Source organism: Micromonospora sp. NPDC004540 (genome assembly GCF_040610095.1).
Taxonomy (GTDB): Bacteria; Actinomycetota; Actinomycetes; order Mycobacteriales; family Micromonosporaceae; genus Micromonospora.
On sequence record NZ_JBEXLR010000009.1, the window covers coordinates 57,672 to 109,026 of the forward strand.

52 protein-coding genes and 1 pseudogene (1 of these 53 running past the window's edge) are annotated in these 51,355 nt (G+C 74.6%); 29 read left to right on the forward strand and 24 right to left on the reverse strand.

What is annotated here, in order from left to right:
- Nucleotides 1-4,460 carry the 3' portion of an amino acid adenylation domain-containing protein gene (locus ABZV78_RS05150; RefSeq protein WP_355635493.1) on the forward strand. Its footprint begins 1,096 nt before the window's first position, so only the last 4,460 of its 5,556 coding nucleotides appear in the window; the start codon falls outside the window, past its left edge; it ends in the stop codon at nucleotides 4,458-4,460.
- A gap of 40 nt (nucleotides 4,461-4,500) precedes the next feature.
- On the opposite strand, the gene ABZV78_RS05155 is transcribed toward ABZV78_RS05150, so the two are convergent.
- Nucleotides 4,501-5,736, reverse strand: coding sequence for a hypothetical protein (locus ABZV78_RS05155; RefSeq protein WP_355635494.1), 1,236 nt, complete (start codon nucleotides 5,734-5,736; stop codon nucleotides 4,501-4,503).
- Between the two features lie 40 nt (nucleotides 5,737-5,776).
- The gene (locus ABZV78_RS05160) at nucleotides 5,777-6,295 is read right to left on the reverse strand and encodes an NUDIX domain-containing protein (RefSeq protein ID WP_355635495.1); all 519 of its coding nucleotides are present in this window, start codon (nucleotides 6,293-6,295) and stop codon (nucleotides 5,777-5,779) included.
- Between the two features lie 54 nt (nucleotides 6,296-6,349).
- On the opposite strand from ABZV78_RS05160, the gene ABZV78_RS05165 reads away from it, so the two are divergent.
- Nucleotides 6,350-7,087 (forward strand): class I SAM-dependent methyltransferase, encoded by a 738-nt coding sequence (locus ABZV78_RS05165; protein WP_355635496.1) that lies wholly within the window; start codon nucleotides 6,350-6,352, stop codon nucleotides 7,085-7,087.
- A 33-nt stretch (nucleotides 7,088-7,120) separates the two neighbouring features.
- On the opposite strand, the gene ABZV78_RS05170 is transcribed toward ABZV78_RS05165, so the two are convergent.
- From ABZV78_RS05170 to ABZV78_RS05180, 3 genes are all read right to left on the reverse strand, one after another.
- Nucleotides 7,121-7,750, reverse strand: a complete 630-nt coding sequence (locus ABZV78_RS05170) for a hypothetical protein (protein WP_355635497.1) — start codon at nucleotides 7,748-7,750, stop codon at nucleotides 7,121-7,123.
- 109 nt (nucleotides 7,751-7,859) lie between these two features.
- Nucleotides 7,860-8,879 (reverse strand): hypothetical protein, encoded by a 1,020-nt coding sequence (locus ABZV78_RS05175; protein WP_355635498.1) that lies wholly within the window; start codon nucleotides 8,877-8,879, stop codon nucleotides 7,860-7,862.
- 70 nt (nucleotides 8,880-8,949) lie between these two features.
- The gene (locus ABZV78_RS05180) at nucleotides 8,950-9,552 is read right to left on the reverse strand and encodes a DUF4291 domain-containing protein (protein ID WP_355635499.1); all 603 of its coding nucleotides are present in this window, start codon (nucleotides 9,550-9,552) and stop codon (nucleotides 8,950-8,952) included.
- A 96-nt stretch (nucleotides 9,553-9,648) separates the two neighbouring features.
- Between ABZV78_RS05180 and ABZV78_RS05185 the strand changes: the two genes are divergently transcribed.
- Nucleotides 9,649-10,143: a type II toxin-antitoxin system PemK/MazF family toxin gene (locus ABZV78_RS05185; RefSeq protein ID WP_355635500.1), complete on the forward strand. Its 495-nt coding sequence runs from the start codon at nucleotides 9,649-9,651 to the stop codon at nucleotides 10,141-10,143.
- Between the two features lie 36 nt (nucleotides 10,144-10,179).
- Here the strand turns inward: ABZV78_RS05185 and ABZV78_RS05190 are convergent, their stop codons facing one another.
- Entirely contained in the window at nucleotides 10,180-10,815 is a 636-nt protein-coding gene (locus ABZV78_RS05190; RefSeq protein WP_355635501.1) for a GGDEF domain-containing protein, read from the reverse strand.
- Between the two features lie 254 nt (nucleotides 10,816-11,069).
- Here ABZV78_RS05190 and ABZV78_RS05195 point away from each other — a divergent pair, with 254 nt between their 5' ends.
- The 5 genes from ABZV78_RS05195 (at nucleotide 11,070) to ABZV78_RS05215 (ending at nucleotide 15,232) form a co-directional block, all read left to right on the forward strand.
- Entirely contained in the window at nucleotides 11,070-11,324 is a 255-nt protein-coding gene (locus tag ABZV78_RS05195) for a DUF397 domain-containing protein (protein ID WP_355635502.1), read from the forward strand.
- A 114-nt stretch (nucleotides 11,325-11,438) separates the two neighbouring features.
- Nucleotides 11,439-12,326, forward strand: a complete 888-nt coding sequence (locus ABZV78_RS05200; protein WP_355635503.1) for a helix-turn-helix transcriptional regulator — start codon at nucleotides 11,439-11,441, stop codon at nucleotides 12,324-12,326.
- Between the two features lie 87 nt (nucleotides 12,327-12,413).
- Entirely contained in the window at nucleotides 12,414-13,460 is a 1,047-nt protein-coding gene (locus ABZV78_RS05205) for a LacI family DNA-binding transcriptional regulator (RefSeq protein ID WP_355635504.1), read from the forward strand.
- A 2-nt stretch (nucleotides 13,461-13,462) separates the two neighbouring features.
- A complete protein-coding gene (locus ABZV78_RS05210) occupies nucleotides 13,463-13,666 on the forward strand; it encodes a hypothetical protein (RefSeq protein WP_355635505.1) in 204 nt (67 codons plus the stop codon).
- A gap of 132 nt (nucleotides 13,667-13,798) precedes the next feature.
- Nucleotides 13,799-15,232 carry a protein kinase gene (locus ABZV78_RS05215; RefSeq protein WP_355635506.1) on the forward strand — a complete coding sequence of 478 codons (1,434 nt, stop codon included), beginning with the start codon at nucleotides 13,799-13,801 and terminating at the stop codon, nucleotides 15,230-15,232.
- Nucleotides 15,233-15,238: 6 nt separating this feature from the next.
- On the opposite strand, the gene ABZV78_RS05220 is transcribed toward ABZV78_RS05215, so the two are convergent.
- The 3 genes from ABZV78_RS05220 to ABZV78_RS05230 form a co-directional block, all read right to left on the reverse strand.
- Entirely contained in the window at nucleotides 15,239-16,066 is an 828-nt protein-coding gene (locus tag ABZV78_RS05220) for an MOSC domain-containing protein (RefSeq protein WP_355635507.1), read from the reverse strand.
- Nucleotides 16,063-16,719: a phosphotransferase gene (locus tag ABZV78_RS05225; protein WP_355635508.1), complete on the reverse strand. Its 657-nt coding sequence runs from the start codon at nucleotides 16,717-16,719 to the stop codon at nucleotides 16,063-16,065. Before ABZV78_RS05225 ends, ABZV78_RS05220 begins: the two co-directional genes overlap by 4 nt.
- A gap of 76 nt (nucleotides 16,720-16,795) precedes the next feature.
- Nucleotides 16,796-17,488 carry a nitrilase-related carbon-nitrogen hydrolase gene (locus ABZV78_RS05230; protein ID WP_355635509.1) on the reverse strand — a complete coding sequence of 231 codons (693 nt, stop codon included), beginning with the start codon at nucleotides 17,486-17,488 and terminating at the stop codon, nucleotides 16,796-16,798.
- A 65-nt stretch (nucleotides 17,489-17,553) separates the two neighbouring features.
- Here ABZV78_RS05230 and ABZV78_RS05235 point away from each other — a divergent pair, with 65 nt between their 5' ends.
- The gene (locus tag ABZV78_RS05235) at nucleotides 17,554-18,306 is read left to right on the forward strand and encodes a DedA family protein (RefSeq protein WP_355635510.1); all 753 of its coding nucleotides are present in this window, start codon (nucleotides 17,554-17,556) and stop codon (nucleotides 18,304-18,306) included.
- Between the two features lie 481 nt (nucleotides 18,307-18,787).
- Nucleotides 18,788-19,336 (forward strand): hypothetical protein, encoded by a 549-nt coding sequence (locus ABZV78_RS05240; protein ID WP_355635511.1) that lies wholly within the window; start codon nucleotides 18,788-18,790, stop codon nucleotides 19,334-19,336.
- Between the two features lie 61 nt (nucleotides 19,337-19,397).
- Here ABZV78_RS05240 and ABZV78_RS05245 read toward each other — a convergent pair whose 3' ends face one another.
- On the reverse strand, nucleotides 19,398-20,765 hold the full coding sequence (locus tag ABZV78_RS05245) for a hypothetical protein (protein ID WP_355635512.1): 1,368 nt from the start codon (nucleotides 20,763-20,765) through the stop codon (nucleotides 19,398-19,400).
- A gap of 165 nt (nucleotides 20,766-20,930) precedes the next feature.
- The gene (gdhA, locus tag ABZV78_RS05250) at nucleotides 20,931-22,268 is read right to left on the reverse strand and encodes an NADP-specific glutamate dehydrogenase (RefSeq protein ID WP_355635543.1); all 1,338 of its coding nucleotides are present in this window, start codon (nucleotides 22,266-22,268) and stop codon (nucleotides 20,931-20,933) included.
- Nucleotides 22,269-22,359: 91 nt separating this feature from the next.
- On the opposite strand from gdhA, the gene ABZV78_RS05255 reads away from it, so the two are divergent.
- The 4 genes from ABZV78_RS05255 (at nucleotide 22,360) to ABZV78_RS05270 (ending at nucleotide 25,490) form a co-directional block, all read left to right on the forward strand.
- The gene (locus ABZV78_RS05255) at nucleotides 22,360-22,668 is read left to right on the forward strand and encodes a hypothetical protein (RefSeq protein WP_355635513.1); all 309 of its coding nucleotides are present in this window, start codon (nucleotides 22,360-22,362) and stop codon (nucleotides 22,666-22,668) included.
- A gap of 432 nt (nucleotides 22,669-23,100) precedes the next feature.
- Nucleotides 23,101-23,649 carry a hypothetical protein gene (locus tag ABZV78_RS05260; protein ID WP_355635514.1) on the forward strand — a complete coding sequence of 183 codons (549 nt, stop codon included), beginning with the start codon at nucleotides 23,101-23,103 and terminating at the stop codon, nucleotides 23,647-23,649.
- Nucleotides 23,650-23,817: 168 nt separating this feature from the next.
- Nucleotides 23,818-24,789, forward strand: coding sequence for a pirin family protein (locus tag ABZV78_RS05265; protein ID WP_355635515.1), 972 nt, complete (start codon nucleotides 23,818-23,820; stop codon nucleotides 24,787-24,789).
- Nucleotides 24,790-24,821: 32 nt separating this feature from the next.
- Nucleotides 24,822-25,490: a hypothetical protein gene (locus ABZV78_RS05270; RefSeq protein ID WP_355635516.1), complete on the forward strand. Its 669-nt coding sequence runs from the start codon at nucleotides 24,822-24,824 to the stop codon at nucleotides 25,488-25,490.
- A 218-nt stretch (nucleotides 25,491-25,708) separates the two neighbouring features.
- Here ABZV78_RS05270 and ABZV78_RS05275 read toward each other — a convergent pair whose 3' ends face one another.
- Nucleotides 25,709-26,371: a DUF1345 domain-containing protein gene (locus tag ABZV78_RS05275; RefSeq protein WP_355635517.1), complete on the reverse strand. Its 663-nt coding sequence runs from the start codon at nucleotides 26,369-26,371 to the stop codon at nucleotides 25,709-25,711.
- A gap of 9 nt (nucleotides 26,372-26,380) precedes the next feature.
- Nucleotides 26,381-26,650 (reverse strand): DUF2795 domain-containing protein, encoded by a 270-nt coding sequence (locus tag ABZV78_RS05280; protein ID WP_355635518.1) that lies wholly within the window; start codon nucleotides 26,648-26,650, stop codon nucleotides 26,381-26,383.
- Nucleotides 26,651-26,806: 156 nt separating this feature from the next.
- Here ABZV78_RS05280 and ABZV78_RS05285 point away from each other — a divergent pair, with 156 nt between their 5' ends.
- Nucleotides 26,807-27,211 (forward strand): DUF2267 domain-containing protein, encoded by a 405-nt coding sequence (locus ABZV78_RS05285; RefSeq protein WP_355635519.1) that lies wholly within the window; start codon nucleotides 26,807-26,809, stop codon nucleotides 27,209-27,211.
- 32 nt (nucleotides 27,212-27,243) lie between these two features.
- Here the strand turns inward: ABZV78_RS05285 and ABZV78_RS05290 are convergent, their stop codons facing one another.
- Entirely contained in the window at nucleotides 27,244-28,389 is a 1,146-nt protein-coding gene (locus tag ABZV78_RS05290; protein ID WP_355635520.1) for a CaiB/BaiF CoA-transferase family protein, read from the reverse strand.
- Between the two features lie 250 nt (nucleotides 28,390-28,639).
- Here ABZV78_RS05290 and ABZV78_RS05295 point away from each other — a divergent pair, with 250 nt between their 5' ends.
- The 4 genes from ABZV78_RS05295 to ABZV78_RS05310 all read left to right on the forward strand — a co-directional run bounded on the left by ABZV78_RS05295 (nucleotide 28,640) and on the right by ABZV78_RS05310 (nucleotide 31,418).
- The gene (locus ABZV78_RS05295; RefSeq protein WP_355635521.1) at nucleotides 28,640-29,659 is read left to right on the forward strand and encodes a TerC/Alx family metal homeostasis membrane protein; all 1,020 of its coding nucleotides are present in this window, start codon (nucleotides 28,640-28,642) and stop codon (nucleotides 29,657-29,659) included.
- 94 nt (nucleotides 29,660-29,753) lie between these two features.
- Nucleotides 29,754-30,344, forward strand: coding sequence for a sulfite oxidase-like oxidoreductase (locus tag ABZV78_RS05300; RefSeq protein ID WP_355635544.1), 591 nt, complete (start codon nucleotides 29,754-29,756; stop codon nucleotides 30,342-30,344).
- Nucleotide 30,345: 1 nt separating this feature from the next.
- The gene (locus ABZV78_RS05305; RefSeq protein WP_355635522.1) at nucleotides 30,346-31,107 is read left to right on the forward strand and encodes a ferredoxin reductase; all 762 of its coding nucleotides are present in this window, start codon (nucleotides 30,346-30,348) and stop codon (nucleotides 31,105-31,107) included.
- A 17-nt stretch (nucleotides 31,108-31,124) separates the two neighbouring features.
- Nucleotides 31,125-31,418, forward strand: a complete 294-nt coding sequence (locus tag ABZV78_RS05310) for a DUF6510 family protein (protein ID WP_355635523.1) — start codon at nucleotides 31,125-31,127, stop codon at nucleotides 31,416-31,418.
- Between the two features lie 19 nt (nucleotides 31,419-31,437).
- Here ABZV78_RS05310 and ABZV78_RS05315 read toward each other — a convergent pair whose 3' ends face one another.
- From ABZV78_RS05315 to ABZV78_RS05325, 3 genes are all read right to left on the reverse strand, one after another.
- Entirely contained in the window at nucleotides 31,438-33,105 is a 1,668-nt protein-coding gene (locus ABZV78_RS05315; protein ID WP_355635524.1) for a glycosyltransferase family 2 protein, read from the reverse strand.
- The gene (locus ABZV78_RS05320) at nucleotides 33,087-34,679 is read right to left on the reverse strand and encodes a glycosyltransferase family 4 protein (protein ID WP_355635545.1); all 1,593 of its coding nucleotides are present in this window, start codon (nucleotides 34,677-34,679) and stop codon (nucleotides 33,087-33,089) included. The genes ABZV78_RS05315 and ABZV78_RS05320 overlap by 19 nt, the downstream gene beginning before the upstream one ends.
- Nucleotides 34,680-34,907: 228 nt before the next feature.
- The gene (locus tag ABZV78_RS05325; protein ID WP_355635546.1) at nucleotides 34,908-36,134 is read right to left on the reverse strand and encodes an MFS transporter; all 1,227 of its coding nucleotides are present in this window, start codon (nucleotides 36,132-36,134) and stop codon (nucleotides 34,908-34,910) included.
- Between the two features lie 392 nt (nucleotides 36,135-36,526).
- On the opposite strand from ABZV78_RS05325, the gene ABZV78_RS05330 reads away from it, so the two are divergent.
- On the forward strand, nucleotides 36,527-37,060 hold the full coding sequence (locus ABZV78_RS05330; protein ID WP_355635525.1) for a GNAT family protein: 534 nt from the start codon (nucleotides 36,527-36,529) through the stop codon (nucleotides 37,058-37,060).
- Nucleotides 37,061-37,112: 52 nt separating this feature from the next.
- On the opposite strand, the gene ABZV78_RS05335 is transcribed toward ABZV78_RS05330, so the two are convergent.
- Complete coding sequence (locus tag ABZV78_RS05335; RefSeq protein ID WP_355635526.1) at nucleotides 37,113-37,271, reverse strand: hypothetical protein; 159 nt, start codon at nucleotides 37,269-37,271, stop codon at nucleotides 37,113-37,115.
- A 97-nt stretch (nucleotides 37,272-37,368) separates the two neighbouring features.
- Nucleotides 37,369-38,814: a M20/M25/M40 family metallo-hydrolase gene (locus tag ABZV78_RS05340; protein ID WP_355635527.1), complete on the reverse strand. Its 1,446-nt coding sequence runs from the start codon at nucleotides 38,812-38,814 to the stop codon at nucleotides 37,369-37,371.
- Between the two features lie 112 nt (nucleotides 38,815-38,926).
- On the opposite strand from ABZV78_RS05340, the gene ABZV78_RS05345 reads away from it, so the two are divergent.
- Nucleotides 38,927-41,071, forward strand: a complete 2,145-nt coding sequence (locus ABZV78_RS05345; protein ID WP_355635528.1) for a glycogen debranching N-terminal domain-containing protein — start codon at nucleotides 38,927-38,929, stop codon at nucleotides 41,069-41,071.
- 46 nt (nucleotides 41,072-41,117) lie between these two features.
- Nucleotides 41,118-42,416 carry an NAD(P)/FAD-dependent oxidoreductase gene (locus ABZV78_RS05350; RefSeq protein ID WP_355635529.1) on the forward strand — a complete coding sequence of 433 codons (1,299 nt, stop codon included), beginning with the start codon at nucleotides 41,118-41,120 and terminating at the stop codon, nucleotides 42,414-42,416.
- A 10-nt stretch (nucleotides 42,417-42,426) separates the two neighbouring features.
- Here ABZV78_RS05350 and ABZV78_RS05355 read toward each other — a convergent pair whose 3' ends face one another.
- From ABZV78_RS05355 to ABZV78_RS05365, 3 genes are all read right to left on the reverse strand, one after another.
- Nucleotides 42,427-43,554 carry an AI-2E family transporter gene (locus ABZV78_RS05355; RefSeq protein ID WP_355635530.1) on the reverse strand — a complete coding sequence of 376 codons (1,128 nt, stop codon included), beginning with the start codon at nucleotides 43,552-43,554 and terminating at the stop codon, nucleotides 42,427-42,429.
- A 43-nt stretch (nucleotides 43,555-43,597) separates the two neighbouring features.
- Complete coding sequence (locus ABZV78_RS05360) at nucleotides 43,598-44,389, reverse strand: fused MFS/spermidine synthase (RefSeq protein WP_355635531.1); 792 nt, start codon at nucleotides 44,387-44,389, stop codon at nucleotides 43,598-43,600.
- Between the two features lie 68 nt (nucleotides 44,390-44,457).
- Nucleotides 44,458-45,429: a DUF2267 domain-containing protein gene (locus tag ABZV78_RS05365; protein ID WP_355635532.1), complete on the reverse strand. Its 972-nt coding sequence runs from the start codon at nucleotides 45,427-45,429 to the stop codon at nucleotides 44,458-44,460.
- A 185-nt stretch (nucleotides 45,430-45,614) separates the two neighbouring features.
- On the opposite strand from ABZV78_RS05365, the gene ABZV78_RS05370 reads away from it, so the two are divergent.
- Complete coding sequence (locus ABZV78_RS05370) at nucleotides 45,615-45,929, forward strand: hypothetical protein (protein WP_355635533.1); 315 nt, start codon at nucleotides 45,615-45,617, stop codon at nucleotides 45,927-45,929.
- Between the two features lie 67 nt (nucleotides 45,930-45,996).
- Here ABZV78_RS05370 and ABZV78_RS05375 read toward each other — a convergent pair whose 3' ends face one another.
- Nucleotides 45,997-46,341 (reverse strand): STAS domain-containing protein, encoded by a 345-nt coding sequence (locus ABZV78_RS05375; RefSeq protein ID WP_355635534.1) that lies wholly within the window; start codon nucleotides 46,339-46,341, stop codon nucleotides 45,997-45,999.
- Between the two features lie 46 nt (nucleotides 46,342-46,387).
- The gene (locus ABZV78_RS05380; RefSeq protein WP_355635535.1) at nucleotides 46,388-46,783 is read right to left on the reverse strand and encodes an STAS domain-containing protein; all 396 of its coding nucleotides are present in this window, start codon (nucleotides 46,781-46,783) and stop codon (nucleotides 46,388-46,390) included.
- 208 nt (nucleotides 46,784-46,991) lie between these two features.
- Here ABZV78_RS05380 and ABZV78_RS05385 point away from each other — a divergent pair, with 208 nt between their 5' ends.
- The 6 genes and pseudogenes from ABZV78_RS05385 to ABZV78_RS05410 form a co-directional block, all read left to right on the forward strand.
- A complete protein-coding gene (locus ABZV78_RS05385) occupies nucleotides 46,992-48,740 on the forward strand; it encodes a PP2C family protein-serine/threonine phosphatase (RefSeq protein WP_355635536.1) in 1,749 nt (582 codons plus the stop codon).
- The gene (locus ABZV78_RS05390; RefSeq protein WP_355635537.1) at nucleotides 48,737-49,786 is read left to right on the forward strand and encodes a cobalamin B12-binding domain-containing protein; all 1,050 of its coding nucleotides are present in this window, start codon (nucleotides 48,737-48,739) and stop codon (nucleotides 49,784-49,786) included. Before ABZV78_RS05385 ends, ABZV78_RS05390 begins: the two co-directional genes overlap by 4 nt.
- A gap of 87 nt (nucleotides 49,787-49,873) precedes the next feature.
- Entirely contained in the window at nucleotides 49,874-50,221 is a 348-nt protein-coding gene (locus ABZV78_RS05395; RefSeq protein WP_355635538.1) for an STAS domain-containing protein, read from the forward strand.
- Nucleotides 50,222-50,293: 72 nt separating this feature from the next.
- Nucleotides 50,294-50,740 (forward strand): response regulator, encoded by a 447-nt coding sequence (locus ABZV78_RS05400; RefSeq protein WP_355635539.1) that lies wholly within the window; start codon nucleotides 50,294-50,296, stop codon nucleotides 50,738-50,740.
- A 116-nt stretch (nucleotides 50,741-50,856) separates the two neighbouring features.
- A pseudogene (locus tag ABZV78_RS05405) lies at nucleotides 50,857-51,267 on the forward strand (ATPase); the annotation flags it as partial.
- 25 nt (nucleotides 51,268-51,292) lie between these two features.
- A partial coding sequence (locus ABZV78_RS05410) for a hypothetical protein (protein WP_355635547.1) occupies nucleotides 51,293-51,355 on the forward strand: 63 nt, incomplete at its 3' end.

A 51,355-nucleotide genomic window follows, 5' to 3' on the forward strand; every position in this document is an offset into this window, starting at 1 on the left:
GTTTCGAGCACGCCGAGGTGCCGTTCGCCAAGGTGGTGCACGAGCTGGGGCTGCCCCGCGACGTGAGCCGCTCCCCGGTGTTCCAGACCATGTTCGTGCTCCAGAACTACGAGATGGGCCGGTTCCGCGGGGTGTCCCGCAGCGACGAGGTCAGCTTCGAGTGGACCCCCATGGAGCTGCGGGCCACCCGGTTCGACTTCGAGCTGCACGCGGTGGAGACCGTCGACGGGCTCTGGGGCAAGCTGGTCTTCAACACCGACCTGTTCACCCGGGACACCGTCGAGCGGATGGCCCGGCGATGGACCACCCTGCTGGCCGCGATCGTCGCCGCGCCGGACACCCCGGTCTCCCGGCTGGAGCTGCTCCCCGCCGACGAGCGGTCACTGCTGGCCGGCTGGAACGACACGGCCGCCGACTTCCCGCGCACCCAGACCCTGCACGGCCCGATCGAGGAGCGCGCCGCCGCCACCCCGGACGCCGTCGCCGTCACCATCGAGGGACGCAGCCTCACCTACGCCGAGCTGAACGCCGCGGCCAGCCGGATCGCGCACCGGCTGCGCGTCGCCGGCGTCGGCCCGGAGACCCTGGTCGGGGTCTGCGCGGAACGCTCCGTCGAGCTGGTCGCCGGCCTGCTCGGCGTGCTCAAGGCCGGCGGCGCCTACCTGCCGCTGGACCCGGAGTACCCGGCGGACCGGCTCGCCTTCATGGTCACCGACGCCGACGCGCCCGTGGTGCTCGTCCAGGAGCACCTGCGCGACGTGCTGCCGGCCACCGCCGCCACCGTGCTCGCCCTCGACGACGCCACGGTCTGGGCCGACCAGCCGAGCACCGACCCGGAGCCCACCGCTGGCCCCGAGCACCTGGCGTACGTCATCTACACCTCCGGATCGACCGGCCGTCCCAAGGGCGTGCCGAACACCCACCGGGGCATCGTGAACCGGCTCGACTGGATGCAGAAGACGTACGGCCTCGGCGCCGACGACGCGGTGCTCCAGAAGACCCCGGCCAGCTTCGACGTCTCGGTCTGGGAGTTCTTCTGGCCGCTGCGCACCGGCGCCCGGCTGGTGCTCGCCAGACCCGGCGGCCACAAGGACGCCGGCTACCTGCGTGACCTGCTGGTCGCCGAGGGGATCACCACCGCCCACTTCGTACCGTCGATGCTGACCGTCTTCCTCGCCGAGGACGGCATCGCGGCGGCCACGGCGCTGCGCCGGGTGATCTGCTCCGGCGAGGAGCTGCCGCTGGCCTCCGCGCTCGACTTCACCGCCCGGCTGCCCTGGTGCGGCCTGCACAACCTCTACGGCCCGACCGAGGCGGCCATCGACGTCACGGCCTGGCACTGCGACCCGGCCCGGCTGACCGAGGTGACCGGTGTGCCGATCGGCGCGCCCATCGCCAACCTGCGGCTGCACGTGCTCGACCCGGCCGGCGCCGAGTGCCCGGTCGGAGTGGCCGGGGAGCTGCACATCGGCGGCGTCGGGCTGGCCCGCGGCTACCACCGCCGGCCGGCGCTGACCGCGGAGAAGTTCGTCCCCGACCCCTTCTCGGGCGAGCCGGGTGCCCGGCTCTACCGCACCGGTGACCTGGCCCGCTGGGTCGTCGCGCCGGACGGCGCCGGCGTCATCGAGTTCCTCGGCCGGATCGATCACCAGGTCAAGCTGCGCGGCCTGCGCATCGAGCTGGGCGAGATCGAGAGCGCGCTGCGCGAGCAGCCCGGGGTGACCGAGGCCGCGGTGATCGTCCGCGAGGACAGCCCCGGCGACAAGCGGCTCACCGCGTACCTGGTCGGGCCGGCCGAGCACGGGGCGCTGAAGGCCGCGCTCAAGGAGACCCTGCCCGAATACATGGTGCCGGCCGCGTTCGTCACCCTCGACGCGCTGCCCCTGACCCCGAACGGCAAGCTCGACCGCAGGGCGCTGCCCGCGCCGGTGGTCACCCGCGAGGCGTCGGTGGCGCTGGTCGAGCCGCGCGACGACACCGAGCGGGCGCTCGCCGCCATCTGGTCCGAGGTGCTCGGCGTCGACACGCTCGGCATCGACGACGACTTCTTCGACCTGGGCGGGCACTCCATGCTCGCCACCCAGGTGGTCGCGAAGATCCGCAAGGCGGAGCTGGGCGGCCGGGCGGTCGGCGTCATGGACCTGTTCCAGCAGCGGACCATCCGCGAGCTGGCCGCGTTCATCTCCGGCGACGCCGCCGAGGCCGGCCCGCGCCGGCTGCTCTACGAGCTGACGAAGCCGATCCCCGCCGCCCAGCGGGTGCTCACCTACGTCTGCGTCCCGTACGGCGGCGGCAGCGCCATCGTCTACCAGCCGCTCGCGGACGCGCTGCCGGCCGGGCACGCGCTGTGGTCGCTGGCCATCCCCGGCCACGACGTCGGCCTCAGCGAGGACGCGCTGCCCTTCGACGAGCTGACCACCCGGGTGGCCGAGGAGATCCTGGAACGGGTCGAGGGGCCACTGGCCCTTTACGGCCACTGCGGCGTGGGCAGCGCCATCGTCGCCGAGGTGGCCCGCAAGGTCGAGGCGGCCGGGCGGGACCTCGACGCGGTCTACATCGGCGCGATGTTCCCGTTCGCCCGCCCCAAGGGCTTCTTCGCGGCCGCCCGCAACCGCTTGGAGCAGCTGCGCAGCAACAAGCACTACGCGAGCTGGCTCAAGTCGATGGGTGTGGACACCGACGAGCTGGACCCGGAGCAGGCCGACCGGATCATCAGCAACATGCGGGCCGACTCCCGCGCCTCCGAGGAGTACTTCACCCGGCTGCTCGACCAGCGGGCGACGAAGCTGCGCGCCCCGATCATCTCGGTGGTCGGCTCCGAGGACCCGGTCACCGACTACTACCGTGAGCGGTACGCCGAGTGGCAGTTCCTCAGCGACACCCTCGGGCTGGTCGTCCTCGACCAGGCCGGGCACTTCTTCCTCAAGTACCGCGCCGAGGAACTCGCCGAGATCGTCACCCGGGTGCACCCGGCGGTGGTCGCCGGGGACGTGGCGGACCTCGGCCCGCAGGCCCGGGGTGAGGACGCCGGCTGGGCGGTGCTCGACCGGTGCAGCGCCGACGCGGCGGAGCGGCCGGCCGCCGCGACCGTCAAGCCGAGCATGGCCCGCTTCCTGGCGATCACCGTCGGGCAGCTCGTCTCCAGCACCGGGTCGGCGCTGACCGCGTTTGCCCTGCCGATCTGGCTGTTCAACCGCACCGGGTCGGTGGCCGACCTCGGCCTGCTCTGGGCGCTCGCGCTGATCTGCGGCGTGTTCATGCTCCCGGTGGCCGGGGCCATCGTGGACCGGGTCAGCCGGCGCCGGATCATGATGCTGGCCAGCTCCGCGGCCGGGTCCGTCCAGCTGGTCCTGGCCGCCCTGCTGTGGACCGACAACCTGGTGCTCTGGCACATCTACCTGCTGGTCGCGCTCAGCTCGGTGGCCGGGTCGTTCCAGCGGATCGCGTTCCAGTCGGCGGTGCCGCAGCTCGTGCCGAAGCGCTACCTCGGCCACGCCATGGGCATCACCCAGCTCTCCACCGGCGTGGCCACCCTGCTCATGCCGGTCTTCGCGGCCGGCCTGCTGGCGGCCATCGAGTTGAAGGGCATCCTGCTCATCGACGTGGCCAGCTACGTCGTCGCGGTGCTCACCCTGGCCGTGGTCCGCTTCCCCGACCTGCTCGGCTGGCGGCCCCGGGAGCGGCTGCTGGTGGCCATCGCCAACGGCCTGCGCTACTCCTGGCAGCACCGCGGTTTCCGGCTGATGCTCGGCTACTTCGCGCTGGGCAACATCTTCCTCGCCCCCGCGCTGGTGCTCGCCACCCCGCTGGTGCTCGCCTTCGGCAGCCCGACCCAGGTGGCCCAGGTGGCCCTCGCCGAGGCGGTCGGCGCGGTGGCCGGCGGCGTGCTCATGTCGCTGTGGGGTGGGCCGCGCCGGCGGCGGATGATCGGCGTGCTCATCGGCAACCTGGGCACCGCGATCGGCTGCGTGCTGATCGGCCTGGACGCCTCGCTGGCGATGATCTGTGTGGGCATGTGCTGGCTGGCCATGGCGATGACCACCGCGCAGTCGATCTACGCGACCATCGTCCAGGTCAAGGTGCCCCAGCGCTTCCACGGCCGGGTGTTCAGCCTCAACCAGACCATCGCCTGGTCCACCCTGCCCATCGGGTTCGCGCTGCTCGCGCCGGGCGCCACCGCCCTGTTCGAGCCGATGCTCGCCCCGGGCGGGGCGCTGGCCGGGTCGGTGGGCGCGGTGATCGGCACCGGTCCGGGCCGCGGCATCGGCTTCGCGTACGTCTGCTTCGGGGTGATCCTCATCCTGATCACCCTCGGCGGCTTCGCGATCCGCCTGCTGCGCCGCTTCGACCTGGAGGTCGAGGACTCCCTGCCCGACGACCTGATCGGCGCGCAGGAGCGGGAGCGGCGGCTCGCCGCCAAGCGCGACGCGGCCGTCGAGCGGGAGACGATGGCCGTCTAGGCCGACGGGGGCCTCCGGCCGCGACCGGAGGCCCCCGCGCTCACCACTGCTCCGGCGGGTCGGCCACCTCGTCCTCGGGCAGCTCCGCGGGCTCGGCGACCCAGGCCGAGTAGACCGGCAGCCCGTGCCACGGCCCGCCCGCCTCGTCGGTGGCCACCGCCACCACCGCGTACGGGTGCCCGAACCGCAGCTCCGCGAGCCGGGCGATGCCCTCCGGCGGCAGCCCGGCCGCCACCCCGAACGCGGTCACCGCGGCGGCCTCGAAGCCGTACCGCCCGAACCGCGCCACCGCCGACTGCACCGCCTCGAACGGCGGCTCCGCCAGCCCGAGCAGCGCGCCCAGCGCCCGGGCGGCCCCGTCGAAGCCGAACCCGGCCGGGGTCAGGTCGTGCCGGCTCTCCGCCGACCAGCAGGGCAGCACGGCCGAGGCGTGCTCCACCCGGCCGTCGGCGGCGAACGTCCGCGTCGGCTCCTCCCGCAGCGTCCACAGCGGCGTCTCGCCGAGCGGCAGGTCGAACAGGGACCGCCGGCCCGGCTCGACCCCGTCCGGGGCGGTGGCGGCCGCCGCGGCCAGCTCCTGGGCGGCGGCCAGCACGTCCGCCGCGGGCACGTCCGGCGCGGCGGCCACCGACACCACCAGCAGGCCGGCCCCGTCCTCCGCCGGCCGGGCCGGCGCGGCGTGCACCGCCACGTCGCCGGCCCGCTCGGTGGCCGCCACCCAGCAGCGGTGCCCCCACGGCGGCGTCCGCAGCACTCGTTGCAGCCGGCCCGCCCACGCGCTGCCGGCCCCCAGCTCGGCGGCCGGCGCCACCTGGAACGGGTCCGCCCACGACACCCGGGTGGCCAGCGCGCTGGCCAGGATGAGCAGGGTGTCCGGCGCGACGGCGAGCGGGAACCGCTCGATCAGGCCGCCGGTGCGCTCCCGGGCCCAGGCGTCGAGCGTCGCCTGGTCGGGCAGCGGGCCGCGTTCGGTGCGGTCCGGCAGGCCGGCCCGCCAGGCGGCCAGCTCCTCGAACGGGGTCCGCTCCCACAGGGCGGTGGCCGCGGCGACCAGCGGGTGCGGTTCGGCGAGCAGCGCGCGGGCCGCCGCGGCGGCGTCGTCCGCGTCGGTGCCGAGCGCCTCGGTGAGGGTGGCCCGGGCCTCGCCGGTGGCCGCGGGGCCGGTCAGCGCGAGCAGCAGCCAGGCGCCCAGCGGCGAGGCGACGTGGTGGGCGTCGCCGGCGGCGCGGTGCAGCCGCTCGGCGTAGTGGGCCAGGGGTGCGTGGAGAGGGTTCACCGCTCCACTGTGCCGGTCGGCGCCGCGTCCGGCACGCCGGTCAGGACCACAACTCGAACGGCTCGTCGATCTCCGCGCCGGCCAGGAACGCCGGCAGCAGCTCCGGCAGCCGCCCCGGGTAGCAGCGCGGCCGGTCGGCGACCACCTCGGCCACCGGCCACCAGCGGAACCCGAAGTAGTCCTCCACCTCGTAGTCCAGCCGGTCCGCCTCGTCCACGTCCGGCCCCGGCCCGGGCAGCCGTACCGTCACCACGAGCTCGTCCTGGAGGTGCCGCCGCTGCCGGTGCCGGAAGCTGGCCCGCCGCCGCCAGGTCGGCGCGCCCACCTGGGCCGGCGCGACCACGATGCCGGCCTCCTCGCGCAGCTCCCGCACGGCCGCCTCCAGGTAGGTCTCCCCGGGGTCGAGCCCGCCGCCGGGCAGCTCCCACCAGGTGCCCAGCACGGGATGGTCGGGGTCGCGGGTATGGAACAGCAGCACCCGGTCGGCGGCGTCCAGCACCACGAGCCGGACCGCCTCCCGCTCGAACAACGGCAGGTCGTCGGGCAGCTCCGGGTCCACGGCTCTCCCTTCGTCGGGCGGCGGTGACCGGCCTGGCCTGCGATGATGACGACCATGTCGCAGCTGTTCGGCGAGGTGGCCGGCGCCTACCACGAGGTCCGTCCAGGCTATCCGGCCGAGATCGTCGCGGCGATCCGCGCCCACCACGGCGGGACGCCCGACCTCCTGGTCGAGGTGGGCGCCGGCACCGGCCTGGCCACCGCCACCCTGCTCGGCCTCGGCGCGCCGACGACCTGCGTCGAGCCGGACCCCCGGATGGCCCGGGTGCTGGCCGAGCGCTTCCCCCAGGTCGAGGTGGTGACGGCGGCCTTCGAGGAGTGGACCCCGCCGCCCCGCGGCGTGCCGGTGCTGGCCTGCGCCATGGCCTGGCACTGGCTCGACCCGGCCACCCGCAACCGCCGAGCGCACGACGCGCTCCGCCCCGGCGGCACCCTCGCCGTCTTCGGCCACCGCTACGACTACGTCGACCCGGGGCAGCGGGCCGCCATCCGGGCGGCGTTCGAGTCGGCCGACCCGCAACCGCAGAACGACCGCCCCGACGACTGGTTCCACGCCGACATCGCCCGCAGCGGCCTCTTCACCGATGTCCGGGCGCCGGTCTTCCGCCGGGACCTGCCGCTGGACACCGCGGCCTACCTGCGGCTGGTCGGCACCTTCTCGCCGCAGCTGCGCCGCCCGCCGGCGCTGCGCGAGCGGGTGCTCGCCGCGGTCGGCGCGGCGATCGACGGGTTCGGCGGCACCGTCGTCCTCGACCTGCGCACCACGCTCGTCCTGGCCCGCCGGCCCGCCTGACCCGGCCGGCACCAGCCGGTGCCGGCGCGACCGTCAGACGGCTTCGCTACCGGCCGGGGCCGCGGAGGCGGGCGCGTGGACCCGACGGCCGAAGGTGACGGCTTCGCGGACGAGCCGGGGCGCCTTCTCGGCGAGCTGCGGGTCCGGGCCTGCTCCCAGGGCGTCGTTGACGGTCGAGAACGCCAGCCGGAACGCGATCCAGGTCGTCGCCTCGAAGATCTCCTGGTCGTCGAGACCCGCGTCGCGGAGGCGCTGCACGTCGGCGTCGGTCGTGGCATTCGGATCCCGGACGACCTGACGGGACCAGGCGGCCAGCGCGTTCTCCCGCTCGGACAGGTCGGCGTCGGCGCCCCGCAGCACGCGTGCGGCGGTCGCCTCGTCACTGAGCTCGGCCAGCCGGGCGCCCCAGGCCAGCGCGCAGTAGGCGTCGTCGCGGGCAGCGGCGGTGGCGGCCACCATCACGGCCACCTCCCTCGGCGACAGGCCCGAACCGGCCAGGAGGTCGGCACGCACGGCCTGGAAGGACGCCAACACGTCGGGACGCCAGCACCAGACCCGGGTGAGGTTGTTGACGTAGCCGTCGGAGGTGACATCGCCCTCGTAGGCGGCGGTCACCGCCGGGCTCTGCGGCGGATCGGCGAGGAAGGCGGCCGGAGGGTTCATAGGGGGCAGTGTGCGGCACGCGGCGAGCGCCCAGAGACCGATCAACGACAGCTCGGGAGTCACGTTTCTTCCCCCGCCGTCGCCGGCTCGGCCCGACGTCGTCCGAGCGTCACCCTTCGGGGTCGTGCAGTGACGTCGGGGACAGCAGCGGCTGGAGCAGGGCGTCGTCGACGATCCCCGGTGACCGCCGGGCCACTCCCGCGAGGAGGTCGGCCACCTGGACCCGGGGATCGTCGCGGGAGTCGACCATCACGAGCCCGGCCAGGGGCGACACCCCGGCCGGCAACGCGCCGGCCGAATCGGCGTCCGCCGCCGCCGACCCCTCGTCGGCCAGCGCCCGCTGAAGACGGGTCAACCGGTCGGCCGTGAGGGCGCTCTGCTCGTCGTGGGTCACCAGTACCCGCCGCTGGCCGCCGCTCCAGGACAGGATCGTTTCCGCCAGCGCCGGCAGCATCGGTTCCAGCGGTGGGGGGATCGACCGGTCCTCGTTGTCGAGCCGGGTCACCACGGCCCAGACGTGGGTCGGGTCGAGCGCGGTGAGGACGGCAGCGGCCGGTGTGCCGAGGCCGGTGCCCAGCAGCGCGTCCCGGGCTGCGAAGAACCGCTGCACGGCCCGGGGATCCGGCTGCCGCCGTTTGGTCCGGACCAGGTCGACGAAGGCCCCGAGGAAGACACCCCACTCGCTGCCGGCCGAGCGGCCGGCCCGGTACAGGGCGAGAGCGGGCGGACGCTGATCCTGCGTCAGCCGGGTGCCGGCCGCGTACACCGGCTTGAACAGCAGCAGGTCGACGACCCGGGTGACGAGGAAGAACTCCTTGTCGACCAGGTGCACGGACGCGCGGCCGGTCAGCGCACCGAGGAACCACTCCCTTGCCTCGGCCGCGCCCGGGCCGCGGAGGAACTGCGCGGACTTCAACTCGTGGGGCGAGAACCGGAACCCGGCTCGCAGCGCGGTGATGAGCCCGATGGCCTCGTCCACGCTGAGGTCGACACTCGCGTGCGTGATGACCGGGCTGGCCGACCGGAGCAGGTTGGTGCCCGAGAACCCGGACTCGTCGCAGGCGATCTCGACGACGGCGCCGGCCACCGCGCCGATCGGCGGGAGCCCGCCCTGAAGCGGCGTCCTCACACCCGATCTCCCGCCATGCCGACCATGGTCGGCCGTGCGCCACCATCGAACAACCCCATTTGTGCGCGCCTCAGTCCGGATGGGCGTCGATCACCTCGGCCGCCTCGACGGGCAGCGAGTACGGCCGCTCGACCGGCAGCAGCGCGGCCGCGCCGGCCTCGTCGCCGGCGATGAGGCGGGCGTGCACCGCCCGGGCCAGCAGCGTGACGTCGGTGAGGCCCACCAGCCATTCGTCGACGTAGCGGTGCACCGCCTCGCCGGCCAGCCCCACCTGCACCGACCGGTACGGCAGCGGGGCGAGCCGCAGCGAGCGTTCCGGGTCCCACTGCACCCGCACCGGGCTGGTGCGCAACTGCCGCCGCCAGCTCTCCCGGTCCGGGTGCCGCCGCGGGTCGTAGCCGCTGAGGCAGGCGTGCGCGAGCGCCCACTCGAAGCCGGCCCGGGTGATCTCGACCGCGAGCACCCGTTCCTGGCCGGGCTTGAGGGTCCAGCCGCAGCGGTACATCATCCACCGGAACGAGGGCTTGATCCAGGTCATCCGCTCCCGCTTGAACGGCGGCACGAACCGGCCGGCGGCCAGCGCCGCGTCGGCGATCTCCGGCCGGTACGCCTGGTAGACGGTGATGGTGTCGGCGGTGAAGGCGGCCCGGATCTGATGGCGGGGAACGGTCACCGGGGCATCGTCGCGGAACGCCGGCCGGCGCGGCCACCGGATTCCCCGTCTCCGCCGCCGCGCGCCCGTCCCGAAGCGGAAGATAGGCTGCCCGCCGTGGCAGGTCTGTTGAGGAACGTGGCGTCCCGGCTCGGCCGGATCGCCGGGGGCGCCGCCGCGCCCACCCGTACCGCCGGGCCGATCCCGGCCCAGCCCGCCCGGCGCCGCCAGGTGGCCGCGTTGCAGCGGCGCGAGCTGGCGTACGCGCCGGAGCTGGACGGGCAGGCGGACCCGGGGGAGATCGTCTGGACCTGGGTGCCCTACGAGGACGACCCCCGCCAGGGCAAGGACCGGCCGGTGCTGGTGGTCGGCCGGCAGAGCCGCACGCTGTTCGGGCTGATGCTGTCCAGCCAGAGCGACCGGAACGGCCAGCGGCACTGGCTGGCGCTGGGCCCGGGGGAGTGGGACCGCGACCAGCGGCCGAGCTGGGTCCGCCTGGACCGGGTGCTCACCATGCGCGAGGACAGCATCCGCCGGGAGGGTGCGGTGCTGGACCGGCGCCGGTTCGACCGGGTGGGCCAGGCGCTGCGCACGGGCTACGGCTGGCGCTGACCGGGCGCCGGGTGGACCACCCGCTCGCGGCCCGGCTCAGCACTCGGCGACGAGTTGGCGGGCCGCGCGGGCGGCGCCGACCGTCTTCGCCTGGTACATCGCCGCGTCGGCCCGGCGCAGCGCGTCGGTGAGCTGGGTCGGGCCGTGCACCGGAGCGAGCCCGACCGAGGCGGTCACCCGCACGCTGCGGGCCCCGAGCGGGATCGGCGCGGCGAGCGCCTCGCAGAGCCGTCGGGTGGCGTGCTCGATCCAGCGCCGGTCCATCGTCGGGCTGACCAGCAGGCCGGCGAACTCGTCGCCGCCGAGCCGGGCGACCAGGTTGTCCCCGGCGAACGCGGCCAGCCGCTGCGCCACGCTGACCAGCACCTGGTCGCCCGCGGCGTGCCCGTAGCGGTCGTTGACCTGCTTGAAGTCGTCGAGGTCGAGCACGATCGCCACCAGTGGCTTGCCGGCGGCGTCGGTGAGCAGGGTGGCGGCGATCCGGAAGAAGGCCCGCCGGTTGGGCAGCCCGGTGAGCGGGTCGTGGCTGGCCGCGTGCCGTTCGGCCGCCAGTTCGGCCTGGAGCAGCTCGATCTCGGCCTCGGCGCGCAGCGCCCGGCGGCGCAGTTGCCAGGCGGAGACCAGGGCGCCAGCTGCGGAGATGCCGGAGGCGACGGTCATCGGATCCGGCACGCGCCCTCCCTCACCGCAGTCCCCGGCCTCGCCGGACGACGCCGGGCGGGACCTGTTCTCCCTGGTCGCAACCGAGATCCGGGTAACCGAGCGTGAACGTCCGGGTACACCGCACGTGCGATATCATGCTCGCTGTCCATTGCAGATGCAATAGCAGATGCACGTGCATCTCCGTCCTCAGTCGACAGAACCCCGTCGCCACCCACCGCCCCTCGCCGCGGCATCGGCTGGCTCTTTTCCGCGAAGGACGCCCCATGCAGCACCCCTCGAACGGCGTACCCACCACCGAGCTGCCCCCGTTGCGGTGGCTGAAGAGCCGGCGCAGCAACCCGAGTGGGAACTGTGTCGAGCTGGCCGAGCTGCCCGACGGCGGCGGCATCGCGGTGCGCAACTCCCGGCACCCCGAGGGACCGGCGCTCATCTACACGGTCGACGAGATCGCCGCGTTCGTGCTCGGCGCCCGGGACGGCGACTTCGACCACCTGATCGCCCGCTCGCCGTCCCGCTGAGGAGACCGACTCCCTCGTCCGGAGGAGTACACATCACTGTCGGTCCATGGCATGCTTACTCCTCGGCCGGGCTGGGGCGTCCGGTCAGGACAGTCGCATGCGAAGGACGGCCAGGTGACGACGGTGCCCGTCGAGGGAGGCCCGACCAGCGGCCCGACCGTGCTGCGCATGCTGCTCGGGGCGCAGCTGCGCCGGCTCCGGGAGCGCGCCGGGGTGAGCCGGGAGAGCGCCGGCTGGGAGATCCGCTCCTCCGAGTCCAAGATCAGCCGGATGGAGCTGGGCCGGGTCGGCTTCAAGGAACGCGACGTCGCCGACCTGCTCACCCTCTACGGCGTCGCCGCGCCCGACGAACGGGCGGCGCTGCTCAAGCTCGCCCGCGACGCCAACAGCCCCGGCTGGTGGCACCGCTACGGTGACGTGCTGCCCGGTTGGTTCCAGTCCTACCTGGGGCTGGAGGCCGCCGCCGCGTTGATCCGCACCTACGAGGTGCAGTTCGTCCCGGGGCTGCTCCAGACCCCCGCGTACGCCCGTGCGGTGATCCTGCTCGGCCACCGGGGCGCCCCGCCCGCGGAGGTCGACCGGCGGGTGAGCCTGCGGGTGGAGCGCCAGCAACTGCTGCGCCGCAGCGAGCCGCCACAGCTCTGGGCGGTGCTCGACGAGGCCGCCCTGCGCCGGCCCGTCGGCGGCCCCGAGGTGATGCGCGGGCAGTTGGACGCCCTGATCGAGGCGACCGCCGCGCCGCATATCCGGCTCCAGATCGTCCCGTTCGACGCCGGTGGGCACGCGGCGGCCGGCGGCGCCTTCAGCATCCTGCGCTTCGGCGACCAGGACCTGTCGGACATCGTCTACATCGAACAGTTGACGAGCGCGGTCTACCTCGACAAGCGCGACGACCTCGACCACTACGCGGGGGCCATGGAGCGGCTCTGCGGCGAGGCCGCGCCGCCCGAGCGCACCGCCGAGTTGCTGGCCCGCATCCGGGACGAGCTCTACCCGGCCTGACGCCGCGGCTTTCCCGTTGACGACCGCCGCCAGGCGGAGTAGCTTCTGAATCGATACAGCACTGAATCGATCCAGAAGGGCAGACCGGTGAAGCCGACCCTGCAGGACGTCGCGGACGCGGTGGGCGTCTCCCGCAGCACCGTCTCCAACGCCTACAGCCGGCCGGACCAGCTCTCCGCCGCGCTCCGGGCGAAGATCCTCGACGCCGCGCGCCGCCTCGGCTACCCGGGCCCCGACCCGACCGCCCGTTCGCTGCGCCGGGGCTTCGTCGGCGCGATCGGCGTCCTGTTCACCTCCGAGCTCTCCTACGCGTTCACCGACCCGTTCGCGGTGCGCTTCCTCGCCGGCGTCGGCCAGGTCGCCGAGCGGCACGGCACCAGCCTGCTGCTGGTGCCGCTGCCCGCCGACCGCGACCGGGCCCGGGCCGCCGTCGACAACGCCGCGGTCGACGGCTTCTGCGTCTACTGCGTCGGCGACGAGGAGCACGTGCTCGGGGCGATCCGGGACCGGGGGCTGCCCCTCGTCACCACCGCCCCGCGCCCCGACGCCGGCCCGGCGGACCGCTTCGTCGGCATCGACGAGCGGGCCGCCGCCCGGTCCGTCGCCGCCCATGTCGCCGGCCTCGGGCATCGGCGGGTGGCCCTGCTCGCTGACACCGTGCTGCCCGCGCCGCCCGGCCCGCTGCGGCTGGCCGATCCGGGCGATGCCCCCCACCCCACGACCCGCGGCCGGCTCACCGGCTTCGCCGACGCGTTCGCCGCGGTCGGCGTCGACTGGCCGGCGATCACCGTGCTCAACGCCACCGGCAACAGCCGGGCCGCCGGCGCCGCCGCCGTCGCCCCGGTGCTGTCCGGCGACGACCCGCCCACGGCCGTTCTGGCCTGCTCCGACGTGCTGGCGCTCGGTGTGCTCGACGCGGCCGGTCCGCGCCGCGGCCTCTCGGTCAGCGGCTTCGACGACGTCGCCGAGGCCGCCGACGCGGGGCTGACCACCGTCCGGCAGCCGGCCGAGGAGAAGGGCCGGCTCGCCGCCGCGCTGCTGCTGGAGCCGCCGGCCGACCCGGCCGACGGCCACCTCCTGCTCCCCACCGACCTCGTCGTCCGGACCTCCACCGGGCCCGTCCCCAGGAGTTGACCATGGAACACTCGACCGGTTTCGTCCTCGCCGTCGACGCCGTGACCCGGCACGTGAACTCGGCCCGCCCCGACGCCCCGGTCCGCCCGGACCGGCCCCGGCCGCCCCGGTTGGCGCCCACGCGGCTGGCCGCCGCGGGGGCCCTGCGCCGGCTCGCCGACCGGATGGAGCCCCGCCCCGCCGCGCTGCCCACCTGCCAGTCCTGACCACGGTCGGCGGACCGTCCGGGTGGCCGGCGCCACCCGGACGGCATCCCGTTCGGCCCGGAACCGCCCGACCGGCGCGGAACCGGGCACCGGGTTGGGCGGTGCCCCTGCCGCCAGGCACACTGGACCACCATGTCGCCGTTCACGCCCTCGCTCCGGCTGCACGATCGGTATGTCCTGCGCGAGCGCATCGGGCTCGGCGGGATGTCCGAGGTGTGGCGCGCCGACGACGAGGTCCTGCACCGCCCCGTCGCGGTCAAGGCCCTCGCCACCCAGCTCGCCGCCGACCCGCAGCTGCGCGCCACCATCCAGCGCGAGGCCCGCGCGGCGGCGCGGCTCACCCACCCGCACGTGACCCAGGTGTACGACTACGGCGAGGCCACCCTCCCCGACGGCGCGGTGGTGCCCTACCTGGTGATGGAGCTGGTGGAGGGGCGCACCCTCGCCGACCGGCTGACCGGCGGGCCGCTCGCCTGGCCGGAGGCGGTCCAGCTGGCCGGGCAGATCGCCGCCGCCCTCGCCGCCGCGCACCGGATCGGCGTGGTGCACCGCGACATCAAGCCCGGCAACGTGATGCTCACCGAGACCGGGGCGAAGGTGCTGGACTTCGGCATAGCCACCCTGGCGGGGCCGCGCCACCCGCTCGCCGGGCAGACCGGCGAGCTGCTCATGGGCACCCCGGCCTACTTCGCCCCGGAGCGGATGACCCCCGGCCCGGCGAACCCGGCGAGCGACGTGTACGCCCTCGGCGCCCTGCTCTACCGCACCCTCACCGGGCACGCCCCGCTGCCCGTGCAGACCTGGGACGACGTGCTCGACGTGCGGGAACACCGGCCCCCGGTGCCGCCGCTGCGCATCCCCGGACTGCCCGCCGACATCGCCGAACTCACCCTGGCCTGCCTGGCCGTGGACCCGGCGCGGCGGCCTACGGCCGCCCAGCTCGCCACCCGGCTCGGCGCCGGCCGACCGGCCGACCCGCCGACCGCGATCCTGCCCACGGTGTCCCGGCCGGAGCATCCGCCGACGCTGATCGAGCGGGCCCCCCGCCCGGTCCCGCCGCCGCCCGCGCGGCCGGCCGCCCGGTCCAACCGGCTCATCGGGGCGCTGGTCGCCGCCGGGGTGGTGCTGCTGCTCGCCCTGGTCGGCACGCTGCTGCTCGATGACAACAACAACCCGGCCGGCACCGGGCCGGTCGCCGGCCCGTCCACCGGCACGACCCCGGCCGAGGAGCCGGCCCCGTCGACGCCGTCCGCGCCGGCCACCTCGGGGCCGGCCAGCTCGGCGCCGGTCACCCTGCGCGAGCTCGCCGCGCAGTTCGCCGACGTGGTCGACCAGGCCGTGGCGGAGGGCCGGATCGACCGGAAGACCGCGAACGACCTGCGCGAGAAGGCCGCCGAGCTGGACCGGGGCAAGCCCCGGGACCGCGCCAAGCGGGTCGACGACCTGCGCGAGCGGATCGACGACCTGGCCGAGGACGGCAAGCTCGACGAGACCACGGCCGGTGCCCTCCAGAACCTGCTTGACGCCTACGCGGGGCTGCGCGGGGGCGGCCGGGACGAGGGCTGAGCCGGCTCAGGCCAGCCGCACCGGGTCTCCCGCCAGCACCCGGCCCGCGCGGACCACCTGCGCGTACGCGCCGACGCAGGGCTGCGGCGCCAGGCCGTCCAGTGGCACCACCCGGTTCAGCCGGGCCGGGACGCGCAGCGCCTCCGGGTCGCGGGGGAGCGGACCGTGCGCCAGGGTCGGCACCGCGCAGCGGGGGGTGCGGGCCACCACCCGCAGCACCAGTTCGGCGCCGATCCGCAGCTCCCGACCCGGCCAGTCGTTCTCCTCGAACCCCGCCCCGGCCGTGTCCAGCACCAGGTTCGGCCGGTAGCGCGCCGGGTCCACCACGCCCGACGGCAGCTCCACCCCGATCCGGCGCAGCGTCGCGGTGGTCAGCAGGTGCACCGGGGCGAAGTCGACGAAGCCACCCGGCGGGGCGGCCGCACCGAGCCGCCCCTCGTCCACCGGCACCGGCACAGCCACCCCCGCGCCGAGCACCTCCTCCGGGCGGGACCGTTCGAGCACCGCGTCCGGCGGCGGGGTGTCGACCAGCGTGACCGCCGCGCCGAGCAGCTCGGAGAGCACCTCGTCCACCCGCTCGTCGCCGGCCGCGACGCGGCGGCCGTCGGGCAGCGCGATCCGCACCGCGCCGTCGCCGCCGGTGGCCCGCAGCGTGGTCAACGCCCGCCACCGGTACGGGTTCTTCGCGCTCGCCACCCGCCCGGTCTCCCGGTGCAGCAGTGCCAGCCGCCGGTCCCCGGCCAGCCCCGCCTCGTCCACGGCGACCTCGTCCAGCTCCTCGCCCAGCAGCGACTTCACCGGGTAGCGCCGGATGCCCAGGACCCGCCCGATCATCGGCCGCCACCCGCCCGTGCCGTCGCCTCGACCAGGGCGGCCGCCTCGGGCAGCCGGGCGGTCTCGAGCGGCCCCAGTCCGCGCCGCCGCGCAACGGCCTCCGCCACCGGCGCCAGCGGCCCCGCCTCGGCCACGTACGCCGACAGCAGCTCGCCCGCCGCCGCCCGCAGCGCAAGGTAGGGGTCCACCGCGGCCTCCGCGATGATCAGCGCGGTCATCGCCCGGTCCAGTGCCGGCGGCCCCTCGGTGGCGGTTGCCCAGTCGATGACGACCGGGCCGGCCGGCGTGAGGAGCACGTTCTCCGTGTGCAGGTCGAGGTGCAGGAGCCGGACCGCCGGGTCGGTCGACCGGAGGGCGGGCAGCGCGTGCAGCCGGACGTGCAGGTCGACGAGCAGACGCGCCGCGGCCCGGAGCGTCACCTCGCCCGCGACGAACGCCTCGACCAGGGTCGGGCCGGCAACCCGTTCGAGCACCAGGTCCGGGCCGTCGGCGTGGTGCACCCGGGGAACCGGGTAGCCGGCGGCGTGCAGGTGGCGCATCACCTCGGCCTCGGCGCGCACGTCGCCACCGGACCGGTACCGGCGCAGCACCCGGCCGCCGGCCAGGGCGTACACGTCGGCGGTCCGGCCAGAGGCCAGGGGAGCGGTCGCCACAGGGCTCCTCCTTCCCGGGGCCGGTGACCTTACCGCACCACGGTAGGGGACCGGTCCGACGGCGGGGCGCCCGTCCTCAATGGAGGATCGCCGTGACCATTTCGCCGGTGCCCGTCCCGGCCCGGGCCACCGCCACCCCGGCCGGGGACCAGATCCCCGAACCGCCGGCCGCCCGCGCATAGCCACCGCCGGTCGCCCCGGCAAAACTCGCCACCGCCACCCACACCCCGTGCGCGACGGAGATCCGGAGGGCCCGCTCCTCGGGGACGGCCGCCTCGTCGGCCGACTCCAGCACGCCGGCCAGGTAGGCGTCCGCGCCCCGGGCCACCGTCGCCGCGGCGTGCGCCGGGACGCCGGTGTCCCGGCAGACCGCCAGGCCCAGCCGCCAACCGTCCACCTCGACCACCGCCGGCTCCGGCCCCGGCCGGAAATGCCGCGGCTCCGCGCCACCCAGCCACATCTTCCGGTACGCCACCCGCGCGCCGCCGCCGTCCACCGCGAGGACCGCGATGTGCCGCCCCGCCACCGGCGCGCCCGCCAGCGCCAGGGCGCCGCTGTCGGCGCAGGCCGCGACCAGGGGCGCGAGCCGGGCGTCGGCCGGGTCCAGTGGGGCCGCCGCCAACTCGTACCCGGTGAGCGACAGTTCGGGGAAGACGACCACCCGCGCCCCGGCGGCCCGGACCACGGCGGCGTGCCGCTCGGCGTTTCCGGCGACGTCGTGCGAGCGGCACAGCGGCTGGGCGACGGCAAGGCGCAGCGGCGTACGCATGCCCCGCAGCGTAGTGGGCCGCGGTTTCCGTGGTCGCCCGTCGAGTTGCCTCGTAACGTTGTCGGATGATCGGAAACGCACAGCTCCTCGTCGGCCCCCGGGTGGCGGCTCCCCGCGCCGCGGAGCCGGCCGGCGAAGGACCCGTCGGCTGGGTCACCGGCCTGGTCGAACGGCTCGGCGGCCCGGGCGCCGGCCTCGCGGTGGCCCTGGAGAACCTCTTCCCGCCCATCCCCAGCGAGGTGATCCTGCCGCTGGCCGGGTTCACCGCCAGCCAGGGACGGATGAGCCTGGTCGGGGCGATCGCGTGGACCACCCTCGGGTCGGTGCTGGGCGCGCTGGCCCTCTACTACGTCGGCGCGGCCCTCGGCCGGGACCGGATGCGCGCCCTCGTGGGCCGGCTGCCGCTGGTCAAGCTGGCGGACGTCGACCGCACCGAGGCGTGGTTCCTCCGGCACGGCGTCAAGGCGGTGTTCTTCGGCCGCATGATTCCGATCTTCCGCAGTCTCATCTCCATCCCGGCCGGCGTGGAACGGATGCCCGTACCGGTCTTCCTGCTCTTCACCTCGCTGGGCAGCCTCATCTGGAACAGCGCCTTCGTGCTCGCCGGCTACCTGCTCGGCGAGAACTGGCACGTCGTCGAGGCGTACGTCGGGACGCTGCAGAACGTGGTCATCGTGGCCTGCGTGGGCGCGGTCGGCTGGTTCGTGGTCAGCCGGGTACGCCGGGCGCGCCGCCCCGACCCCGCCCCGGCCGAACCCCCGCGCGGCACCCTCTACCGGGGCGGCTGGTGGGCCCCCGAGGAGCCCGACGACCGCTGACGTGCCCCTGATCCACCCGAGCACGGGAGACGTCGCGTGGTCGGCGCCGAGCGCCTTCGCCGTCTGACGTGAGGAATGTCCGTTTCCCGCCGGCGCTCGGCGGCTGAGTGGAACGCCATGGGTGTCTCCGGGGCGCGGATACACCCATGGCGTTCCACCGACCGTCCCAGGCTGGGCGCGGTGTCCGGTTTGTGCGGGTGGTCGGCGCCACCCTGCCGGCGGAATGGCCGGTGGGTGGGGGTCGTTGTATCCGGGTGAACGATCGAGGAAGGGCGCCCCGCCGATCGAGGTGGGTGTGCCGGGCCCGGAATGATGGTGGCCGGCCGGTCGTTGTACATGGTCCCGGCGCGACGAAGTGGCTCCGCCCCGCGCGCTGGATGATCCCCCAAGACTTTCTTGAGCGCCTGACGTGGTGCTTGCGCATACCCCCTAGCCGACCCCGTCGGCGTCGTGTGCGCCAACCCCCGAATGGAGCTTTCTCATGAACTCGATGCTGCGTAAGAGCGTGCTCGGTATTGCTGGTCTGGCTTTCACCGGTGGTGTGTTCGCCGGTCCGATCGCCGCCCACGCCGACGCCCGCCCTGTCGAGGGCAAGCCGGCCGCCGTGGCGACCGTGCAGGGCGCCCAGTCGAAGATTGATCTGAACGACGAGCAGGTGGGCAACGCGAAGGCGATCATCGCCGCGACGAAGAAGGCCGGTCTGCCGGAGCGCGCGGCGGTCATCTCGATCGCCACGTCGCTGCAGGAGTCGAAGCTGGAGAACCTGGGCCACCTCGGCGACCGCAACGACCACGACTCGCTGGGCCTGTTCCAGCAGCGCCCGTCCAGCGGTTGGGGCACGCCGGAGCAGATCACCGACCCTGAGTACTCGACGCTGGCGTTCCTGAAGGGCCTGAAGCAGGTCGACGGCTGGCAGGACATGCCGCTGACCGAGGCCGCGCAGACCGTCCAGGTCTCGGCCTACCCGGACGCCTACGCCCAGTGGGAGCAGCAGGCCGCCGACATCGTCAAGAAGCACTGGAACAGCTGAGCCGAACGCTGGCCGGCACCCCGCAACACGGGGTGCCGGCCAGCGGCGTCTTCGGGGGCGGTCAGCAGGGCGCGTACAGGCGACGCGTCCCCGAGCCGGCAGTCCAGGCGGCCGGGTCGCTGAACCGGCAGCCGAAGTCCGGCGCCGCCACCGCCTTCCGATCGGTGACCGCGTCGCCGGCCGGGCGCTTGCCGGTGCGTACCCAGGAAACCAGGTCGTCCCAGGCGGCGCCGGCCTCGGCCGGGCTGAACTCGCAGTGCTGCGCGGCCCGGATCGCCCGCTGCACGACGAGCCGGCTGCGTCCGTGCCACGCCGCGTCCCGGGCGTACGCCTGCTCCATGCTGAACGGTACGAAGAGGTCGCCGAGGTCGTGCAGGCTGAGCACCGGCACGGTGGGCCGGCCGCTGATCCGCGGCACCTCGGTCAGCGTCGGGGACAGCCGCTGCCGCAGGTTCTCCGGCGCCACCCGCTGCACGGTGGCGTTGACGTCGACCGGGCTGTTCGGGGAGTACCGGGTGAGCAGGTTGGTCGCGAGCTGACCGGGCCGCTGGGCGGGGGAGTCGCCGCCGTCGGTGGTGGTGATGCTGAACAGGAAGTCCTTCCAGATCGCGAAGGCGGCGTCGGCGCCCGGCCGCGGGCCGCCGGACCGCTCGACGGTGATCGCGCGCAGTTGCTTGCCGAGGTCGTTGGTGGTGTCCGGGCCGCCCGGCTTCAGCCCGGCCAGCCCGAGCGCCACCTGGATCCGCGGCACGGCGTCGGTCAGGTAGTCGTCCGGCGTCGGGTACGCGGGCACTCCGGCGAGGGCCTGCGCGACCAGGTTGTAGTCGAGGAAGAAGTCGAGCAGTTCGTGGTCGCCGAGCACCCCGCACATCGGCAGCGCGCCGTCGTAGTAGCCCGGGTACTGCTCCAGCGAGCGGCCGATGATGTGCCCGCCCATGGAGACGCCGGCGATGAGCACCCGCTTCGGCCGCTTCACCGTGTCGGCGAAGAGGTCGGCCAGCGCCCGGGTGCCGAGCACCCCGGAACGGATGTCGTAGCCGTTGCGGTCGTAGGAGGACGAGGCCCACGCGTACCCCTGGGCCAGCATCCGCTGCCGCAGGTCGTAGCCGGGCGGCTCGGGGGAGAGCACGGTGCCCTGGCCGCGGTAGCCGTGCGCCCACATGACCAGGTCGCCGTTCCACCTGGCGGGGGTCTCGATGATGAAGCCGGCGTGCTCGTGCACGCCCTGTCGGACGGTGGTGGTGGCGCCGTCGATCACCAGCGGCGCGAGCGGCGGGTTGCTGATGGTGTAGCCGGGCAGCGGCTGGCTGCCGTCGTCGTCGCGGTCCGCGGCGAGGGCGGGCGCGGCGCCGGTGAGGCCGACCGTGAGGGTGAGGGCCGCGCCGGCGGCGAGCAGCCGGCGCAGAAGGCGGGCGGGTGAGGTCAGCATCGGTGCTCCCCCGGGGACGGGTGCCGCCCCGGGACGGGGGCGGCCAGGCGGGACGGATGCCTACCGGCCGGTAGCGCCCTGAACCTAAGCTCGGCCTCGAACCCTGTCAATCGCTGACTGACCGAACGGTCAGCCGGATCCGTCCGGTCCGCCCACAGTGGCCCGTCACACCAGACCGTGCGCCAGCATCGCCTCCGCGACCCGGCGGAACCCGTTGATGTTCGCCCCGGCCACGTAGTCGCCCGGCAGGCCGTACTCCTCGGCGGTGGCCCAGCAGCGGGCGTGGATGTCCCGCATCGTCTCCCGCAGCCGCTGCTCCGACTGGGCGAACGTCCACGAGTCGCGGCTGGCGTTCTGCTGCATCTCCAGCGCGCTCACCGCCACCCCGCCGGCGTTGGCCGCCTTGCCCGGGGCGAACCGCACCCCGGCCCGGCCCAGGATCCGCACCGCCTCCGGGGTGGTGGGCATGTTCGCCCCCTCGACCACCGCGACGCAGCCGCCGGCCACCAGCGCCGCGGCCTCCGCGCCGCCGATCTCGTTCTGCGTCGCGCACGGCAGCGCCAGATCGCAGGGCACCTCCCAGACGGCGCGACCGGAGACCGCCACGGCATGCGGCACGTGCCGGACGTAGTCGTCGAGGCGCGCCCGGCGCTCCTCCTTCAGCTCGCGCAGCAGTGCCAGGTCGATGCCCTTCTCGTCGAGCACGTACCCGTCGGAGTCGGAGCAGGCCACCACCGTGCCGCCGAGCTGGTGCACCTTCTCGATCGCGTAGATGGCCACGTTGCCGGCGCCGGAGACCACCACGCGCTTGCCGTCCAGGCTGTCCCCGGTCTGCTTCAGCATCTCCTCGGCGAAGAAGACCGCCCCGTAACCGGTCGCCTCCCGGCGCACCTGTGCGCCCCCGTACGCGAGGCCCTTGCCGGTGAGCACCCCCGACTCGTACCGGTTGGTGATCCGCTTGTACTGGCCGAACAGGTAGCCGATCTCCCGGCCGCCCACCCCGATGTCCCCGGCCGGCACGTCGGTCTGCGCGCCGATGTGCCGGTACAGCTCGGTCATGAAGCTCTGGCAGAACCGCATCACCTCCCGGTCCGAGCGGCCCTTCGGGTCGAAGTCCGCGCCGCCCTTCCCGCCGCCGATCGGCAGGCCGGTCAGCGCGTTCTTGAAGATCTGCTCGAAGCCGAGGAACTTCACGATGCCCAGGTAGACCGACGGGTGGAAGCGCAGCCCGCCCTTGAACGGGCCGAGCGCGCTGTTGAACTCCACCCGGAAGCCGCGGTTCACCCGGACGCGGCCGTGGTCGTCCTCCCACGGCACCCGGAAGATGACCTGCCGCTCCGGCTCGCAGATCCGCTCGATGACGCACGCGTGCGCGTACTCGGGGTGGCGGGCCAGGGCCGGCCCGATGCTCTCCAGCACCTCCCGGACTGCCTGGTGGAACTCGGGCTCACCCGGGTTCCGCTGCACCACGTTCGCGAACACCGTCTCGACGGTCTCCGGCATCACGGATACGCCCCTTCCGGTCCCGGTGCCGGCCGCGTCGCCGCACCGCCCCCGGGTACGGATCGTCACCGCCGTCCGGTTCACTGGTCGGGTGGACGAGTTGATCTGGGAAGCGGCGAAGGACGCCCGCGCCTGGCTGGACGCCGCCAACGGCACCGGGGACGCGGAACTGACCTTTCGCCTGCTCAAGCTCGCCGAGGAGGCGGGGGAGGTGGCCGCCGCCTGGATCGGGGTGCTCGGCCAGAACCCCCGCAAGGGCGTCACGCACACCCGCGAGGAGGTGGCCGCCGAACTGGCGGACGTGGCGTTCACCGCGCTGGTGGCGATCGAGAGCCTGGGCCTGGACGCCCGGACCGTCCTGTCGGCCTGCGCCGAGAAGGCCCGCACCCGCCTGAGCTGACCGGCGAGGACGACCCCCTCAGGCTGGGGCGAATGTCCGGTTCGCGCCTCAGTCTCGGCGTCAGTGGAACGCTGTGGGTGTCTCCGGCGCCGGGATGCACCGATGATGTTCCACCGACCGGCCCAGTCTGGGTCGGGTGTCCGCTTCGCGGGCTGACCGGTGACACCCGGGCGGCGGAATGGCGGGTGGGCGGGGGTCGTTATACCCGGTGCACGATCGAGGAGGGCGGCCCGTCGACGCGGGTGTCCCGGGCCCGGAATGATGGCGGGCGGCCGGTCGTTGTACATGGTCCCGCGCGACGAAGAGGCTCAGCCCCGCGCGCCGATGATCCCCCAAGACTTTCCTTGAGCGCCTGACGTGGTGCTTGCGCACACCAGTTAGCCGATCCCCCGGTCGGCGTGTGTGCGCCAACCCCCGAATGGAGCTACCCCCATGAACACGATGCTGCGTAAGAGCGTGCTCGGTATTGCTGGTCTGGCCTTCACCGGTGGCGTGTTCGCCGGTCCGATCGCCGCCCACGCCGACGCCCGCCCCGTCGAGGGCAAGCCGGCCGCCGTGGCGACCGTGCAGGGCGCCCAGTCGAAGATCACCCTGAACGACGAGCAGACCGCCAACGCGAAGGCGATCATCGCCGCCACGAAGAAGGCCGGTCTCCCGGAGCGGGCGGCGGTGGTCTCGATCGCGACGTCGCTGCAGGAGTCGAAGCTGGAGAACCTGGGCCACCTCGGCGACCGCAACGACCACGACTCGCTGGGCCTGTTCCAGCAGCGCCCGTCGAGCGGTTGGGGTACGCCGGAGCAGATCACCGACCCCGAGTACTCGACGCTGGCGTTCCTGAAGGGTCTGAAGCAGGTCGACGGCTGGCAGGACATGCCGCTGACCGAGGCCGCGCAGACCGTGCAGGTCTCGGCCTACCCGGACGCCTACGCCCAGTGGGAGCAGCAGGCCGCCGACATCGTCGCCCACAACTGGAACAGCTGACCCAAGCAACAAACCGCTGGCCGGCACCCGAACACGGGGCGCCGGCCAGCGGCGTCTCCAGCGACGGAGCCGGTCACCCTCGCCCCCAGCCCCCACCGCAACCACCCGCAAGCCCCAAGCAGGGCGAACGCGGTGAGCGCCGCGGAGGGCCGGGCGTACAGTCGGGCGGTGGACCGTACCGAATCCTTGCCGGCGCAGACCCTCCCACCGGGCGTGGGTTCCACGGACCCGGGCAGCGTGCTGCTGCCCGGGCACGACGTGCCGTTGGGGCGCTACACCACGGTGCGCCGCCTGCTGCCGCAGCGGCAGCGGCGGCTGGTGGGGGCCTGGTGCTTCGTCGACCATTTCGGACCGGACGACGTGGCCGAGCGCCCCGGCATGGAGGTGCCGCCGCACCCGCACACCGGGTTGCAGACGGTCACCTGGCTGCTCGACGGGGAGATCCTGCACCGCGACAGCCTGGGCAACGTCCAGCCGATCCGCCCCGGCCAGCTCAACGTGATGACCTCCGGGCACGGCATCGCCCACTCGGAACGCTCGCCCCTGGTGCACCCGCCGCTGATGCACGGCGTGCAGCTCTGGGTGGCGCTGCCGGACCCGGCCCGGGCCGGCGCGGCCGACTTCGCCCACCACGCGGAGCTGCCCCGGTGGCGCGACGGCGACCTGGACGTCACCCTGCTCGTCGGCGAGATGGGCGGGGAACGCTCCCCGGCCGTGGTGCACACCCCGCTGCTCGGCGCGCAGCTCGAGGTCCGCGGCCCGGCGCCGGCCACGCTGCCGCTGCGCCGCGACTTCGAGTACGGGCTGCTGGCCATGTCCGGCTCCGCCGAGGTGGACGGGGTGGCCTTCGCCCCCGGCGCGCTGCTCTACCTGGGCGCCGGCCGGGACGCGCTGACCCTGCGAGCCGCCCCGGGCAGCCGGCTGCTGCTGCTCGGCGGCACCCCGTTCGAGGAGCCGCTGGTGATGTGGTGGAACTTCGTCGGCCGGTCGCACGAGGAGGTCGCCGCCGCCCGTGAGGACTGGATGGCGGGCCGACGGTTCGGCACGGTCGCCGACGACGCGGCGCCTCCGCTGCCCGCCCCGGCGCTGCCCACCACCCGGCTCAAGGCGCGGGACCGGCGCGGCGGCACGCTCGGCTGAATGCCCGGCCCCGACCCGGGTAGACGGCGGGCATGCCCACCACCAGTGCGATTTCCAGTGTCGAGGACAAGAAGCGGCTGGTCCGCCGGCTCGCCGGGGACGGGCGGGGGTTCGCCGAACGGTACGGGTTCCGGGTGACGAACAACCCGTCCCAGCTGTTCCAGGTGCTCTACCTGTCCGTTCTGCTGGCTCGGCGCGGCGACTTCCACAAGGCGGTCGACGCCGCGACGGGGTTGCGGGACGCCGGCTGGGACAGCGCCGCCCGACTGGCCCGCTCGTTGCACGCCGACCGCGTTCACGTGCTGCGGGCCGCAGGGCAGCGCGGCGACGTGGACGCGCTCGCCGCCACCCTCGGTGACCTGGCCCAGAACGTGGTCGACGCGTACCGGGGCGACCTGCGCCGGCTCCGCACCGAGGCACACCAGGACCCGGCCCGGGAGCGGCGGCTGCTGACCGCGCTGCCCGGGGTGGACGACGAGGTGGCCGACCTGTTCCTGCGGGAGGCGCAGGCGGTGTGGCGCGAGGTGGCGCCGGTGGCCGACCGGCGGGCCCTCGCGGCGGCCCGGCGGCTGGGGTTGGGCCGCTCCGCCGACGACCTGGCCGGGTTGGCCGGCAGCGGCGAGTCGGAGCGGCTGGCCTGGCTGGTCGGGGCACTGGCCCGGGTGGACCTGGAGAAGCGGTACGCGGAGTTGACCGCGTGACCGCGACGTGCCACCGGCCACAATTCCGCGATACTCACCCGTTCGGCTGATGTCCCGTCGTATGATGATCGTGGCAGCGATGCCCGCCCGGTTCGGGCGAACATCCACCGCCTGTCGGTCGCGACCCGGTTCGGGCGCGGACCGGCGGGGACAGGTGCTGCGTGGCGCCCCAGGTCGCGGTTCGTGACCCGGGGCGCCCGCCTGCTGTCGGGGCTCAGTCAGGCGGCGAGGCCGGCGAGCAGGTTCACCGTGGCGGCGATGATGACCGCGCCGAACAGGTAGGACAGCAGCAGGTGCCGCAGTGCCGTGCGCCGCATCTCCGAGCTGCACAGGTCGGTGTCGGAGACCTGGAAGGTCGCGCCGACCGTGAAGCCCACGTACGCGAAGTCGGAGAAGCAGGGTGGCTCATCCTGGTGGAAGTTGATCCCGCCCGGCTCGCCGCTGTAGTACAGCCGGGCGTACCGGGTGGTGTAGACGGTGTGCACGACGAACCAGGCGACCACGATGCTCAGCACGCCGAGAGCACCGTAGAGGTCCCGGAGCAGTCCGGGCCGGACGCTGTGCGCGGTGGTCAGCACCATGCCGACCGCGAGCAGGCTGGCCAGGCAGGCGGCCAGCAGCAGGGCGTCGCGGGTCGCCCGGTTGGGATCCTCCAGCTTCGCCAACCGTGCGGTCCGCTCGGCGTCCAGCCGGGACAGCCGTCCCCACTGCAGCGCCAGCCAGCTCAGCGCGGCCGCGTCCCACCCGACCAGCGGGACGAGGGTCGGCGTGAGCACGACGGCGGCGGCACCGGCGGCGACGCCGCCGACCAGCGCCATCACCACGAGCTGGAGCGCCGCCGGCACGTGCCCGTGGACCCGGCCGGCCGTCCAACGCGGCACCGAGCGGGGTCAGATGCCGCGCAGGTGCTGCGAGACCCGCAGGTGCCTGTCCCGGGCCTGCGCCGCGCGCTGCGAGCGGCCTACCTCGGGCGCCGCGTCGATGCCCGCCGAGCGGGCCACCTCGTTGCCGTTGGCGTAGTCCACCGGTGGCAGCGCCCGCAGCGCCCGCAACACCTCCGGCGGCGCGCCCTCCCGTTCGGCCTCGCGGATGACGTCGTCCTTGCCGGCCGGATAGTCCAGCGCGGACAGGTACTCAAGGACGTCGCTGTAACTTGCCATGGGTCGGGCTCCTCGCGCCTGTAGTTGCGGTCACGACCGGCGGCGGTTACCCGCCGGACCGCGGGTCACGCGCGGGATCGGTGGAAATCCGCCACCGGTTTCCGGGCCGCCGTGACGGGTAGCCGCGCGGTGCGAGCACCGAAGGGGGTACCACTCATGCACTACCTCACCTTCGTCGGACGGGTGGCGCGGCGTACCGGGACGTCGCAGGAGCGGGCCGCGGAGCTGACGCAGGCCACGCTGGCGACCCTCACCGACCGGTTGACCGGCGGTGAAGTGCTGGATCTCGCCGCCCAGCTGCCGAAGCCCCTCCAGGGGCTGCTCAAGCCGCACCCCCGCGCCGAGGCGGCCGACCGCTTCGGCGCGGCCGAGTTCGTCGCCCGGGTGTCGCGGCGGGCCGGCGTCGACGAGAACGCCGCCCGGGCCGGGGTGCGGGCCGTCTTCTGCACGCTGCGCGAGGCGATCAGCAGCGGGGAGTTCCAGGACGTGGTGGTCCAGTTGCCGCGCGACTTCCGGGACATGGTGGAGCCGGCCCTGGCGCCGGCCTCCCGCCGCGGCTGAGCCACCGGGCGCCGGGGGGCGCCCGCCGGGGGTCAGGCGACCGTGCCGGCGGCCCGCAGGGCGGCGATCCGTGCCGCGTCGAGCCCGGCCTCGGCCAGCACCTCGTCGGTGTGCTCACCGGGCTGCGGCGGCGGGCGGCGTACCGAGGTGGGGGTGGCCGAGAAGCGCGGCGCGGGGGCCGGCTGGGCGACCCCGCCGGGCGCGACGAAGACCTCCCGGGCGGCCAGGTGGGGGTGCTCCGGGGCCTCCGCCCAGTCGAGCACCGGCGCCACGCAGGCGTCCGAGCCGGCCAGCAGCGCGGCCCACTCGTCCCGGGTACGGGTGCGGAACAGCCGGGCCCACGCCGCCCGCAGCGCCGGCCAGTTCGCCGGGTCGTGCCGGTCCGGGGCGTCGTCGCCGTCGAGCGGGAAGCCGGTGAGCCGGACCAGCTCGTCGTAGAACCGCGGCTCCAGCGCGCCCACGGCGAGGTGCCGCCCGTCGGCGCACTCGTACGTGTCGTAGAACGGCGCGCCGCCGTCGAGCAGGTTCACCCCGCGCGGGTCCTGCCACATGCCGGTCCGGCGCAGCGCGTGGATCTGGGTGGCCAGCACCGACACGCCGTCCACGATGGCCGCGTCGACCACCTGGCCGGGGGCGCCGGCGCGGACCGCGTACAGCGCCGCGACGACGCCGAGGGCCAGCATCATCCCGCCGCCGCCGAAGTCGCCGAGCAGGTTCATGGGCGGCACCGGGCGCTCGCCGGCCCGGCCGACGCCGTGCAGCGCGCCGGTCAGCGCCAGGTAGTCGATGTCGTGGCCGGCGGTGTGGGCCAGCGGGCCGTCCTGCCCCCAGCCGGTCATCCGCCCGTACACCAGTTTCGGGTTGACGGCGCGGCAGTCGTCCGGGCCGAGACCCAGCCGTTCGGTGACACCCGGCCGGAAGCCCTCGATCAGCGCGTCCGCGGCGGCGACCAGGGCCAGCACCACGTCCCGCCCCTCGGGCGACTTGAGGTCGAGCGCGAGCGAGCGGCGGTTGCGGTTCAGCAGGTCGCCCGGGATGTCGCCGAAGCCTCCGCCACCGATCCGGTCCACCCGCACCACGTCCGCGCCCAGGTCGGCCAGCATCATGGCGGCGAACGGCCCGGGACCGATGCCGGCCAGCTCGATCACCCGTACGCCGGTCAGCGGCCCGTTGGTCATCGCGTCACCATAGGGCCCCGACCCGCCGGGCACCATGCCCCAGGGCCCCACACAGCGGTTGACCAGGGCAATCATCCGCGTCGTCACTTGGCGTGCGCGTTGAGGTTGCCCTAACCTTGAGGCGGCGAGGGGAGTACTTCCCACGAACCATTCCGGTCAGTACGGCGGGCTCCGGGCTCGCCTCGGGTGGTTGCCCACGATCGGTGGGTGAAGGAGACCTCGGACATGGCACCGTGTTCGAGGAGGCTCCATGACCGAGTTGTCGTACCTGTCCGCCGCCGAGCTGTCGTCGGTGGGCACACCCACCCTGTGGGCGGTGACCATCGCCGGCGTGCTCGCGCTGCTCGTGCTCGACTTCCTGGTCACCCGGAAGCCGCACGAGGTCTCCCTCAAGGAGGCGCTGGGCTGGTCGGCCTTCTACGTCGCCCTCCCGCTGGCCTTCGGCGGCTGGGTGTGGGGCCGCTACGGCTCCGAGCAGGGCGTCCAGTATCTCACCGGTTACCTGGTGGAGAAGTCGCTCTCGGTCGACAACCTCTTCGTCTTCATGCTGCTGCTGGCCGCGTTCGCGGTGCCCGCCGTGCTGGCCCAGCGGGTGCTGCTCTACGGCATCGCCGGCGCGCTGGTGCTGCGCGCGATCTTCATCGCGCTGGGCGCCGCCGCCCTGCAGACCCTCGACTTCGCCTTCCTGCTCTTCGCGCTCATCCTGATCGCCACCGCGGTCAAGCTGCTGCGCGACGCCCTCAGCGGGCACGAGCAGGAGGTCGACATCGACAAGATGCGGTCGGTCCGGCTGCTCCGCAAGGTCATGCCGGTGGTCGACGAGTACCACGGCCCGAAGATGACCATCCGGCGGAACGGCCGTCGCGCGCTCACCCCGTTCGCCCTCGTGGTGGTCGCCGTGCTCGCCACCGACGTGGTCTTCGCCGTCGACTCGGTGCCCGCCGTCTACGGCATCACCGAGGACCCCTACCTGGTCTTCGCCACCAACGCCTTCGCCCTGCTCGGACTGCGGGCGCTCTACTTCGTCCTGCACGCCGCCCTGAGCCGCCTCGTGCACCTCAGCTACGGCCTGGCCGTCATCCTCGCCTTCATCGGCCTCAAGCTGGGCCTGCACTGGGCGCACGGCATCTGGTCGGGCGTGCCGGAGATCCCGACCCTCGCCTCCCTCGGCGTCATCATCGGCGTCCTGGTGGTCGTCACCCTGACCAGCCTGCGCGCCACCCGGGACCGCAGCCTCGGCGAGCGGGCGGTCGTCGCCGAGCGGCGGTGACCCGGCCCGCCGCGTCGGTCACCCGGCGCGGCGGCTCCCGGCCGAACCCGTCGCCCAGACCCACCCCAGGTGGTACGACTGACGGGTGGGAATCGTGTCGCCGGGCTTCCAGGGCCGGCCCCGTACGGCCGAACCGGCCCTGCCGCCGGGGCAGTACCTCACCCAGGACTTCCCGGTGCTCTCCGCCGGCCCGACCCCGCGGGTGCCGCTGGACACCTGGGAGTTCGTGGTCACCGGCGAGGGTGGCGCCGAGTACCGGTGGTCCTGGGACGAGCTGATGGGCCTGCCGCAGGAGACGCCGCACGTGGACATCCACTGCGTCACCCGCTGGTCCAAACTGGGCACCGACTGGCAGGGCGTCTCGCTGGACACCCTGCTCGACGGCATCGACACCACGGCCCGGTACGCCCTGGTCCACTCCTACGGCGGGTACACCACCAACCTGCCCCTGGACGACCTGCGCGGCGGCCGGGCCTGGGTGGCGCACACCTACTCCGGCGGCCAGCTGCCGGCCGAGCACGGCGGTCCGGCCCGGCTGCTCGTCCCGCACCTCTACTTCTGGAAGTCCGCGAAGTGGGTCCGCGGCATCCGGCTGCTCACCGACGACCAGCCGGGCTTCTGGGAGACCGCCGGCTACCACGACTACGGCGACCCGTGGCGCGAGCAGCGCTACCAGGGCGACTGAGGTGGCCGCCCCGACGACCGGCGGCCGGGTGGTCGCGCCGCTGACCTGGCGGGTGGCGCGGCTGGTGGAGCGGCGGGTCGAGACGCCGACCGCGCAGACCCTCGTGCTGGACGTGCCCGGCTGGCCGGGGCACGAGCCCGGGCAGCACGTCGACATCCGGCTCACCGCCGCCGACGGCTACCAGGCGGCCCGCTCGTACTCCCTCGCCGGGCCGGCCGAGGGGGAGCGGATCGCGGTGACCGTCCAGCGGGTGCCCGACGGGGAGGTGTCGCCGTACCTCACCGACACCTACGCCGAGGGCGACCCCGTGGAGGTGCGCGGACCGGTCGGCGGCTGGTTCGTCTGGCGTACCGACGAGGGCGCGCCCGTGCTGCTGGTGGGCGGCGGCTCCGGGGTGGTGCCGCTCATGGCGATGGTCCGGGCCCGGCGGGCCGCCGGCAGCCGGGTGCCGTTCCGCCTCATCTACTCGGTGCGCACCCCCGACGACGTCATCTACGCCGACGAGCTGCGCCGCCGCGCCCGCGACGACCAGGGCCTCGACGTGGCGTACGTCTACACCCGGGCGGCGCCGGAGGGCTGGCGGGGCGAACCGCACCGGATCGGCCTGGCCGACGTGAACAGCCACGGCTGGCCGCCCGACCTGGAGCCGCTCTGCTACGTCTGCGGCCCAACCGGCTTCGTGGAGACCGTGGCGGACCTGCTGGTGGGTCTGGGCCACCCGACCCGGCGGGTGAAGACCGAACGGTTCGGCCCGACCGGCTGACCATCCGAGGAGAGCGCATGACAAACATGTCCTACCTGGACGGCAACATGCTCGACGGGCCGATGCGCGAGCTCTTCGCGGTCGACCTGAGTTCCGCCATGGGACGCTGCGACCACTGCGGCACGACCGGCCCGGTGGCCGGGCTGCACGTCTACTCGCACGCCCCCGGGCTGATCGGGCGCTGCCCGGCCTGCACCGGGGTGATGGTGCGCCTGGTGCGCGCCCCCGAGCGCGCCTGGCTCGACCTGCGCGGCACCACCTTCCTCCAGATCCCCATGCCCCTCGACCAACCCCATCCCCGGCCGCTCTGACCCCGCGGTTGTCGGTGGGTCAGGGGGTGACGGTGAGCCGACCCACCTGGGTGGGGGTCGGCTCGGCGTGGTTCGTGGGGTTCAGCGGCGCGGGGGAGCCCGCCGGCCGCGCCGCCGGCACCGGGGTGGGGACCGGGCGGGTGGCGGCCGGACCGCTTCGCCGCCACCGGCGGCGCAGCCGGCTGACCACCTGTCCCACGGTCACCGGCACCACCGACAGGACGAGCTGGCCGTTGCGCGGGTCGACGGTCGCGGCCACCCCGTAGAGGCGGGTGCCGTGGCGCAGCAGCCTGGGACGGCCGGCGGCGAGCCGGGGCGCGCGCACCGGGGCGCTGCCCCGGCCGTGGTTGCCGTCGACCTCGGCCCGGACCGGGTGGCGCTGGCCGCTGGCCGCGCTGCCGGCGAGGAGCCGGTCGACCGGGAAGTCGGTGCGCACCGTCCGGCCGGTCGGGTCGGTGGCGTCCAGCAGGGTGGTGCCGGCGACCGGGCCGGCCACCAGCCGGACCGGCCCCGCCTCCGCCGCGAACCGGGGGTACGGGCTGCGCGTGGTCACCGCGAGGGTGTGCGCGTCCGCCCAGCTCACCGTCACGGTGTCCAGCCGGGCCAGCCAGTCGGCGCGGACGCCGGTGACGTCGGTCCAGGCGGCCGGGGCGCCCGGGTATCCGGCGTGCCAGCGGCCGTCGGTGACCACCGTGGCCGGTACGCCCCGCTCGGCGTCCTGGTCGATGACGGCCAGCAGTTCGTCGACGCCCCCGGCGGTCACCGCGCCCAGCCGCAGCCGAGCCTCGATGTCGAGCCGGTCCCGGAGCCCGTCGGTGACGTACCGCTCGACCAGCCGGCGCACCGCCGCGTGCACCCGCTCCTGCGCGGCGCGGTCCAGCCGGCGGAAGTCGTCGCCGACCAGGTTGGCCAGCTCCAGGCCGGCGTGCCGGCGCAGCACGGCGTCCCGCCGCGGGCCGGCCGGGATCAGCCCGGCCACGAAGGCGAACAGCCGCTCCACGCTGACCAGGCGCTGCTCGACCCGGCTGTGATAGGTGATGTTGCGGGCGTCCAGCCGGCGCACCGCGTGGTAGTAGTCGTAGTCGGCGAGCACCGAGATCCGCCGGGCGTGGTAGCAGGCGGCCAGCGTGAACGGCTGGTCGCTGAGCACCGGCATGTCCTCGGGGAAGCGCAGCCCGAGCCGGTCCACGAGGTCCCGGCGGAACAGCTTGGTGTTCGCCAGCGACCAGGGCAGCGCCGAGTCGAACAGGCTCACATCTACGGCGTTGCCGGCGGCGAAGACGTCGGAGAAGACGTGCCGGCCGTTGACCCCGACCACCTTGCCGAGCACCACGTCCGAGCCGTACCGGTCGGCGGCGGCAACCAGCCGTTCCAGGGCCTCCGGGCCGAGGTGGTCGTCCGAGCCGAGGAAGAAGACGTACCGGCCGGTGGCCACCTCCAGACCCCGGTTGCAGGGGGCGGCCGGGCCGCCGGAGTTGGCCTGGTGGAGCACCTTGACGGTGCCGGGGTGGCGGGCGGCGAACCGGTCCAGCAGCCGGCCGCTGCCGTCGGTGGACCCGTCGTCCACCGCCACGATCTCGAGCCGGTGGCGGCCGATGGTCTGGCGCAGCAGCGAGTCCAGGCAGGACCGCAGGTAGGGCAGGGTGTTGTAGACCGGGATGACGACGCTCACGTCGGGGGTGGGCACCGGAGCGCTCCTCGGGGAGTCGGCGGGTCGGGCGTGTCCGCGTCGGGCCCGGGCATCGCCGCCTCGGGCGGGGGTGGGGCGTCGGGCAGCAGCCGCCGGTACACCGCCTCCAGCACCTCGGCCTGCGCCGACCAGGTCCAGCCGGCGAGCAGGCCCGGCCGGTCGTACGCGGCGCGGCGCCGGGCGGGGTCGGCCAGCACGGCGGTCACCGCGCGGACGAGGTCGTCGACGTCGCCGGCCCGGAACACCTCGCCCTGGCCGGTCTCGCGCACGGTGGCGGCCATGGTCCGCACGTCGCTGACCACCACGGGCAGCCGGGCGTGCGCGTACTCGAAGAACTTGGTGATCAGGGCGATCTCGTGGTTGGGCCAGCGGTGGATCGGGATCACCCCGACGTCGGCGCCGGACAGGAACGGCACCACCTGCCAGTGCGGCACGTACGGCAGCACGTGCAGCCGGTCGGCGGCGCCGAGCCGGGCGGCCCGGTCGGCGAGCCGCTCGACGTAACGCAGCGCCGGGTTGACGACCAGCGCGAGGTGCACGCCGGGCAGCCGGGGCAGCGCCTCGACCAGGGTGTCCAGCCCGCGCTGCGGGGCCGCCGCGCCGCTGTAGACCAGCAGCGGCACGTCCGGCCCGATCCCGCACTCGGCCCGCAGGTCCGGCGGCGGCGCGTCGTCGGCCGGGCGGTGCTCGTCGGCGGGGGCATTGAGCAGCACCCCCGGGGTCTCGGCGAGCCGGTGCTCCCGGCGCAGCAGCGCCGCGAGGTCCGCCGAGACGGTGAGCACCGCGTCGGCGTACGGGGCGTACTCCCGCTCGTGGGCCCGATGGGCGGGCAGCCAGCGGGCGTGGTCCCGCCACGGCTTGATGCCGGGCAGGAACTCGTGGGCGTCCCAGACCAGCGCCACCCGGCGCCCCTGGCCGCCCGCGCGGATCTTGGCGCGGGCGCCGACGCCGAGCATCCGGAAGTCGTGCGCGTGGATCAGGTCCGGGTGCAGCCGGTCCACCTCGGGGCCGTAGGCCAGCTCGTAGTCCCAGAGCCCCGGCTCCAGCCGCCGCCACGCCCGGTCGCCCTGGACGAGCTGCCAGAACAGCGTGTACGCCCGGTCCCACGGGCCGCGGAACCGGCGGCCGTACCGGACCCTGTTCATCATCTTGGTGCGCAGCCACACCCAGCGGTCCAGCAGCCGGGCGGCGACCTCCCGCCGGCGCAGCGCGCGCCGCGCCCGGCCCAGCCGGGGGCCGGCCAGCTCACCGGCCGCGGCGCGCCGCGTGACCAGGGCCGACCGGACGGCCAGGTCGGCCCGCCAGGCCCGGACCCACTGCGCGCGGTGCTCGGCGATGCCATTCGACCGGTACGCCAGCGGCCAGCGCAGCGAGAGGCGGAACTCGTGCCGGCGCCGGTGCAGCGGCTCCGGCATCGGCAGCAGGCGCACCTCGGCGGCGCCGAGCCGCCAGCTCCGCTCCGTGGCGTCCGGGGAGCGGCCGAGCAGGGTCACGTCCCACCCGGCCTCGGCGGCGGACCGGGCGATCTTCTGCACCCGGGAGTCGCCCTCGACCTTGTTGTCGACGAGCATGACGATCCGGCCGCGGCGCGGCGGCGTCGCCTCGTCGTGTGCCACTGCTGGTCCTCCGCTGGTCGGCCGGCCTTTCCGGCGCGACACCACGCTGGTGGAGGCATCCGTCGCCGGGGCTACGCCGACGTGACGGCAAGGTGACCGAGAGGAGGCGGTTGAGTTGTGACCCGGGACACACGGGCACGCCGGTGGGGAGACCGGACGGGCTCCCCACCGGCGCGGGACGGATCAGCCCCGGGTGTCGCCCAGCCGTCGCCAGACCAGCGCGGTGAGCACCGCCAGCGCCGCCGCGGCCACCCAGAACGGCGCGAGGAGGCTGCCGGTCGCCCGGGCCAGGAGGCCGCCCGCGACCGTGCCCAGCGCCGCCCCGCCCAGGTCGGCCAGCGCGTAGACGCTGTTCACCCGGCCGCGCAGCCGGTCCGGCACGAGTCGCTGCCGAAGCGACACCACGAGCACGCCCCAGACCATGGCGTGCCCACCCCACACCGCCAGCGCCGCCCCGGCGACCAGCGGGTGCCGGGTGGTGGCCAGGACGACCTGGAGCCCGATCTCGATCAGCAACCCGGCCCGCAGCAGCGCGGGCGTGCCGAACCGGGACCGGAGCCGGGTGGCCAGCGCACTGCCGGCCAGGCCGCCCAGCGCCGAGGCGGTCAGCAGCAGGCCGTACCCGACCTCGGCCAGGCCGAGCCGCTGCCGGGCGTAGAGCACGAACGCGGCGAACGCGGCGCAGAACGCCACGTTCATGACGGCGATGCAGCCGGCCAGTGTGCGCAGCACGGGCACGGCCCAGAGCGCGCGTACCCCCTCCGCCACCTCGGCCCGCAGCGACCGGCGCGAAGGCGTCGGCGCGGGCGTCGGCGCGGGCGGCACGGGCCGCCAGCGCAGGAGGGCCAGCAGCAGCGCGGCCAGCCCGAAGGTGGCCGCGTCGAACCCGAACGGCAACGCCGCGGCCACCACGAAGAGGTAGGCCCCGAGCGGCTTGGCCAGGAACTGGTTGCCGATCACGAAGGTGGCGGAGAGCCGGCTGTTGGCCTGTTCGAGCCGATCGGCGGGCACCACCGAGGGCAGCAGCGCCCCGGCGGCGGTGTCGGCCAGGGTCTCGCCGACGCCGGTGAGGAAGAACGCGACGCAGACCAGCGGCACGGTGGCCAGCCCGGCGAGCACCGCCCCGGCCAGCGCGGCCAGCACGAGGGCCCGACCCAGGTTGACCGCGACGATCAGCCGGCGGCGGTCGAGCCGGTCCACGAGCGCCCCGCTGACCAGGGCGAGGAGCAGCCAGGGCAGTTGCGGGGCGAACGCCGCGGCGGCCACCGCCGCCGGATTCTGGGTGAGCGAGGCGACCAGCAGCGGCGCGGCCACCAGGGTGACGCCGTCGCCGAGGTTGGAGATCGCCGAGGCGGTCCAGAGCCGGCGGAAGTCGGGGCCGAGCCGGCCGGCCGGAAGGGTGGCCGTCATGCCGACCACCGGGCAAGGGTACGTGGTCCGGGCGCGACGCGGCGCCCGGACGGGTTGTCCGGAGACACGAGGAACTCCCTCGGAAGCGATGTGGTGGCGTGCGGGCACGCCGGGACGGGGGACCCGCGCGGGGCGGATCACCGGATCGCTTCGCGGCGAGGGTGGCGGTGTCAGGCCCGGAGGGGAACGCCGGGCAGGGTCGGGCGGCGGGAACCGCGCCGGTCAGGTCAGGACACCGGGCCGCCCAGCGGCGAAGCGGGAACCAGCACCGTGCCGAGTGGAGCAGTACTCATGATCGACCTCCCGTCCTCGAGTGCCACGCTAGGGCACCTGGGCGCCCACCGCGACCCCGGTTGGACAGCGGTCGGGTGGGTGGCCGAGAGTGGATCACCGTGAGGTACCTGCGCAGCGACGGCCGCGTCGCGATCCGCCGTCCCCGCCCCGCCGACGAGGCGGAGTTCGTCGCCGCCGCCCGGCGCAGCCACGACCTGCACCACCCGTGGCTCGCCGCCCCCGACGACGCCGAGCAGTACGCCGGATACCTGCGCAAGATCCGGGGGCGGGGCAGCTCCGGTTATCTGCTCTGCGACCGGGCCACCGGCGAGATCGCCGGGTACGCGAACATCAGCGGCATCGTCATGGGCGCGCTGCGCGGCGGCTACCTCGGCTACGCCGCGTTCCGGCCGTACGCCGGCACCGGGCACGCCTCGGCCGGGGTCCGGCTGGTGATCGAGCACGCGTTCACCGCGCTCGGGCTGCACCGGCTGGAGGCGAACATCCAGCCGGGCAACGAGCCGTCGAAGCGGCTCGCCCAGCGGCTCGGGTTCCGGCAGGAGGGCTTCTCGCCGGACTACCTGTTCATCGACGGCGCCTGGCGGGACCACGAGCGCTGGGCGATCACCGCGCCGGTACCGGGGCTGGGCTGACGGCGCGGTGGCGGCCGCCGAAACGGTCGACCGCCACCGGCGTCGTCGGACCTCAGCGCCCGGGCCCCCGGTCCTGCGGGCGCTGCCCGGTCAGGCGCTGCCGCTTCGCCTCCTTCTGCTCGACGCGCCGGCGCTGCCGGGGCGTGAGCTGCGGGCGGCCGCTCTGCTGCCGGTAGTGGGACACACGTCGGTCGGACGGCAGGATGCTCATCGCGGGCTCCCCTCGGTCGGGATTCGACTCTCGCGCTCCCACCACCGTGCGTCGCGGCCGGGTGAGGCGGCCCCACCCGGTCCGGGTGAGCGGGCGGTCAGCTGCCCGGCTTCGGGAAGGCCACCGGGCTGCGGTGCCCCGCCCGGTCCACCGCCCGGACGCCGAAGAACACGTTGTCCTTGGACAGGTCGATCGTCACCTCGGTGACGTCGCCGACCGGCAGCACCTTCTGCCACTCGGGGGCGGTGGTCTCCCGCCACACCACCTCGTAGCCGGCGAGGTCCGGTTCGGCGCCACGCTGCCAGCGCAGGGTGGTGTCGTTGGTCAGGTTGGTGGTCACGACGGTGACCCCCTTGGGGGTGCCGGGCGCCTGCGCGAGGGACCACAGCGTCGCGCCGTTCACCAGGGCCACCCGGGTGATGTAGTCGAAGTCGCAGAACTCCGGCAGGTCGCCGTACTGGACGCCGTCGACCACCCGGACGTCCTGGTGCTGGTGGGCGAAATCCTCGTTCGGCTCGGTGAACCGCCCGGCCGGCCAGCCCTCGCGCAGGAACGAGATGTGGTCGCTGCCGCGCAGGTAGCGGTCCCGCCGGTAGATCACCCGGACCCGCATCCCGGTCGCGCCGTTCTCCGCCACGTCGGACACGAAGCGGGCGAGCTGCCGGGACGGCGAGTCGTTCTCCCCGCCCACGGACTGCCGCACGCTGGCCTCGGCCGGGGTCTCCGCGGTCGGCACGCCCTCGGCGAAGAGCCGGACCGAGCGCGGGTCCCGGGTGCCGTCGTCGGCCGTGCTGCTGCCGACGATGTCGTTGCTGAACATGCCGTGGCAGTCAACGCCCGCCGCCTTCAACTGCCCGGCCAGGTACGTGGAGCCGTACAGGTTCTGCTCCTCGCCGGCGACGGCGGCGAACACGATGGTCGCCTCGGTTCGCCGGGTTGCCATCACACGGGCCAACTCCATGACCACCGCCACTCCAGAGGCGTCGTCGTCGGCGCCGGGGGCGTCGCTGACCGCGTCCATCACGTCGGTGCAGCGGGAGTCGTAGTGGCCGGTGATGACGTACACCCGGTTCGGCGCGGTGTCGCCGCGCAGGGTGGCCACCACGTTGGTGATGGTGGTGGGCGTCGGGATTCGGGAGGCCGGCGGCTGGACGTACGACTGGAGCTCGACGGTCATCCGGCCGCCGGAGGCGGCGGCGTAGCCGGCGAGCTGGGCGTGGATCCAGTCCCGGGCGGCGCCGATGCCGCGTACCGGATCGGTCTGGCTGGAGAGCGTGTGCCGGGTGCCGAACGCGGCGAGCCGGCGGACGGTGGCCTCGATCCGGTCCCGGTCGATCTCGCGCAGCAGCGCGGTCAGCTCGCGGTCCGGCGGCTGCGGCCGGACGGGGTGGCCGGGGCCGGGCGGCGTGACGGTGTCGGCGGCGGCCGGCGTGGCGGTCAGCGGCGCGGCGACGGTGGCGGCGGTGGCGGCGGCGGAGGCGGTCAGGAAGGTGCGCCGGGTGGACCTCGTGGGCCGACCCCCGGCGGTCTCGTGGGTTCCCATCAGGGCATCCTCGCCCGGCCGATGATATTTGTCTATATAGGCGGCCGCAGATGGGGGTTTTCACCCGGAGCGGGTGATGACGGCTCGGGCCGGTTCTTCCTACGGTGACGACATGGGCTCTCGTCCGACTCCTGCCGACCCGACGCCCGGTGTGTTCGCCCCGGCCCGCGAGAGCGGCGACCAACGGTCGATACCGCCCGAGCTGGGCACGGAATCCATCGCCGTCCTGAACGGCCCCACCTTCATGTACTCGGAGCCGTCCGGCGACGTGCCGCCCGGCAGCATCGGTGGTCTGGTACACCTGGACACGCGGCTGCTCAGCGGGTGGGTGCTCACGGTCAACGGCAGTCATCTGCTCGTGCTCCGCTCGCAGATCCTTCAGCCCTACTCGGCCCAGTTCGCGCTCGCCAGCCCGGAGCTGCCCGGCCTCCCGGCGAACGGCCTCGGCTTCCGGCGGCTGCGCTACATCGGCGATGGTTTCCACGAGCGGGTGGAACTGGTGTCCTACCAGCCCGAACCGGTCCGCATCGAGCTGCGGCTGGCGGCGGCCGCCGACTTCGCCGACCTCTTCGAGGTCAAGTCCGGGGTCCGGGACCGCTCCGCGCACATCACGCGCCGGCACACGCCCGACCAGCTCTGCTTCGCGTACGCGGCCGACGGCTTCTCCGCAGAGACCCGGGTCTGCTCCTCCCGGCCGGCGGACCGGGTCGAGGGCGACGAGCTGGTGTGGGAGCTGGAGCTGCACCAACGGGAGGAGTGGTTCGTCGATCTGGACGTGCCGCTGCCGCCGGGCCTGGGGGTGGTCGAGTCGGTCCGGGGCGACATCGCCGACGTGATCCACGAGCGGGTACCCGACCCGTTCCGCCACTGGATGGCGGAGCGGGCCCAGCTGCACAGCGACAGCCAGGCGCTGGAGCGGACCATGCTCCGGACCGGGCAGGACATCGCCGCGCTCCGGCTGGAGCTGGAGGTCAAGGGGCAGCGCATCATGCTGCCCGGCGCGGGACTGCCCTGGTTCCTCAGCGTGTTCGGCCGGGACACCCTGCTCACCGCGTACCACACACTGGTCGCCGGTCCGAGCTTGGCGCGCGGCGCGCTGCTCGCCCTGGCCCGGTTGCAGGGCGACTGTTGCGACGACTTCACCGACGAGGAACCGGGCAAGATCCTGCACGAGGTCCGCAGCGGGGAGCTGACCCGGACCGGGGTGAAGCCGTACGGCCCCTATTACGGCACCGCCGACGCCACCCAGCTCTGGCTGATCCTGCTGTCCGAGTACTGGCGGTGGACCCGGGACGACGACCTCGTGGCGAGCCTGCGGGACAACGCGATGGCCGCCCTCGACTGGATGGACCGCTACGGGGACCGGGACGGCGACGGCTACGTGGAGTACGCCACCCGCTCGCCGGAGGGACTCGGGAACCAGTGCTGGCGGGACTCGCCGAACGGCGTCGTCTTCCACGACGGCCGGATCCCGGTGCTGCCGATCGCCACCTGCGACCTGCAGGGCTACGGCTACGACGCGAAACTGCGGCTCGCCGAGCTCGCCGACGGCCCGCTGGACGATCCGCCCCTGGCCCGTCGGCTGCGGGCGGACGCCGCCCGACTGTACGACCGGTTCAACCGGGACTTCTGGATCGAGGAGCGCGGTGGCTTCTATGCCGTCGGCCTGGACGGCGACAAGAACCGGATCGACTCGAAGACGTCGAACCTGGGTCACCTGCTCTGGAGCGGCATCGTGCCACCGGAGCGGGCCGACCGGGTGGTCCGGCAGCTGATGTCGGAGGACCTCTTCTCCGGCTGGGGCATCCGGACCCTGTCCCGCGAGGACCGGCTGTTCAACTCGCTCGGCTACCACCACGGCACGGTGTGGCCGCACGACAACTCGCTCGCCGTCCTCGGGCTGGCCCGGTACGGGTACCGGGCCGAGGCGAACCGGATCAGCCTGGCGCTGATCGAGGTGGCGGAGCAGTTCGGCTACCGGCTGCCGGAGGCGCTGAGCGGGTACCCGCGCGAGCGGCTGCTCTTCGCCGTGCCGTACCCGACCGCCTGCAGCCCCCAGGCCTGGGCGAGCGCCACCCCGCTGGCTCTGGCTCGGGCGATGCTCAACCTCAACCCGGTCGACGGCCGGCTGGTCCTCGACCCGGACGTTCCGCCGGAGATCGGCCGGATCGCCGTCGACCGGTTGCGGGCCTTCGGGCAGTCCTGGGATCTCGAGGCCGTGGGCCGGAGGGGTTACGTCCGGCTTTCCGCGGACTGACTGGTCGGCCACGTTTGTCCCTGCCTGCGATGGGAACGGGGCCGCAATGACGAAACCTCGTGTGGTGATCGTGGGGGCCGGGTTCGCCGGATACCACGCGGCGAAGACGTTGAGCCGGCTGGCCGGCAAGCGGGCCGAGATCGTCCTGCTGAACACGACCGACTACTTCCTCTACCTGCCGCTGCTGCCCGAGATCGCCGCCGGGGTGGTCGAGCCCACCCGGATCTCCGTGCCCCTGGCCGGCACCCTCGACGGTGTCCGGGTGGTGATCGGCGAGGCGGACCGGGTCGACCTGCAGAACCGCTGGGTCGGCTACCGCTCCGCCGAGGGGGACCACGGCCAGCTCGCGTACGACCGGCTGGTGCTCTCCGTCGGCAGCGTCAACAAGCTGTTGCCGATCCCCGGGGTGACCGAGTACGCGCACGGCTTCCGCGGCCTGCCCGAGGCGCTCTACCTGCACGACCACGTGATCCGCCAGCTCGAGCTGGCCGAGCTGGCGGAGGACCCGGTCGAGCAGCGGTCCCGGACCACGTTCGTGGTGGTCGGCGCGGGCTACACCGGCACCGAGGTGGCCGCACACGGCCAGCTCTTCACCGACCGGATGATGGCCCAGCGGCCCCACCTCAAGGTGCGTCCCCGCTGGATGCTGCTGGACGTGGCCCCGCGCGTCCTGCCCGAGCTGGACCAGCGGCTGTCCGTCACCGCCGACCGGGTGCTGCGCCGGCGCGGCGTCGACGTGCGGATGGGCACCTCGGTCTCCGAGGCCACCCCGGACGGCGTGCTGCTCACCGATGGCGAGTACGTCCCGACGTGCAGCCTGGTCTGGTGCGTCGGGGTGCGCCCCGACCCCTTCGTGGCGGAGCTGGGGCTGCGCACCGAGAAGGGGCGCCTGGTGGTCGACGAGTACCTCAACGTCCCCGGCTACCCGGAGGTGTTCGCCTGCGGCGACGCGGCGGCCGTGCCCGACCCGACCCGCCCGGGCCAGATCTGCGCCATGACCGCCCAGCACGCGCAGCGGCAGGGCAAGCTCGCGGCGCACAACATCGCCGCCTCCTACGGGCAGGGCAACCGGAAGTCGTACAAGCACCGCGACCTGGGCTGGGTGGTCGACCTGGGCGGCAAGGAGGCGGCGGCCAACCCGCTGCACGTGCCGCTCGCCGGCCTGCCGGCCAAGGTGGTCACCCGCGGCTACCACCTGTATGCGATGCCGAGCAACCGGGCCCGGGTCGGCGCGGACTGGTTGCTCGACGCCACCCTGCCCCGGCCCGCCGTGCAGCTCGGCCTGGTCCCGGCGCACGCCGTGCCGCTGGAGAGCGAGTCGCCCGAGGTGGTACGCCGGCCCTGACCGGATCGGATCAACCGCCGGCCGGCGGCGGGTTCCCGTCCGCGGGAGCCCGGCCGCCGGCCGGACGCCGGACCGGCACGTCGGGGGCCGGGACGGGCAGCGCCTGGCGGCCGGTGCGGGCGAACTCGCGCAGCAGGACCTGCGCGATCCCGGCCACCGGGATGGCCAGGAGGGCGCCCACGAGTCCCGCCAGCTCGGCGGCGAGCAGCACGCTGACCAGCACGGTCAACGGGTTCAGCCGGACCGCGCGAGCCATGATGACCGGTTGCAGCAGGTGGTTCTCGACCTGCTGGTAGACCACGAAGAAGACCAGCACCACGACGCCGGCGGTGGGGGAGTGCACGAACCCGGCGCCGGCCGCGACGATCGCCCCGAGGGTGGCTCCGACCAGCGGGATCAGGTCGGCGAGCGCGACCACCAGGGCGATCACCCCGGCGAACGGGACGCCGAGCAGGAAGAGCACGCCGAAGGTCAGGCCGCCACAGAGCACACTGATCAGCAGGTTGCCGCTGAGATAGCCGGTGATGATCCGGGAGGAGTCCTGGCCGATGCGCCGCAGCCGCTCCGCCGCGCCGTCGCCGACCAGCTTGAGCGTGCCGGAGATGATCTTCGGGGCCTCCAGCACCATCAGGTAGGCCAGCACCACCACGGTGACCACCGCGGCGACGATCTGGAGCACGCCACGGAGCACCCCGACCGCCGGCTCGCCGAGCCGGGAGCCGTAGCGCTGGATCTGCTCGGCGTGGGTGTCGGCGTACCGGCGCAGGTGGAATCGGTTCAACGCCTCGCCGACCGGTCCCCGCCCGGCCCGGGCCTCGCGGATCAGGTCCGGGGCCCGGTCGGCGAACCGGCCCAGCTCGTCGACCAGCGGCAGCACGATCATCGCGCCGAGCGCGGCCAGCACCACGAAGGTGGCCAGGAAGACCAGCAGGGTGGCCAGGGCCCGGCGCCGGACCAGCCGCCGCTCCACCCGGTCGACCAGAGGTTTCAGGGCCACCGCGAAGAACGCCGCGACCAGGCCCCAGACCAGCACCCGCCGGGTCGCCCAGAGCAGCGCCAGCCCGATCAGCGTGGCGAGCACCAGACCGATCACGATCAGCGCCCGGCGGGCGGTGGATCGGTCGTCGGCGTTGCTCATCCGGCGCGGCTACCCGCCGGGCACCGGCGGAAACCCCGGCCGGTCAGCCCTCGGGCAGGGTGGCGTCGGTGGCCGGCAGCGTGCCGGCGACGAACGCGTCGAGCGTCGCCCCGTGCAGCACCCCGCCGGGCACCGGGTCGCCGGCGGCGCGGGCGACGAGCCGGCGTACCGGTAGCCGGTCGGGGCGGATCGCGGCGGCGAGCACCAGGTTGCCGTAGCGGCGGCCGCGCAGCATCCGCCGGTCGGCGACCAGGCAGACGTCGGCGAAGACCGCGCGCAGTGTGGCCACCTGGGTGCGGGTGTGCACCAGCGGCGGCAGGTCGGTGACGTTGACGAGGAGGATTCCGTCCGGGCGGAGCACCCGGGCCACCTCGGCGGCGAACTCCACGCTGGTCACGTGCCGGGGCATCCGGGCCGCCCGGTAGACGTCGGCCAGCACGAGGTCGTACGCCCCGGCCGGTGCGGCGGCGACCGCGTCCCGGGCGTCGCCGATCGCCACGACCACCTCGGGCGGCACCGGCGGCAGCTCGCGGCGGACCAGGTCGACCACCGCCGGGTCCCGCTCGATCACCCGCTGCGGGGAGCCGGGGCGGGTGGCGGCCAGCCAGCGGGGCAGGGTGAGCGCTCCGCCGCCCAGGTGCAGCGCGGCCAGCGGCCGGCCCGGCGGGGCGGCCAGGTCGACCACGGCGGCCATCCGCCGCACGTACTCGAAATGCAGGTGGCGCGGGTTCGCGACGTCGACGTAGGACTGTTCGACCCCGGCGGCGAGCAGCGTCCGGCCGCTGGGCCGGGCCCGGTCCACGACGATCTCCAGGGCCTCGGCGTCGCTCTCCACGGCGGGCAACGGTACCCGGGCGACGGCGGGCCGGCGGGGGATGCCCGCCGGCCCGGCCGCCCACCGGCTCAGCCGGCGTTCATTCCGGCGCCGGCCTCGTCGATGGCGTCGTCGATCCGCCCGGCCAGATCCACGTCCAGTGCCGTCACCCCGTCGACCTGCTGGGTCCGGACGGTGAGCACAGCGCTGTCCTGGTCCGGCCGGCCGATCTGCGGAGCCCGACCCGTCTCGACCCGGAGCAGGTCGAGCCGGTCGAGCACCCGGTCCAGGTTGCCCGCCGGCAGCTCGATGGTGCGCACGAGCGACTGCCGGTCGCTGGACCAGTACGGCAGGCGGGCCAGCGCGGCACGCAGCTCCTGCTCGTTGAGCGGCGCGGTGGCGGACGTGGGACCCACCAGGCCGCCGCCGGGCTCCGGCGGCGCGAGCAGGTCCCGCAACCCGTCCGGTACGCGCAGCGACTCGACCAGTTCGCCGTCCGCGTCGGCCAGCGCGGCGAGGGTCGCCTCGGCCTGGTAGCGCGCCTGCTCCGGGGTGAGTCGGCTGCGCCGGCCCACCTCGGCCAGGAAGCCGGGCAGATCCTGCCGCCGCTCGATGCCGTCCACCGGCACCACGTCGTGCAGCTTCACCGGCACGGCCTCGAGCAGCCGCTGCCGCTCGGCGTCGTCGAGCGCCCGGGCCAGCGCGAGCACGGTCGCCTCGGCCGCGACCTTGGCGGTGAAGAAGTCCACCCCGGCCCGCCGGCTCACGTCGTCGACGAGATCCCGGTAGCCCAGCGTGGTCACCCGGGCCGGCTGCTCGTCGGGCAGCGGGCGTGGGCGTTCCGCCACGGCCGCCGGTGGCGGCGCGGGACCGCCGCGCGTGGTGTCCGGCTTGTGCCGCCCGGCGGGCGCCGGGCCGGACCGTTCGCGCTGGTCCAGCGAGGTGATCTGCTTGGACGCGCTCAGGCTGGCGCCGGTCTGGCTGGGCCGCCGACCGCGTTCCCGGGCGTCCCGGGCCAGGGCCCGGCGGCGCTGGTTGTCGCCCTCCATCTGCTTGCGCATCGTCGCACCTCGTTCCTGGTCGGTTGCGCTTGCGCCGGTCGCCTTCCCGGCGCTGCTGGGAAGGAAACGGGCGGCGCCGGGCCGGACAGCTTCACTCGCTGCGGGTGAGGACCGGTCACCCGGCGGGGCCGCACGATCGGGGTGGACCGGAAGAACTTCCGACGCACGCGGAAGGGCAGGTCGTCGTGAAACGGATCGTGGAGATCGTCCCCGCCCGGCCCGGCTGGTACGCACGGTGGCAGGTGGACCAGGAGGGCACCCGCTGCTATCCGGTGACCCTCTGGGCGCTGCTGGAGGAGAGCGACGGCAGCGGACGCGAGGTCGTCGGAGTCGACTGTGTGGGGCAGTGGCCGGGAGCGGACGACAACGAGGTGGGTGGGGATTTCGTCCGTTACCTGTTCCAGACGCCCGATTCCGGTGCGCCGGAGGACGCGGCCTCGCCCACGGTGGGGGAGCTGCGCGAGTCCGGCCCGCGCCTGCAACCCGCCCCGGCCGCCTGAGCCACCCTCCCCGGCCCCCGGCCCCTGGTCCCAGGGTCGGGGGCCATCCCCCGTTCCCGGGCGGCGGTCAGCCGACCTCGCGGGCCTCGCCGGTCTCCGCGGGCGGGACGGCCAGCAGTTCGGCCAGCCCGGTGCGGTCCAGCAGCTGCCGCACCTGCGGGTTGACCCGGGCCAGCCGTACCGGGCCGGCGCCGGCCCGGTGGACGACCAGCAGCGCGCTGAGGCCGGAGGAGTCGCAGAGCGCCACCCCGGCGAAGTCGAGCAGCAGCTCCTGGTAGCCGTCGCGGCGCAGCTCGGCGGCGGCGGCGACGAGGTCCGGCGCGGTGTCGAAGTCCAGCTCGCCGGTCAGCCGAAGGCAGGCCCGCCCGGCGTCGAGCCGGTCGACCTCGATGGTCAACAGCTGCGAGGGCATGCGGCCATGTTCCCAGCTCGGGCCGAATCGGAAAACCCCGGGGTGCTCAGGCAAAGGCGGACGAGTCCGTCGCGGGCCGCTCGGACCGGCCGTCGGGCCGCGGCCGGGACAGCAGGCCGGTGACCCCGGTCATGTCGAGGATGGTCGTCAGGAAGCGGGGCGTCTCCCGGAGCTGGATCGCGGTGCCGCCCTGCTGCCCCTCCCGCCAGGCGTGCACGATCACCGACAGGCCGGTGCTGTCGATGAAGAGCAGGTCCTGGAAGTCCAGCACGAGCGTTCCGGGGCTCTCGGCCAGCAGCCGGTCGACCTCGGTGCGCAGCGGGGCGGCCGTGGTGAAGGCCAGGTCACCGCCGACCCTGATGGCCGGGGCCGTGGGGTCGGACCGGTCCACGGAGATGGTCAGGGGCGTCGCCTCGGGCGTACTCCGTTGGGGTGCCACCATCACGCCTTTCCGCGGCTGCCGGTCGGGCCGGGTCGTTCCGGATCGTAACAACCCCGGAACCGGCCCGCCGGGTGGCGCGTCCGCAGGCCAGGGCGCGGGCCGTGGGGTGGCGGTCCCGGCACACCGGCGTAGGGTGGGCCGAAGAGATTTGACCATACGCGCCGTTTCGGGTGGACCGCGGGTATCGACGAGGAGTGGGGCTCAGCTGGTGACTGCTGCCGACGTCAGGGGTGCTGACCCGGGCGACGGACGGATCTCCACGCCGGGCATCAGACGGGCTGGGTCGCGGTCCGCCGCCGCGCCGGCCCTGCCGCCCCTGGCCCCGGACCGCGGTGTGCCCACCCCCGACTGGTCGGAGGTGGTGGAGCACTTCCGCGAGGGGCTCATCGTCTGCGACGCCGACGGTGTGGTGCGGCACCTCAGCCCGGTCGCCGAGCGGCTGGTCCCCGAGGTGGTCCCCGGCGAGGTGCTCGCCGCGGCCGGCGTGCCCGCGCTGCTCGGCGACGACCCGGGCGAGTTCACCCATCACGGGCGGCGGCTGCGGCTGCGGCGCGTCCCGCTCTCCGCCGCTCGCCGCTGCTGCTACGTCGAGGACGTCACCGAGAGCGTGAGCCGGGCGGACGCGCTGCTCGCCGAGCGGGCCCGCTCGGCGTTCCTGGCCGTGGTCGGCGAGAAGCTCGGCAACCCGCTGCACCCCGACCGGGCCGCCGGCGCCGTGGTCCGACTGGCCGTGCCGACCGTGGCCGACGTGGCCGTGCTGGTGCTGGCCCCGCGCTCCGGCCGGGCCCGCTGGTGGCGGGCGGTGCGCGCGGACGACGAGGCGCCCGCCGTGGACAGCGGCGTGCTCGCCGCCACGGCGCTGCCGCCGGCGATCGAGGAGGGCCTCGGCGGCAGCGAGCCGCACGCCCTCGACTGGCTGGTCGAGCAGGCCGTCGAGGCCGGCTGGCTGCCCGGTCTCGACGCGGCCGGCGCCACCGCGCGGGTGGTGCCGCTGCCCGGCCGGGAGACCCCGGCGGGCGTGCTGCTGGTCGCCCGTCGAGCCGGCCGTTGGTACGACGAGGCGGACCTCGACCTGATCCGCGCCTTCGCGGCCCGGGCCGGCGCCGCCCTGACCACGGCCGTGCTCTACCGCGACCAGGCGGAGGTCGCCGACACCCTCCAGGCCAGCCTGCTGCCCGTGGAGCCGGCCGCGGCCACCGGTGTGCAGTGGGGCACGGCCTACCGGCCGGCGCAGGCCGGGCTGCGGATCGGCGGCGACTTCTACGGCTCCCACCGGCTCGTCGACGGCGGTTCGGTCTTCTTCCTGGGCGACGTCTCCGGCAAGGGCGTCGAGGCGGCCGTGTTCACCGGCCAGCTCCGCCAGTGCCTGCACGCGCTGCACCGGGTGGAGTCCCAGCCGGGTCGGCTGCTGAAGCTGCTCAACGACGCGCTGCTGGAGACCACCCAGGCGCACGGGCAGGGCCGGTTCGCCACCATGGTGCTGGGCGTGGTGCGCCCGCACCGCGACGGCAGCCTCACCCTGACCATGGCCGGCGGCGGTCACCTCCCGCCGCTGGTGCTGCGGGCCTCCGGCGAGGTCGAGGTGGTGCCGCTGAGCGGGATGCTGATCGGCGTGGTGCCGGATCCCCGGATCGGCGAGGTTACGGTGCACCTGGCGCCGGGCGAGACCTGCCTGCTCTACAGCGACGGGGTGACCGAGGCGCGCGGCGGCCGGCGGGGCGACGAACAGTTCGGCGCCGAGCGGCTGCTGCACGCGGTGACCGGCTGCCACCGGATGCCCGCCCCGGCGCTGGCCGAGCGGGTCGAACAGGTGACCTGCGACTGGCTCGGCCACGGCGACCACGACGACATCGCGGTGCTGGCGTTGCGGGCCACCGGCCCGGGCCGCCCGGGCCGCCACCTGCACGCGGTGCCCGGCCCGGCCGGCGCCGACCGACCGAGGGAGACCGGGGCGTGACCGCGACGAGCATCGAGGCCGACCCGGCCCGCGCCTTCCCCGGCTACCTGGAGTGCCTGGCCGAGGCCGACGAGCACGCCGCCGTCGAGGTGGCCCTCGAGCTGCTGGAGTCCGGCGTGCCGGCCGAGCGGGTGCTGCTGGACCTGGTCGCCCCGGCGCAGGCCGAGGTGGGGGAGCGGTGGGCGCGCGACGAGTGGAGCGTGGTGCAGGAGCACGCCGCCACCCACATCAGCGAGCGGGTGGTGGCCGCCGTCGCCGCGTACGCGAATCCCCGCCCGACCCGGGGCCGGATCGTGGTCGCCTGCATGGACGGCGAGTGGCACGCGCTGCCGGCCCGGCTGGTGGCCGAGGTGCTGCGGCTGCGCGGCTGGCAGGTCACCTTCCTCGGGGCCAGTGTGCCCGCCGCGCACCTGGTGTCCTACCTGCACCGCTACGACGCGCACGCGGTGGCCCTGGCCTGCGCGCTGCCGATGCGGCTGCCGCACGCGCACCGGATGATCGAGGCGTGCCGCCGCTCCGACGTGCCGGTGGTGGTGGGCGGGCGCGGGTTCGGCGCCGACGGCCGCTGGGCCCGGGTGCTCGGCGTGCCCTGGGCGCCGGACGCGCCGGCCGCGGCCGACCTGCTCGCCGACGAGCGGTCGCTGCGCGTGGCCCCGCCGGCCCGGCTCGACCACCTCGCCGACGACGAGTACGCGAGCCTGGTCAAGCGGCGCGGTGAGCTGATCGACAGCGCCCTGGCCGACCTGCGGGAGCGGGTGCCGGGGGTGCGTGACTACACCCCGGCACAGCTCGACTCGACGGTCAGCGACCTCGGCTACATCATCGACTTCCTCGCCGCCGCCCTCTACGTCGACGACGACACCCTCTTCACCGAGTTCGTCGAGTGGTTGGTGGCGATCCTGGTCAGCCGCCGGGTCCCGGCGAGCGCGGTCGGGCTCACCCTCGACCACTATGGACTGCGGCTGCGTGATTTTCCCCGGGCCGGGCGGTTCCTCGACCGGGCCCGCGCGCTGGTCGGGAGGCTGTCGGCCGCGCCGGGACGCTGACCGCCAGGGTGCGGGCGCGGCGGGGAGACCTGCGTATACTTGCCGCACTGCAAGGGCCGGCCTGCGGTGGGAGCGAGAGGGGCCACGGTGACGTTCACCGTCACGTACGGCCAGCGGGACGGCGGGCCAGCCCGCCTCCGGCTCGCGGGTGAGCTCGACCTGAGCACTGCGCCGGAGCTCAACGCCGTCATCGACCGGCTGGCCGCCGAGGGGCACCGCGAGTTGCTGCTGGACCTCGCCGAGCTGACCTTCTGCGACTCGACCGGCATCGCCGCGTTCGTCCGCGGCGACAACCTCGCCGCCGCCGCGGGCGGCTGGTTGCGGGTCACCGGGGCGACCGGGCGGGTGGCCCGGGTGCTTCAGGTGACCGGGCTGGCCGATGTGCTGCGCCACGAGGCCGACCGGGCCGACCCGGCCACGCCGGCCGCCTCCTGATCGGTTAGATTTCCCCGCCAGCAGTCGACCTCGGCGTCGGCGCTCCACCTCCGAGACGAAGCAGGTAGTCCCATGGGTCATGGCACCCCGAGCCCCGTTCGTATCCTGGTGGTGGACGACGACCCGGGTGACGTCCTGATGATCGAGGAGGCGCTCGAGGACTCGGACGTCGAGAAGATCATCGACGTGGTCAACGACGGCCAGGAGGCGATGGAGTTCCTCCGCCGCGAGGGCCGGCACACCGAGGCCCGGCGGCCCGACGTCATCCTGCTCGACCTGAACATGCCGCGGATGGACGGGCGTCAGGTGCTCGGCGAGGTCAAGCAGGACGAGAGCCTGCGCACCATCCCGATCGTCGTGCTGACCACCTCCAACGCCGACACCGACATCCTCGGCAGCTACACCCTCCAGGCCAACGCGTACGTGACGAAGCCGATCGACCTGGACGACTTCAACGACGTGGTGCGCCGCATCGACGAGTTTTTCGGCCGCGTGGTCGTGCTTCCCAAGCACCCCTGACCGGTTTCGTCCGGGCGTCCGGATGCTGAACATTTTGCGGGAACCGCCGCGAGCGTGGCCGCCGCCCAGGATCGTCAGGTGGGGAAGTGACACCAGCTGCCTGGGGGGCGACACGCATGAGGTTCTCCGTGGTTGAGACCGGCTACGACCAGCGGCAGGTGGACTCCTGCCTGGACGAGCTGGGCATCCGGTTGGTCCGGCTCGCGGCCCGCGCGGAAAGCGCCGCCGGCGCCGGCCGGGAGTGGGACCAGATCCGGGAGGACGCGGCGCACCTCTGCGACTTCCTGCGCCGCCGGACCGCCGTCGTGGACGGCGAGGCGGCCGCCGGGACGGCCGCCGAGCGGGAGGCCGCCGCGCTGCTGGCCCAGGCCCGCGGCGAACTGGAGGCGGCCCGCGAGGAGGCCCGCCAGGTGCGCGAGCAGGCGTACGCCGAGGCGGTCCGGGCGCGCCGCGACTTCGAGGCGGCGCTGCTGGCCCGCCGTGGGCGGGAGGCCCGCGTCGACGAGATCCTGGCCGGGGTCCGAGGCGCTGCTGGCCGACTTCCGGCGGGACGTGGCGAACGGGACGCTGCCGCAGGTGTCCTGGATCGTCGCGCCGGAGGCCTACAGCGAGCAC

Coding starts and splice junctions, on each gene's coding strand:
- ABZV78_RS05170 (WP_355635497.1), bottom strand. CDS start 7,750: ATGAACCCTCCGGCCGCCTTCCTCGCCGATCCGCCGCAGAGCCCGGCG.
- ABZV78_RS05295 (WP_355635521.1), top strand. CDS start 28,640: ATGACCGAGTTGTCGTACCTGTCCGCCGCCGAGCTGTCGTCGGTGGGC.
- ABZV78_RS05290 (WP_355635520.1), bottom strand. CDS start 28,389: ATGACCAACGGGCCGCTGACCGGCGTACGGGTGATCGAGCTGGCCGGC.
- ABZV78_RS05400 (WP_355635539.1), top strand. CDS start 50,294: ATGGGTCATGGCACCCCGAGCCCCGTTCGTATCCTGGTGGTGGACGAC.
- ABZV78_RS05340 (WP_355635527.1), bottom strand. CDS start 38,814: ATGGGAACCCACGAGACCGCCGGGGGTCGGCCCACGAGGTCCACCCGG.
- ABZV78_RS05375 (WP_355635534.1), bottom strand. CDS start 46,341: ATGCCCTCGCAGCTGTTGACCATCGAGGTCGACCGGCTCGACGCCGGG.
- ABZV78_RS05235 (WP_355635510.1), top strand. CDS start 17,554: ATGATCGGAAACGCACAGCTCCTCGTCGGCCCCCGGGTGGCGGCTCCC.
- ABZV78_RS05165 (WP_355635496.1), top strand. CDS start 6,350: ATGTCGCAGCTGTTCGGCGAGGTGGCCGGCGCCTACCACGAGGTCCGT.
- ABZV78_RS05195 (WP_355635502.1), top strand. CDS start 11,070: ATGCAGCACCCCTCGAACGGCGTACCCACCACCGAGCTGCCCCCGTTG.
- ABZV78_RS05380 (WP_355635535.1), bottom strand. CDS start 46,783: ATGGTGGCACCCCAACGGAGTACGCCCGAGGCGACGCCCCTGACCATC.
- ABZV78_RS05210 (WP_355635505.1), top strand. CDS start 13,463: ATGGAACACTCGACCGGTTTCGTCCTCGCCGTCGACGCCGTGACCCGG.
- ABZV78_RS05215 (WP_355635506.1), top strand. CDS start 13,799: ATGTCGCCGTTCACGCCCTCGCTCCGGCTGCACGATCGGTATGTCCTG.
- ABZV78_RS05230 (WP_355635509.1), bottom strand. CDS start 17,488: ATGCGTACGCCGCTGCGCCTTGCCGTCGCCCAGCCGCTGTGCCGCTCG.
- ABZV78_RS05355 (WP_355635530.1), bottom strand. CDS start 43,554: ATGAGCAACGCCGACGACCGATCCACCGCCCGCCGGGCGCTGATCGTG.
- ABZV78_RS05320 (WP_355635545.1), bottom strand. CDS start 34,679: ATGCTCGTCGACAACAAGGTCGAGGGCGACTCCCGGGTGCAGAAGATC.
- ABZV78_RS05310 (WP_355635523.1), top strand. CDS start 31,125: ATGACAAACATGTCCTACCTGGACGGCAACATGCTCGACGGGCCGATG.
- ABZV78_RS05270 (WP_355635516.1), top strand. CDS start 24,822: ATGCCCACCACCAGTGCGATTTCCAGTGTCGAGGACAAGAAGCGGCTG.
- ABZV78_RS05245 (WP_355635512.1), bottom strand. CDS start 20,765: ATGCTGACCTCACCCGCCCGCCTTCTGCGCCGGCTGCTCGCCGCCGGC.
- gdhA (WP_355635543.1), bottom strand. CDS start 22,268: ATGCCGGAGACCGTCGAGACGGTGTTCGCGAACGTGGTGCAGCGGAAC.
- ABZV78_RS05335 (WP_355635526.1), bottom strand. CDS start 37,271: ATGAGCATCCTGCCGTCCGACCGACGTGTGTCCCACTACCGGCAGCAG.
- ABZV78_RS05325 (WP_355635546.1), bottom strand. CDS start 36,134: ATGACGGCCACCCTTCCGGCCGGCCGGCTCGGCCCCGACTTCCGCCGG.
- ABZV78_RS05285 (WP_355635519.1), top strand. CDS start 26,807: ATGCACTACCTCACCTTCGTCGGACGGGTGGCGCGGCGTACCGGGACG.
- ABZV78_RS05240 (WP_355635511.1), top strand. CDS start 18,788: ATGAACTCGATGCTGCGTAAGAGCGTGCTCGGTATTGCTGGTCTGGCT.
- ABZV78_RS05280 (WP_355635518.1), bottom strand. CDS start 26,650: ATGGCAAGTTACAGCGACGTCCTTGAGTACCTGTCCGCGCTGGACTAT.
- ABZV78_RS05350 (WP_355635529.1), top strand. CDS start 41,118: ATGACGAAACCTCGTGTGGTGATCGTGGGGGCCGGGTTCGCCGGATAC.
- ABZV78_RS05365 (WP_355635532.1), bottom strand. CDS start 45,429: ATGCGCAAGCAGATGGAGGGCGACAACCAGCGCCGCCGGGCCCTGGCC.
- ABZV78_RS05345 (WP_355635528.1), top strand. CDS start 38,927: ATGGGCTCTCGTCCGACTCCTGCCGACCCGACGCCCGGTGTGTTCGCC.
- ABZV78_RS05260 (WP_355635514.1), top strand. CDS start 23,101: ATGAACACGATGCTGCGTAAGAGCGTGCTCGGTATTGCTGGTCTGGCC.
- ABZV78_RS05220 (WP_355635507.1), bottom strand. CDS start 16,066: ATGATCGGGCGGGTCCTGGGCATCCGGCGCTACCCGGTGAAGTCGCTG.